The 57671-nt window shown below is 56.7% G+C and carries 53 protein-coding genes, 1 tRNA gene and 3 pseudogenes (2 of these 57 only partly in view); 24 read left to right on the forward strand and 33 right to left on the reverse strand.

Features of this window, described 5'->3' with window-relative positions:
- On the reverse strand, positions 1–653 hold the 5' portion of the coding sequence (locus ACSPHG_RS19165) for an alpha/beta hydrolase (RefSeq protein WP_435956065.1). The gene continues 373 nt to the left of window position 1, outside the view; 653 of the gene's 1026 nt are visible here — the first part of the coding sequence; its start codon is at positions 651–653; its stop codon lies off the left edge, out of view.
- A gap of 274 nt (positions 654–927) precedes the next feature.
- Between ACSPHG_RS19165 and ACSPHG_RS19170 the strand changes: the two genes are divergently transcribed.
- The 9 genes and pseudogenes from ACSPHG_RS19170 to ACSPHG_RS19210 all read left to right on the forward strand — a co-directional run.
- Positions 928–2094, forward strand: a complete 1167-nt coding sequence (locus ACSPHG_RS19170) for an aldo/keto reductase (RefSeq protein ID WP_435955062.1) — start codon at positions 928–930, stop codon at positions 2092–2094.
- 14 nt (positions 2095–2108) lie between these two features.
- On the forward strand, positions 2109–2789 hold the full coding sequence (locus ACSPHG_RS19175) for a heavy metal response regulator transcription factor (RefSeq protein ID WP_435955063.1): 681 nt from the start codon (positions 2109–2111) through the stop codon (positions 2787–2789).
- A 14-nt stretch (positions 2790–2803) separates the two neighbouring features.
- Positions 2804–4261: a heavy metal sensor histidine kinase gene (locus tag ACSPHG_RS19180; RefSeq protein ID WP_435955064.1), complete on the forward strand. Its 1458-nt coding sequence runs from the start codon at positions 2804–2806 to the stop codon at positions 4259–4261.
- Between the two features lie 64 nt (positions 4262–4325).
- Entirely contained in the window at positions 4326–4805 is a 480-nt protein-coding gene (locus ACSPHG_RS19185; protein ID WP_435955065.1) for a (R)-mandelonitrile lyase, read from the forward strand.
- A complete protein-coding gene (locus tag ACSPHG_RS19190) occupies positions 4783–5541 on the forward strand; it encodes a carboxymuconolactone decarboxylase family protein (RefSeq protein ID WP_435955066.1) in 759 nt (252 codons plus the stop codon). Before ACSPHG_RS19185 ends, ACSPHG_RS19190 begins: the two co-directional genes overlap by 23 nt.
- Before the next feature lie 12 nt (positions 5542–5553).
- Positions 5554–6138, forward strand: a complete 585-nt coding sequence (locus tag ACSPHG_RS19195) for a flavodoxin (RefSeq protein WP_435955067.1) — start codon at positions 5554–5556, stop codon at positions 6136–6138.
- 107 nt (positions 6139–6245) lie between these two features.
- The gene (locus ACSPHG_RS19200) at positions 6246–7310 is read left to right on the forward strand and encodes an alpha/beta hydrolase (RefSeq protein WP_435955069.1); all 1065 of its coding nucleotides are present in this window, start codon (positions 6246–6248) and stop codon (positions 7308–7310) included.
- A 218-nt stretch (positions 7311–7528) separates the two neighbouring features.
- The gene (locus ACSPHG_RS19205) at positions 7529–9298 is read left to right on the forward strand and encodes an SIR2 family protein (RefSeq protein ID WP_435955070.1); all 1770 of its coding nucleotides are present in this window, start codon (positions 7529–7531) and stop codon (positions 9296–9298) included.
- Between the two features lie 108 nt (positions 9299–9406).
- Positions 9407–9616 (forward strand): annotated as a pseudogene (locus tag ACSPHG_RS19210) (transposase); the annotation flags it as partial.
- 48 nt (positions 9617–9664) lie between these two features.
- Here ACSPHG_RS19210 and ACSPHG_RS19215 read toward each other — a convergent pair.
- The gene (locus ACSPHG_RS19215) at positions 9665–10543 is read right to left on the reverse strand and encodes a restriction endonuclease (RefSeq protein ID WP_045341144.1); all 879 of its coding nucleotides are present in this window, start codon (positions 10541–10543) and stop codon (positions 9665–9667) included.
- 222 nt (positions 10544–10765) lie between these two features.
- Between ACSPHG_RS19215 and ACSPHG_RS19220 the strand changes: the two genes are divergently transcribed.
- Complete coding sequence (locus ACSPHG_RS19220) at positions 10766–11617, forward strand: aldo/keto reductase (RefSeq protein WP_435955072.1); 852 nt, start codon at positions 10766–10768, stop codon at positions 11615–11617.
- 26 nt (positions 11618–11643) lie between these two features.
- Positions 11644–12633, forward strand: a complete 990-nt coding sequence (locus ACSPHG_RS19225; RefSeq protein ID WP_435955073.1) for an aldo/keto reductase — start codon at positions 11644–11646, stop codon at positions 12631–12633.
- Positions 12634–12657: 24 nt separating this feature from the next.
- Here ACSPHG_RS19225 and ACSPHG_RS19230 read toward each other — a convergent pair whose 3' ends face one another.
- Positions 12658–13551, reverse strand: a complete 894-nt coding sequence (locus ACSPHG_RS19230) for a LysR family transcriptional regulator (protein WP_180243759.1) — start codon at positions 13549–13551, stop codon at positions 12658–12660.
- 148 nt (positions 13552–13699) lie between these two features.
- Between ACSPHG_RS19230 and ACSPHG_RS19235 the strand changes: the two genes are divergently transcribed.
- The 3 genes and pseudogenes from ACSPHG_RS19235 to ACSPHG_RS19245 all read left to right on the forward strand — a co-directional run.
- Complete coding sequence (locus ACSPHG_RS19235; RefSeq protein ID WP_435955074.1) at positions 13700–14491, forward strand: SDR family oxidoreductase; 792 nt, start codon at positions 13700–13702, stop codon at positions 14489–14491.
- 123 nt (positions 14492–14614) lie between these two features.
- Positions 14615–14866, forward strand: coding sequence for a YdgH/BhsA/McbA family protein (locus ACSPHG_RS19240; RefSeq protein WP_435955075.1), 252 nt, complete (start codon positions 14615–14617; stop codon positions 14864–14866).
- Positions 14867–15054: 188 nt separating this feature from the next.
- Positions 15055–15277: pseudogene (locus ACSPHG_RS19245) on the forward strand (transposase); the annotation flags it as partial.
- Between the two features lie 237 nt (positions 15278–15514).
- Here the strand turns inward: ACSPHG_RS19245 and ACSPHG_RS19250 are convergent.
- Together ACSPHG_RS19250 and ACSPHG_RS19255 are read right to left on the reverse strand one after the other, a co-directional pair.
- Positions 15515–16711 (reverse strand): tyrosine-type recombinase/integrase, encoded by a 1197-nt coding sequence (locus ACSPHG_RS19250; protein WP_435955076.1) that lies wholly within the window; start codon positions 16709–16711, stop codon positions 15515–15517.
- Between the two features lie 163 nt (positions 16712–16874).
- Positions 16875–16950: transfer RNA gene (locus ACSPHG_RS19255), tRNA-Thr, on the reverse strand.
- A 590-nt stretch (positions 16951–17540) separates the two neighbouring features.
- On the opposite strand from ACSPHG_RS19255, the gene ACSPHG_RS19260 reads away from it, so the two are divergent.
- Entirely contained in the window at positions 17541–17975 is a 435-nt protein-coding gene (locus ACSPHG_RS19260) for a hypothetical protein (RefSeq protein WP_435955078.1), read from the forward strand.
- 185 nt (positions 17976–18160) lie between these two features.
- Here ACSPHG_RS19260 and proA read toward each other — a convergent pair whose 3' ends face one another.
- Both proA and proB read right to left on the reverse strand, forming a co-directional pair.
- Positions 18161–19414, reverse strand: a complete 1254-nt coding sequence (gene proA, locus ACSPHG_RS19265; protein WP_435955079.1) for a glutamate-5-semialdehyde dehydrogenase — start codon at positions 19412–19414, stop codon at positions 18161–18163.
- Positions 19415–19424: 10 nt separating this feature from the next.
- Positions 19425–20528 carry a glutamate 5-kinase gene (proB, locus tag ACSPHG_RS19270; RefSeq protein WP_435955080.1) on the reverse strand — a complete coding sequence of 368 codons (1104 nt, stop codon included), beginning with the start codon at positions 20526–20528 and terminating at the stop codon, positions 19425–19427.
- Positions 20529–20819: 291 nt separating this feature from the next.
- Between proB and phoE the strand changes: the two genes are divergently transcribed.
- On the forward strand, positions 20820–21872 hold the full coding sequence (gene phoE / locus ACSPHG_RS19275; protein WP_435955081.1) for a phosphoporin PhoE: 1053 nt from the start codon (positions 20820–20822) through the stop codon (positions 21870–21872).
- A 148-nt stretch (positions 21873–22020) separates the two neighbouring features.
- Here phoE and crl read toward each other — a convergent pair whose 3' ends face one another.
- The 3 genes from crl to gpt all read right to left on the reverse strand — a co-directional run bounded on the left by crl (position 22021) and on the right by gpt (position 24393).
- Positions 22021–22422: a sigma factor-binding protein Crl gene (crl, locus tag ACSPHG_RS19280; protein WP_435955082.1), complete on the reverse strand. Its 402-nt coding sequence runs from the start codon at positions 22420–22422 to the stop codon at positions 22021–22023.
- 57 nt (positions 22423–22479) lie between these two features.
- Positions 22480–23727 (reverse strand): esterase FrsA, encoded by a 1248-nt coding sequence (gene frsA / locus ACSPHG_RS19285; protein WP_435955083.1) that lies wholly within the window; start codon positions 23725–23727, stop codon positions 22480–22482.
- A 207-nt stretch (positions 23728–23934) separates the two neighbouring features.
- Positions 23935–24393, reverse strand: a complete 459-nt coding sequence (gene gpt, locus ACSPHG_RS19290) for a xanthine phosphoribosyltransferase (protein WP_202302308.1) — start codon at positions 24391–24393, stop codon at positions 23935–23937.
- A 266-nt stretch (positions 24394–24659) separates the two neighbouring features.
- Here gpt and pepD point away from each other — a divergent pair, with 266 nt between their 5' ends.
- Positions 24660–26117 (forward strand): cytosol nonspecific dipeptidase, encoded by a 1458-nt coding sequence (gene pepD, locus ACSPHG_RS19295; protein WP_435955084.1) that lies wholly within the window; start codon positions 24660–24662, stop codon positions 26115–26117.
- A 396-nt stretch (positions 26118–26513) separates the two neighbouring features.
- Here pepD and dinB read toward each other — a convergent pair whose 3' ends face one another.
- The 8 genes from dinB to ACSPHG_RS19335 form a co-directional block, all read right to left on the reverse strand.
- Positions 26514–27569 (reverse strand): DNA polymerase IV, encoded by a 1056-nt coding sequence (gene dinB / locus ACSPHG_RS19300; protein ID WP_435955085.1) that lies wholly within the window; start codon positions 27567–27569, stop codon positions 26514–26516.
- A 251-nt stretch (positions 27570–27820) separates the two neighbouring features.
- Positions 27821–28045: a (Na+)-NQR maturation NqrM gene (nqrM, locus tag ACSPHG_RS19305; RefSeq protein WP_435955086.1), complete on the reverse strand. Its 225-nt coding sequence runs from the start codon at positions 28043–28045 to the stop codon at positions 27821–27823.
- 11 nt (positions 28046–28056) lie between these two features.
- Complete coding sequence (gene nqrF, locus ACSPHG_RS19310) at positions 28057–29280, reverse strand: NADH:ubiquinone reductase (Na(+)-transporting) subunit F (RefSeq protein WP_435955087.1); 1224 nt, start codon at positions 29278–29280, stop codon at positions 28057–28059.
- A 12-nt stretch (positions 29281–29292) separates the two neighbouring features.
- A complete protein-coding gene (gene nqrE, locus ACSPHG_RS19315) occupies positions 29293–29889 on the reverse strand; it encodes an NADH:ubiquinone reductase (Na(+)-transporting) subunit E (RefSeq protein ID WP_435955088.1) in 597 nt (198 codons plus the stop codon).
- A 6-nt stretch (positions 29890–29895) separates the two neighbouring features.
- Positions 29896–30534, reverse strand: coding sequence for an NADH:ubiquinone reductase (Na(+)-transporting) subunit D (locus ACSPHG_RS19320; RefSeq protein WP_435955089.1), 639 nt, complete (start codon positions 30532–30534; stop codon positions 29896–29898).
- Positions 30527–31321, reverse strand: a complete 795-nt coding sequence (locus ACSPHG_RS19325) for a Na(+)-translocating NADH-quinone reductase subunit C (RefSeq protein WP_435955090.1) — start codon at positions 31319–31321, stop codon at positions 30527–30529. Before ACSPHG_RS19325 ends, ACSPHG_RS19320 begins: the two co-directional genes overlap by 8 nt.
- Positions 31314–32552: an NADH:ubiquinone reductase (Na(+)-transporting) subunit B gene (locus ACSPHG_RS19330; protein WP_435955091.1), complete on the reverse strand. Its 1239-nt coding sequence runs from the start codon at positions 32550–32552 to the stop codon at positions 31314–31316. Before ACSPHG_RS19330 ends, ACSPHG_RS19325 begins: the two co-directional genes overlap by 8 nt.
- A gap of 3 nt (positions 32553–32555) precedes the next feature.
- A complete protein-coding gene (locus ACSPHG_RS19335) occupies positions 32556–33899 on the reverse strand; it encodes a Na(+)-translocating NADH-quinone reductase subunit A (protein WP_435955092.1) in 1344 nt (447 codons plus the stop codon).
- A 479-nt stretch (positions 33900–34378) separates the two neighbouring features.
- Between ACSPHG_RS19335 and dpaA the strand changes: the two genes are divergently transcribed.
- Positions 34379–35116, forward strand: coding sequence for a peptidoglycan meso-diaminopimelic acid protein amidase (gene dpaA / locus ACSPHG_RS19340; RefSeq protein WP_435955093.1), 738 nt, complete (start codon positions 34379–34381; stop codon positions 35114–35116).
- On the opposite strand, the gene ACSPHG_RS19345 is transcribed toward dpaA, so the two are convergent.
- A complete protein-coding gene (locus tag ACSPHG_RS19345; RefSeq protein WP_435955094.1) occupies positions 35087–35854 on the reverse strand; it encodes a class II glutamine amidotransferase in 768 nt (255 codons plus the stop codon). The genes dpaA and ACSPHG_RS19345 overlap by 30 nt on opposite strands.
- A 136-nt stretch (positions 35855–35990) precedes the next feature.
- Positions 35991–36572 (reverse strand): D-sedoheptulose 7-phosphate isomerase, encoded by a 582-nt coding sequence (gene lpcA / locus ACSPHG_RS19350; RefSeq protein WP_435955095.1) that lies wholly within the window; start codon positions 36570–36572, stop codon positions 35991–35993.
- A gap of 215 nt (positions 36573–36787) precedes the next feature.
- Between lpcA and fadE the strand changes: the two genes are divergently transcribed.
- Entirely contained in the window at positions 36788–39232 is a 2445-nt protein-coding gene (gene fadE, locus ACSPHG_RS19355; RefSeq protein ID WP_435955096.1) for an acyl-CoA dehydrogenase FadE, read from the forward strand.
- Positions 39233–39341: 109 nt separating this feature from the next.
- A complete protein-coding gene (locus ACSPHG_RS19360; RefSeq protein ID WP_435955097.1) occupies positions 39342–40109 on the forward strand; it encodes an amidohydrolase in 768 nt (255 codons plus the stop codon).
- A 75-nt stretch (positions 40110–40184) separates the two neighbouring features.
- Here the strand turns inward: ACSPHG_RS19360 and ACSPHG_RS19365 are convergent, their stop codons facing one another.
- The 13 genes and pseudogenes from ACSPHG_RS19365 to ACSPHG_RS19425 form a co-directional block, all read right to left on the reverse strand.
- The gene (locus tag ACSPHG_RS19365) at positions 40185–41786 is read right to left on the reverse strand and encodes a gamma-glutamyltransferase family protein (protein ID WP_435955098.1); all 1602 of its coding nucleotides are present in this window, start codon (positions 41784–41786) and stop codon (positions 40185–40187) included.
- Positions 41787–41801: 15 nt separating this feature from the next.
- Positions 41802–42677 (reverse strand): ABC transporter permease, encoded by an 876-nt coding sequence (locus ACSPHG_RS19370; RefSeq protein WP_435955100.1) that lies wholly within the window; start codon positions 42675–42677, stop codon positions 41802–41804.
- Positions 42678–42679: 2 nt separating this feature from the next.
- A complete protein-coding gene (locus ACSPHG_RS19375; protein ID WP_435955101.1) occupies positions 42680–43621 on the reverse strand; it encodes an ABC transporter permease in 942 nt (313 codons plus the stop codon).
- A gap of 21 nt (positions 43622–43642) precedes the next feature.
- A complete protein-coding gene (locus tag ACSPHG_RS19380) occupies positions 43643–45157 on the reverse strand; it encodes an ABC transporter substrate-binding protein (protein ID WP_435955102.1) in 1515 nt (504 codons plus the stop codon).
- Positions 45158–45178: 21 nt separating this feature from the next.
- Positions 45179–46243 carry an ABC transporter ATP-binding protein gene (locus ACSPHG_RS19385; protein ID WP_435955103.1) on the reverse strand — a complete coding sequence of 355 codons (1065 nt, stop codon included), beginning with the start codon at positions 46241–46243 and terminating at the stop codon, positions 45179–45181.
- Positions 46240–47253, reverse strand: a complete 1014-nt coding sequence (locus ACSPHG_RS19390; protein WP_435955104.1) for an ABC transporter ATP-binding protein — start codon at positions 47251–47253, stop codon at positions 46240–46242. The genes ACSPHG_RS19385 and ACSPHG_RS19390 overlap by 4 nt, the downstream gene beginning before the upstream one ends.
- The gene (locus tag ACSPHG_RS19395) at positions 47250–47969 is read right to left on the reverse strand and encodes a FadR/GntR family transcriptional regulator (protein ID WP_435955105.1); all 720 of its coding nucleotides are present in this window, start codon (positions 47967–47969) and stop codon (positions 47250–47252) included. The genes ACSPHG_RS19390 and ACSPHG_RS19395 overlap by 4 nt, the downstream gene beginning before the upstream one ends.
- Before the next feature lie 377 nt (positions 47970–48346).
- A complete protein-coding gene (locus ACSPHG_RS19400; RefSeq protein ID WP_435955106.1) occupies positions 48347–49687 on the reverse strand; it encodes a nucleobase:cation symporter-2 family protein in 1341 nt (446 codons plus the stop codon).
- A 26-nt stretch (positions 49688–49713) separates the two neighbouring features.
- Complete coding sequence (uraH, locus tag ACSPHG_RS19405) at positions 49714–50049, reverse strand: hydroxyisourate hydrolase (RefSeq protein ID WP_435955107.1); 336 nt, start codon at positions 50047–50049, stop codon at positions 49714–49716.
- Positions 50046–50558: a 2-oxo-4-hydroxy-4-carboxy-5-ureidoimidazoline decarboxylase gene (gene uraD / locus ACSPHG_RS19410; protein WP_435956066.1), complete on the reverse strand. Its 513-nt coding sequence runs from the start codon at positions 50556–50558 to the stop codon at positions 50046–50048. Before uraD ends, uraH begins: the two co-directional genes overlap by 4 nt.
- Positions 50547–51782: pseudogene (hpxK, locus tag ACSPHG_RS19415) on the reverse strand (allantoate amidohydrolase); the annotation flags it as partial. The pseudogene hpxK and the gene uraD, both read right to left, overlap by 12 nt.
- A 14-nt stretch (positions 51783–51796) precedes the next feature.
- A complete protein-coding gene (locus ACSPHG_RS19420) occupies positions 51797–53038 on the reverse strand; it encodes a pyridoxal-phosphate-dependent aminotransferase family protein (RefSeq protein WP_435955108.1) in 1242 nt (413 codons plus the stop codon).
- 203 nt (positions 53039–53241) lie between these two features.
- Complete coding sequence (locus ACSPHG_RS19425) at positions 53242–54081, reverse strand: MurR/RpiR family transcriptional regulator (RefSeq protein WP_435955110.1); 840 nt, start codon at positions 54079–54081, stop codon at positions 53242–53244.
- Positions 54082–54200: 119 nt separating this feature from the next.
- On the opposite strand from ACSPHG_RS19425, the gene ACSPHG_RS19430 reads away from it, so the two are divergent.
- The 4 genes in view from ACSPHG_RS19430 to hpxZ are tightly spaced (at most 10 nt apart) and all read left to right on the forward strand, a layout consistent with a single transcriptional unit that may run on beyond the window.
- Positions 54201–55784 carry a gamma-glutamyltransferase family protein gene (locus ACSPHG_RS19430; RefSeq protein WP_435955111.1) on the forward strand — a complete coding sequence of 528 codons (1584 nt, stop codon included), beginning with the start codon at positions 54201–54203 and terminating at the stop codon, positions 55782–55784.
- 10 nt (positions 55785–55794) lie between these two features.
- A complete protein-coding gene (gene hpxX, locus ACSPHG_RS19435) occupies positions 55795–55980 on the forward strand; it encodes an oxalurate catabolism protein HpxX (protein ID WP_435955112.1) in 186 nt (61 codons plus the stop codon).
- A complete protein-coding gene (locus ACSPHG_RS19440) occupies positions 55977–57353 on the forward strand; it encodes an AtzE family amidohydrolase (RefSeq protein WP_435955113.1) in 1377 nt (458 codons plus the stop codon). The genes hpxX and ACSPHG_RS19440 overlap by 4 nt, the downstream gene beginning before the upstream one ends.
- 1 nt (position 57354) lies before the next feature.
- Positions 57355–57671: the 5' portion of an oxalurate catabolism protein HpxZ gene (gene hpxZ, locus ACSPHG_RS19445; RefSeq protein WP_435955115.1), read on the forward strand. 67 nt of this gene lie beyond the right edge of the window; only the first 317 of its 384 coding nucleotides appear in the window; it begins with the start codon at positions 57355–57357; its stop codon lies beyond the right edge, outside the window.

Genomic DNA, 57671 nt, shown 5'->3' on the forward strand with positions numbered 1-57671 from the left:
CCGGAGTAAAGCACTTCGCCTCCGGCTGCTTCCTGAGCACGTGCGTCAGAAGCCTGCTGAAGACGCTGCTGGATAGTATCCAGCTGTGAATCCTGCATACCGTTACGGCGCACAAGGCCTGAATTAAACATGCTGATGGTTGCAATCGATTTGAACCGTTTGTCAGTTTCAGCCGCAACAAGTGAATAACCGCCGCCTCCGCAAATGCCCAGCAGACCAAGGCGCGCGGTATCGACACCAGGATACTGACTGATGTAGTCAGCCATGCCGTGGATATCCTCTATGCGATTAGCGGGTTTATCCACGCTGCGAGGCATCCCACCGCTAGCGCCCTGATAAGCCGCGTCGGCGGTAATCGTGATGTAGCCCTGCTCGGCGAGACGCTGGGCATACAACCCGGCAACCTGTTCTTTTACGCCACCATTAGGATGCGCGACCACCACCGCAGGGTATTTTTTGGCGGGATCGTAGTTAGCAGGGGTATAGACATTCGCAGCAATCTGGATGCCATGCAGATCGTATTTCACCGGATGAATGTTGACCTTGCCTTTGACGTTCTCAGTGATGGCACCGTCATAGGCCAGTGTGAAAGGGTTTTGTTTGTAATCAGCCGCATTGACTGAGGTCACCCCGGCCATTGCCGTGAGTAGCATTGCACTGATAAGCGTGAATTTCATGGTCTCTCCCGATGAGTGTCGGCCTGGTTATTCAGGCTCGCGGAATCAAATTTGCAGGCTCAGATTAGGCGGAGAGGGCTGTCAGCTTCGTGACCGGGAAATAACATTTTTGTCAGGAAAGGGACTGAGATGGGAAAGCATTTCTGACAGCGCTGTCAGGTAGCCGTCAGCTTTATGTTGGCAATCCGAAGGCAGAATGGTCCCGCTTAAATGAGAGTCATGTTTAATTTTCTGAGTAACGGAGCGATCGATGAAAAGCCAGAATGCCCCAACAATGCCAGAGCGGCGCAAGCTATTAGTCGCCGGGGCCGGTATTGCCGCCGCCTCGCTGATTCCGCACGTATCGGCAGCGAGCCAAACCTCTCAGGTCGATTTATCCAGACACCCCAGCCAACGCAACGCTGCTCCGGGCAAGCGTAAACTCGGGAAGCTGGAAGTTTCTGCCGTCGGTCTGGGCGTGCAGAACATGAGTCGCAAATATGACACGTCCGTTCCCTGGCGTCCCGAGATGATCAATGTTATCCACCGGGCATTTGATGAAGGGGTAACGTTCTTCGACGCTGCTGAAGCCTACGGCCCGTTTGAAGTCGAAAAAATTCTCGGGGAAGGCGTCGCCCCGTTCAGGGACAAAATCGTTATCGCCACCAAGTTTGGCTGGAACATTGACCAACAGACGGGTAAGCGTCTGCCGGGCCTTAACAGCAGGCCTGAGCATATCAGGCAGGTCGTCGACAATATGCTCAAACGCCTGCGTACCGATCGCATCGATTTACTGTATCAACACCGGGTTGATCCGCAGATCCCGATCGAAGATGTCGCCGGTGTGGTTAAGGATTTAATGGATCAAGGGAAAATCCTGCACTGGGGTCTGTCTGAAATGGGCATCAACACATTGAGACGCGCCCATGCCGCATTGCCCGTTACCACCGTGCAAAGTGAATACTCCATGCTCTGGCGCGGCCCTGAAAAACAGGCGCTTCCGGTGTGTGAAGAGCTGGGCATTGGGTTCGTGCCATGGAGTCCACTCGGCGTGCAGTTTTTAACGGGCTGGATTGATGAGAATACCCGGTTCGCTGCCGGAGATATACGTGCTATAGAAACGCGTTTCTCGCCTGAAAACTTGCCACACAACTTACAGCTGGTTGAACTACTGAAATCCTGGGCAATACGAAAAAATGCCGCACCGGGACAGATTGCGCTGGCATGGCTGCTGGCCCGCAAACCCTGGATTGTTCCCATCCCTGGCACCACCAATAAAGACCATATGCTGCAAAACACAGCGGCTACCGGCGTGTCGCTGACTCTCGCCGAGATAACCGAACTCACCCGCTCACTGGACGCCATCACTATCCAGGGTCAACGTCTGCCGGATGCTGTGCAGGTTTATTCCGATGTTGAAGCACCGATGAAAAGTTAAGAGGAAGTCCCGTTATGCGCCTGTTGTTAGTCGAAGATGAAGAAAAAACGTCAACCTATCTCAACCGTGCGTTGAGTGAGTCCGGATTTACGGTAGATGTCTCTGCAGATGGCGCTGAAGGTCTTCATTACGCTCTGGAGTTCGACTACGACGCGATAATACTGGATGTGATGCTGCCGGGGATGGATGGTTACCGGGTACTTGAGGGTGTGCGGGCAGCCAAACAGACGCCGGTACTAATGCTCTCTGCACGAGGTTCGGTTGATGAGCGCGTTAAAGGGCTGCGTCTTGGCGCGGATGATTATCTCCCCAAGCCCTTCTCTCTTATCGAACTGGTGGCGCGTATTCAGGCACTGGTACGTCGCCGCGCTACGGATGGCGTAGACATCACCCAACTGCAAATTCACGACCTGCATCTCGACCTGCTGGCTCGCCGCGTATTTCGTGCCGGAACGCGACTGGAGCTGACCGCGAAAGAGTTTTCCCTGTTGAGCCTTCTGGCCCGGCATCAGGGGGAGATTCTGTCAAAGATGATGATTGCCGAGCAGGTATGGGACATGAATTTTGACAGCGATGCCAACGTGGTTGAAGTAGCCATTAAACGACTTCGCGCCAAAGTTGATGCCCCGTTCGACGTCAAGCTATTACATACCGTTCGTGGTATGGGTTATGTCCTCGAAGTCCGGTCCGAATAATGAAGGGGATAAGCATGCCTAAGCGCTCCATCTCCGTTCACCTGGCGCTGATGTTTGCCCTGTCCGCGCTACTGATTGTTTCCGTTATCGGTATCCTGCTGAGAAGCTCTTTGCATGACTCTTTGCAAAAGCAAATGCACAACGAGCTGCTGTTCCGGGAATCATTAATGAGCCCGTGGATCACCGCACGAACCTCGGCTGACGGCTGGTCATTGCTTGCCAATAAATTCACCGTGTTAACCAATTCTGAAGGTGAACGCGTTCGCTACTGGATAGTGAGCGATAACCCACGCTTTAGCATGGGGGGAACACCACCGGTAGGTGTTCAGTGGTCTTCTTTGCGGGAAGGCTTTAATAAAGTGCCCGGTGCATCAGAAGGTGCATGCTCGCTGTTTCTGTTAGTGAAAACGATCCCCGCCAACGGTGAGCGGCCTGAGCTGCGCTATGTGGTTGCCATCGACTCCACGCCGTATATGGGCACACTCGATGCGTTCACGCGGACATTGCTGATCATTACCGCACTGGGCGTCGTGATTGTCGCCTTACTGGGATACGTCGTGTCAAGGATCGGTCTTCGTCCCGTTGGGGCGCTCAGTAAACAGGCTCGGCAACTCGCTCCTGGGGACCATGGTCAGCGCCTGAATACCGAAGCATTACCTGACGAATTACAGCAGTTAGCATCATCTTTTAATGGCGTGCTGGAACGGCAGGAGGTCGCCTGGCGGCAGCTCGAAAGCTTTAATGCCGATGTTGCGCATGAACTCCGGACTCCGCTGACTAACCTGATCGGCCAGACGCAGCTGGGGCTTTCGCGCCGACGTTCACATGATGAACTGGAAGAGTTACTGGGTTCCAATCTGGAAGAACTTGAGCGCATGACGTCGATCGTTAACGACATGCTGTTCCTGTCTCATGCTCACGCAGGTGAGCATGCTTCCCAGCTTACGCAGGTGTCCTTGCGCGAAGAAACCCTTAAAACAGCGGAGTATGTGGAACCCTCTTTTGCTGAAAAACAGCTCTCTCTGGATGTTCAGGGCGACGTCACGGCGCATATCGACCGACGACTGTTCCACCGCTCACTGGCAAATTTACTGGAAAATAGCGCAAGACACTCACCCTCCAACAGCACGATTACGGTGCGCTTAAGCGAAAAAAACAATCAAGCCTGTGTTGAAGTTTCAAACCCAGGCGATCCGATAGCACCAGAGCATTTACACCGGCTTTTCGAGCGGTTCTATCGCGTCGACACCTCCCGAGCCAGGAGTGATACCCATCATGGACTGGGCCTGTCGATCGTACGCGCGGTTGCCATTATGCACCGGGGAGATGTCTTTGCGCGGAGTGAAGGTGGCATCAATACTTTTGGCCTCACCTTTGCGGTACAAGCGGATAAAGCGGCAGGCAATGCTCAATCCGGCGCTGAGCCGGGACCAGGGTTAACTGACAGAATTGTCAGGGGGGCGTCAGCCTGACGTCATTACCCCCTCGATAAAATCATCGCAGGCAATCCCCTCTTCATTGATAAGGACGCTTTGCATGATCGGACATTTACGTTACCTCGGGCTGGTACTGCCCTTCTTCACATTTTCATCCTGGGCAGCGGAGCAAAATCCCGCTGTCCATATCGCCCCCGCAGGAAGTCAGAACGCGGTGTTCGGGCCAGCCGAGAACTTTACCGGTCGCGTCAGGGTTGATCCTCTCTTCAAACCGGATAACGACATCCCTGTTTCCGGGGCTTATGTCTCGTTTGAACCCGGCGCTCGTTCCGCCTGGCATACGCATCCGGCAGGTCAGCGGCTGATTGTGACCTCTGGTGTTGGGCTCACCCAACAAGAAGGCCAGCCGGTGCAGGTTATCCGCGCCGGTGACGTTGTCTCTTGCCCGGCGGGCGTCAAACACTGGCACGGGGCGGCCCCCGGCAGCGCGATGACGCATCTGGCGATAACCAGGATTGTGGATGGCAAAAGCGTTAACTGGAAGGAGTTAGTGACAGATGAACAATACCACGCCCATTAAGGCATTAGCGGCAGCGGTACTGCTGACCTTTGGTTTTGGTCTCGCCGCACATGCTGCCCCCGTCAATAAAGGAGCCTCAGAAATGAACCACGAACAAACGGTTTCAGATACGCTGTCAGCCAGCCAACAGGCTATCCCGTTGATTGCGGCATCGATGGCCAGCAGTCAGATGGATAAGCTGAATGCCGCCCTGAATCAGGGACTGGATGCCGGGCTCACGATAAACGAAACCAAAGAGATCCTCGTCCAGCTTTATGCCTATACGGGCTTCCCCCGTAGCCTGAATGCGCTTAATGAACTGATGAAGGTCGTCGAAGCACGTCAACAACGTGGTATCAAAGACGTTGAGGGTAAAGAACCGGTTGCCCCGATCCCTGTCGGGGATGAGCTTCGCCGCGTCGGTACCGCAAATCAGACGAAAATCTCAGGCGCGCCCGTCCAGGGCCCGCTGTTTGATTTTGCCCCGGTGATTAACCAGTTCCTGCAAACGCATCTTTTCGGCGACATTTTCGCCCGCGATAACCTCGACTGGCAAAGCCGCGAGCTGGCAACGGTTGGCGCATTAGCGGCCACACCAGGCGTTGAAGCCCAGTTGCTATCGCATACACGAGCAAGCATGCGGGTCGGCCTGACGGCAGCGCAGCTGCGCCAGCTGGCACAGGTTCTGCGTGAACATGGCGAAAGTGATGCAGCAACGCGAGCTGAAAAGGCGCTGCAGCAGGCGCTCGCAAACTAACAGGAGCAGGTTATGGAGCATGATCCCAACCGCAGAATGTTAATCACCGCACTTGCCGGGCTCACGCTGGCGAACGTTTCCCTGGCATCAGCTGCCACCGGTACCGCAAACGTGCAGGGTAAAAGCCGTGTTCTGGTGGCGTACTTTTCCCGTAGCGGAAATACACGGGTGATTGCGGGCGTCATTCACCGCAGCCTGAATACCGATCTGTTTGAAATCGAACCGGCTACGCCTTATCCGGAAAACTATTTTCAGACCGTTGAACAGGCGAAAAATGAGCGTGAGCGGGGAGTAAAACCCGCATTGAAAAATAGCGTCGCAGATATCTCACGCTACGAGACCCTGTATTTAGGCTTTCCGATCTGGGGGACCAGCGTGCCGCCTTTAGTGCAAGCATTTCTCAGCAGCCACAACCTTGCGGGCAAATTACTCATCCCCTTCATTACTCACGGTGGCTACGGTAAAGGAGACAGCGACGACATCCTTACCCGTCTCGCCCCAACTGCGCGTCGGGAAAAACCGCTGGTTATTGAATGCGACCAGGAGCGAAGAACTACTGAAACGGTCACCAGCTGGTTAGAGACAATACGCAGTTAATCGTCCGCATTCATGAGTCTGCCAAATAAGGGCAATCAGGGGGGCTAAATAATTAACGCTGACAACTCAGATATGATCTAACGGCAAACATAACAGAGGATGTAATCTTGAAGACAATCTTAAAAACGCTGGCCATCTGCATGATGGCGGGTGGCCTGGTGGCTCAGTCGGTATACGCCGAGCCGCTGGTCATTCAGGAACAGGGAAGCTTTTCTGCTGGTGGCACCATCATCAACGCACCAGGAAAATTTGACGCGAAAAAGCCGCTGGATTCAGCTGGCCAGACTTATCATGGCGATCATGCCTCTGTGTTCTACCAAATCCCGGAGAATCCGCATAAATACCCTATCGTCATGCTGCACGGCGCAGGTCAATTCTCTCGTACCTGGGAAAGCACGCCGGATGGCCGTGAAGGGTTCCAGAACATATTCCTGCGTCGTGGATTCTCAACCTATCTGGTCGATCAGCCACGCCGGGGCAGCGCCGGGCGCACGACTGTAGAAGGTACTGTTACACCTAAACCGGATGAACAGATGTGGTTCAACCAGTTCCGCGTTGGCGTGTGGCCAGAGTATTTTAAGGGCGTTCAGTTTTCTCACGACAAAGAAGCGTTGAACCAGTATTTCCGTCAGATGACCCCAAATACCGGGCCGTTTGATATCAATGTTATCTCTGATGCGATGTCCGCCGTCGTGGATAAATCCGGCCCCGCTATCCTCTTCACCCACTCTCAGGGTGGCGGACCAGGCTGGTATACGGCGATGAAAAACAACAAGGTCAAAGCCATTGTCGCCTTCGAGCCAGGAAGCAGCTTTGTCTTCCCGGAAAAAGAACTCCCAGACCCTATGCCAAGCGCGTTCGACACGCTGAAGGGTGAGCCTGTGCCGATGGAGCAGTTTATGGCTCTGACCAAAATCCCTATTCTGATTATTTACGGCGATAACATACCGGATAAACCTGTCGCCATGCCCGCGCAGGACAGCTGGCGCGTACGTCTGGCGATGGCTCGCGAGTGGCGTGAAGTGGTGAACAAGCATGGCGGGGATGTGACAGTGACGCATCTGCCTGAGGTGGGGATCAAAGGGAATACCCACTTCCCGTTCTCTGATTTAAATAATGTGCAGATTGCTGATTTAGTGAGTAAATTTTTGAAGGATAAAAATCTACAATAGATGCCGTGGCCTGAGTGGATACCAGCAATATGGAAAGAACCAGGCAAGCAGGTTTCATCATTCACTCCTGTAAGGAAAAAGCACAGGGTGAGCCGGGAAAAGTGGAAAAGTGGAAAAGTGGAAAAGCAGCAAACAAACAGAAATGAGGATTTGAAAGTTAGGTTAAAAAATGTAACGTAATGATTGTTATAAATCTAGCCTATCGGAGAGTAACCACAATGACGCTCTTAAGCACCGATCCACTCACCCAGCTCGCTTTCTCCGTTCACGAAAATAAAGGGGTTTTTGCTGTTCTTTTAGGTTCTGGGTTATCCCGAACGGCACAAATACCCACGGGCTGGGAAATTACTCTCGATCTCATCAAACGCATTGCCGCCGCGCAGGACGTTGAAGAACAAACGGACTGGGCGCAATGGTACCGTGACAAAACAGGTAACGAACCCGACTACTCAAAACTATTAGAAGACCTGACGATTTCGCCTGCTGAACGCCGCTCTATTTTGCACAACTACATTGAGCCGAATGAAGAAGAAAAAGAAGAGGGTAAAAAATTACCCACGCCAGCACATCAGGCCATTGCCAGGCTTGTTCGCTCAGGCCATATTCGGGTCATCCTCACAACCAACTTTGACCGATTAATGGAAAATGCGCTGCGGGAACAGGGGGTTGAACCAACCGTGATTTCCTCCGTGGATTCTCTTTCAGGCGCAGAACCCTTGACACATTCTCAATGTTATTTGTTCAAGCTGCATGGCGACTACAAAGATGCAAGGATTCTCAACACCGATAATGAACTGGCAAGCTATCCCGTTGAATACAACCAGTTGCTTGACCGAATCATTGATGAACACGGCCTAATCATTTGCGGCTGGTCTGGTGAGTGGGATCATGCTTTGCGTGCAGCAATACTGCGGGCGCCCAACAAAAGATATCCCATGTTCTGGGCAGCAAAAAATCCGCCGGGCACAAACACCCAGGATCTTATCTCCCATCGGCAGGCAAAAATTATGGAAATCACCGGTGCCGATGATTTCTTCAACACACTTCAGCAACGAGTAACCATTCTTGAACAAAGCCGAAAACAAAACCCATTAAGCGTCGAACTGTTAACCAACAGTACAAAAAAATATCTGGCTAAAGCAGAATTTCGCATTCAACTTGATGAGCTCTTTTCAGGTGAGTTTGAGCGTTTATTAGAAGCAATGAATTCAGACACACTCTCCCCTAACGGCCGATGGAGTCCTGAAGAGTTCAGTCAACGGGTATCAACTTATGAATCGATAACAGAGCCATTAGGTCGTATGGCCGGAATACTGGGTCGTTGGGGAGAGGATAAACATAAAGAATTAATATTTGATATCATTAATAACATCATCAGCCATTCCAAAAACCACAACGGTGGGCTGAGTGCATGGATAAATCTGCGCACTTACCCGGCAGTGATGATTATGACAGCGTATGCGCTTGGCTTAATCCGTTCTCGCCGATGGGGCACATTACACGAGCTGTTTTTGAAAAAAATAGTGATCCCCCATCACGAACCGTGCAGCATCATTATGCTTTTATTTTTATGGTCGTGGGAAGGCGGTGGTGATATCTGGAAGCAATTGGATGGGCTAGACAGAAGAAAAACAGCGTTAAGCGATCATCTTTTGACGATTATGGATGAATGGAAATCCAGCTTCATCGGAACAACCGCCAACTTCGAACTCTCTTACGACCGATATGAAACGTTAGCATCACTGGCATACTTTGAGGAACAACTGTCAACATATCCGGATAAAACCCAAATTGACATACAATACTTCCGTATGCCTGTTGGCCGGGTTGGCTGGAATAGTTCTTCCTACCGCATACTCACCCAGGAATTGAAAGATACAAACATCCTTGATGATTTGTTAACGCATGGTTTTGCCGACAATAGCGAAGAAGACCTGGCTCTGTTTTTACGATGTTTCGAAAGCATCGCAGGACGCATGAGCTGGTAAAGTGAGCAGAGGAAGAGATGCGGATTGCATCTCTTCTTGAGACTGTAATTAAAATTTTGTAATTGCCTGATTTTGATATGTTCAATCCAGTAACGGAGACAGGAAATTATGGACGAAAAGAAACTCAAAGCCCTTGCGGCTGAACTGGCTAAAGGCCTTAAAACCGAAGCCGACCTCAATGCTTTTTCCCGCATGTTGACGAAGCTTACCGTCGAAACGGCGCTTAATACGGAGCTGACTGACCACCTCGGGCATGAGAAAAATGCGCCCAAAACAGGCTCAAACACTCGCAATGGCTACTCGTCAAAAACGGTGTTATGCGACATTACTAACAACAACGGGGAGCAGTAACCGCTTCCCAACCCGTTATTTCAGCGTGCCGTACTGTTTGTTCTTCAGTGCATATAGTCGGTCGAACTCAGCATAGGGCTCTCCCGTTTCAGCGGCGTGCCTGGTTTTAGCATCCAGAAGGTCGGGCAAAGGGATTCCATGACTCAGTGAGTGGTAAAGATCATAACCACTGACACAGATAACGCGCTTCCCTTTACCAAAAGCCGTCAGGCCTTCAGGCGTAAACCCCATCCAACTGATAAAAACGCCGCGTGTCCAGGTTGCCTTGGTACTGAGCTTTCCTTCAAATACATGGAGATCGGCAGCCGACGTTCTTTTCTGATGCCACTTTGCCTCCATCAGGTAAAATTCATCATTCAGTCGGAAACTTCCGTCAATCTGTTCGCCTGTATTTCGGAAAGACGAACGGGGAGCAAGCTTAAAGATACTGAACAGTTCAGCAAGCCAGGCTTCAAACCGAAAACCACGTGGATGTGGCGGCAGAGATTTCATCTCGTTCATTTCAGCGATAAGTGAAGGCCAGTCAACACCATGCCATGCCTGGACAGGCTTTACGCCTTTGGCTTCATCGGTGTCAGCGTTTTCTAAGCGGGAAATCAGTGCGTAATAGTCATTACGGCTTTGTTCAGCCTGTTCAGGCATGGATTCTGTTTTATACTGCCAGAGAGCGCCAAGAACCCGCAGAGCGGTCTCACGATCAGCCTGTTTCAGCAAGCATCTAACTCGTTTGGCTTTTGACGTCCCCTCTTCCTGATAACGTTCATCATCAATATCAATGTTCAGTTCTTCATCAAAAAAAGCAGACAAGGTGCGGTTAGAGAAATCCAGTATCCAACCAGGATCGCTCTCAAACACGAGATTAAACAGCCTCAAATCCTGCATTTTCAGTTTCACGCCTACCTCCTTTTTTTCACAGTATAACGGGATGAAAGTGGAGGAGGAAATGAGTCAGCCCCTGTACACCAGCATTAGTGTGTTCCGCTATTGGCACATAGCCGACCTTCTCCCCCTCTAAATTAATGAACAGTTCTAATAAACCCTAGTTAATTCCCCTATCTAATCGAATAAATCACTTTGCGTTATGCTTTTCCAACACAACAGCTTAAGGATAACGTCATGCAAACTGTAAAACTGAACAATGGTATTGAAATGCCCCTGCTGGGCTTTGGTGTCTTCCAGATGACGGATGCCGCCGAATGCGAAAGAGCCGTTATTGATGCGATCGATACGGGATACCGCCTGATCGATACCGCAGCGTCTTACCAGAATGAAACCCAGGTCGGAAGCGCACTGAAACAGACCGGTATCGCCCGCAACGAACTCTTTGTAACAACAAAGCTGTGGCTGCAGGATACTCATTACGAAGGCGCTAAAGCCCAGTTCGAACGCTCCCTGAATCGGCTGCAACTTGATTATGTTGACCTGTACTTGATTCACCAGCCTTACGGTGATGTCCATGGAGCCTGGCGAGCCATGGAAGAACTGCATCAGGCAGGCAAAATTCGCGCCATTGGTGTCAGCAATTTCCACCCTGACCGATTGGCTGACCTTATCGCCTTCAACAAAGTGGCCCCGGCGGTAAACCAGATTGAAGTTAACACTTTCAACCAGCAGCTACATGCTGTTCCATGGAATCAAAGCCGTGGCATTCAGCCGGAAGCCTGGGCACCGTTCGCTGAGGGTAAAAATGGCCTGTTCCAGCATCCGGTGTTAACGGCAATTGGTCAGAAGTACGGCAAAAGCGTGGGTCAGGTTGTGCTGCGTTGGATCTTCCAGCGAGGCATCGTTTCGCTGGCGAAATCGGTGCGTAGAGAACGCATGGAAGAGAACATCAACATTCTCGATTTTGAACTCAGCTCTGAAGATATGCTGCAGATTGCTGCCCTCGACACTGCAACCAGCGCCTTCTTCTCTCACCGCGACCCGGCGATGGTGGAATGGCTGACTGGCCGCAAACTTGATGTTTAAGTCGCGATAAAAGAGGTATTCATTCAATGCAAAAACGTTATCTGGGTAAATCCCGACTCGAAGTCTCCGCGCTTGGGCTCGGTTGCATGGGATTAAGCCACGGCTATGGCCCGGCGACCGATACCCGACAGGCTATCGAGCTCATTCGCGCAGCGGTTGAACGTGGCGTCACCTTCTTCGATACTGCTGAAGTGTATGGCCCCTTCCTTAATGAAGAAGTAGTCGGCGAAGCCTTAAAACCGTTTCGTGACCGCGTGGTCATCGCCACTAAGTTTGGTTTTACTTTTGGCGACGACGGCAAGCAGCAGATTTTAAATAGCCGTCCGGAGCATATCCGTGAAGCTGTGGAAGGATCATTACGCCGTCTTAAGACTGATGTCATTGACCTGCTGTATCAACACCGTGTCGATCCGGATGTCCCGATTGAAGATGTTGCGGGTACGGTAAAAGATCTGATCGCTGAAGGCAAAGTTAAACATTTCGGTCTGTCCGAAGCAGGTGCGCAAACCATTCGTCGTGCGCATGCCGTACAACCTGTCACTGCCCTGCAAAGCGAATACTCAATGTGGTGGCGCGAGCCTGAGCAGGAGATCCTACCGTTACTGGAGGAACTGGGCATTGGTTTCGTTCCCTTCAGCCCATTAGGCAAAGGCTTCCTGACGGGCTCGATTAAGCCAGGAACCACTTTTGGCAAAGATGATTACCGCAGCACGGTGCCGCGTTTCGCCGAGCAGGCGATTGAAGCCAATGAAAAGCTGGTCTCATTGCTGGGTGAACTGGCGGCAGAGAAAGGTGTGACGTCTGCACAAATCGCTCTGGCATGGCTGCTGGCACAAAAGCCGTGGATTGTGCCTATCCCTAGCACCACGAAACTGCACCGGCTGGAAGAAAATCTGGGGGCTGCTGACATCATTCTTTCGCAGGATGACTCACGGCAGATAACCCAGGCGCTTGAAACGATTAAAATCGTCGGCGAACGTTACTCTCCTGAGCACCAGGCCCGAGTAGGCCGTTAATATCCGGACGGGTCTACGGACCCGTTATTCCTGGTAGCGAAGTGCATCGATCATCAGCGCAAAAGCGGGGGGATGCTGCTTGCGGCTCGGGTAGTAGAGGTAATATCCGGGGAAAGATGGGCACCAGTCCTGCAGAATCTGAATAAGCTCTCCTGACTTTATATAATCCTGCACCCTGTCTTCAGGTATACAGGCGATGCCAAAACCGGATAAAGCAGCATCAATCCTTTCCGCCTGCAGATTAAACGTTAGCTGCCCTTCCACTCTGACCCGTAGCGGTTTCCCTTCCTTCTCAAACTCCCAGTGGTAAAGCCCACCGGCTGTCGGCAGGCGCATATTGATGCACCGGTGATTTTGTAGCTCGTGCGGCGTTTCAGGTGCAGGATTTGCAGCGAAATAAGACGGCGCTCCTACCACAGCCATTCTCATGTCCGGGCCAATTCTTACCGCAATCATGTCCTTATCCACGCTTTCGCCCAGGCGGATCCCGGCATCAAAACGCCCCTCAACAATATCGACAAAGCCGTTATCAACCACCAGTTCGAGATTAATTTCGGGATATTCCCTGAGGAAGGGTTTTAGCTTCGGCCATACCAGACTTCGCGCGGCATGCTCCCCGGCAGATAAACGGATATTGCCGGAGGCGGTGCCGTTCAGCTGAACCAGCGATTCCAGTTCCTGCTCGAGATCGGCAATACGGGGTTCAAGGCAGGCAATAATTCGCTCACCGGCTTCCGTAGGGGCAACGCTTCGGGTCGTGCGGGTCAAGAGGCGGATATTCAGCCTTTCCTCCAGGGCCTTCATCGCGTGGCTGAGTGCAGACTGAGAAACGCCCAGTTTGCCCGCTGCTTTGGTAAAACTTCGCTCCCTTGCCACCACAAGAAAGATTTGCAGTTCGTTGAAATTTTCTTTGAGCATCGGCGATTTCCTTATGGAGGCATTCCCTTCATCGCACACTCATGAAGGGTGTTCATAGACACAATCATTTTAGCCCCATTACTGACATTAATGATAATTGATATTCTGACCGTATCGAAAATAAATCTGAATTATCAGTAGGTTTATCATGAGAATACTCGTTGCAGGGGCGACAGGAAGTATTGGCCTTCATGTCGTCAATACCGCTATCAAAATGGGCCATCAGCCTGTAGCGCTGATCCGAAATAAGCGCAAAGTGAAATCGCTTCCTCGGGGAACAGATATTTTTTACGGCGATGTTTCATTGCCTGAAACACTCACCGAATTACCGAAAGATATTGATGCCATCATCTTTACGCTCGGTTCCGATGGTCAGGGTCGTATTGGTGCCAGGGCGATAGATTATGGCGGAGTGCGCAATATTTTACGAATATTCAGGGATGTATCTGTTCGTATCAGCCTGATGACCACGATTGGCGTGACTGAACGACTCAGCACCTGGAATCAACGCACTGAGGTTCATGACTGGAAAAGGCGTGCCGAGCGTCTGGTCAGGGCCAGTGGTCACCCCTATACCATCGTCAGGCCCGGCTGGTTTGATTACAACAATGATGATGAACACCGAATCGTTATGCTTCAGGGAGATCGTCGCCATGCAGGAACACCGGAAGATGGTGTGATATCCCGGGAGCAAATCGCCCAGGTTCTGGTCAGTGCCCTGACCCACGACGAGGCAAAAAATAAAACGTTCGAACTGGTGGCTGAACGAGGTGAAGCACAGCAGGATCTTACCCCACTGTATGCAGACCTGCAGGCTGATGATCCACAAAAAAATGATGGGGTTCTGGACATAGACAATATGCCTCTGCGTGAAGAACCTGACTGCATTATTAACGAGCTGAATTTGTATTCAAAAAAATTAGCCAATCGACAACCCTGACAATTTTGTCATATAGCCGTCAGCCTCATGACAGCTTAAGTCTGTATATTTGAATACACAGATGGAGGAAGTTACTCCTGATACAAGTCCAGTTTCAAGCATATTGTTAAAGAGGTACTAGATATGAAAGCACTACTTATTACTACATTGGTCATGGGATTTATTTCCGTAAATGCCGCATCTGCCGCTCAGGAAATTAACCATGCAGATGGGAAAGAAAAGATTGGTGTAGTCTCAACCAGTAATGCCTATACGCTTGATGATTTATCGAATGCGCTCTCTCGTAAGGCTGATGAGCAAGGAGCAACATCGTTCAAAATCCTTTCGACAACGGGGGGTAACAGGCTACATGGAGTTGCTGAAATATATAAGTAAATCATTAGCATCCCAAACAGGATGTATCACAGCCCTCTTATAGTGAGCGTCGATTTATGTTCAGAACAGAAGACTGAATCGCCACGGGTTTAACAGACACCTCGGAGTCATTTAAGATGACTTAAAGAGAGGTGCCCATGAGCGGTAAACGTTATCCCGAAGAGTTTAAAATTTAAGCAGTCAAACAGCTGTTGATCGTGGTCATTCTTTTTCCAGCGTGGCAACACGTCTCGATATCACCACCCACAGTCATTACGCCTGGATAAAGAAGTACGGGCCGGACGCTTCCAATAACAAAGAATTGTCAGATGTTCAGGCCGAGATCCGCCAACTCCAGAAGGAACTGAAGCGGGTTGCTGACGAACGGGACATATTAAATAAAGCCGCGGCGTACTTCGCAAAGCTGTCCGACGATAGCTGCCGGGTATTCCTCAGTACCAAAGCCCAACGTAATTTTTAACCTTAATCTGAACAAAAGAGACGAGGTCAGCTCCATGTAGTCCAAGTTTCATTAACTGATAGCGGGGATTATTATCTAAAACAAAAAATAAATGAGAAGTCTCGATGTGGAGCACTTCCCTGAGGAAGCGCTCTACTGGTAATTTACCCTTTTCCTTAAAAGAAAAATCCCGCCAATAACAATTATTATTAAGAGGCAAGTATTAGTTTCGACTTCCCTAATTGACTTATGTAATCCGCATACCACTGCATCATCTCCCTACGTCCTTCCAGATACAACGCATGGTTATACGTCCCACGAATCGCATTCTTATCAACGTGAGCCAGCTGGGTCTCAATCCACGCTGTATTGAACCCTTCCTCATGCAAAATCGTACTCATCGTGTGGCGGAAACCATGCCCCGTTACCTTCCCCGTATATCCAATCCGCTTAAACACCTGATTAATACTCGCTTCACTCATCGTCTTGCGGGGATCATTACGTCCCGGGAACACCAGTGGATATTGCCCTGACATCACTTTGAGTTGCTGTACGATTTCCAGTGCTTGGGTAGAGAGGGGCACCAGGTGAGGCCGTTTCATCTTCATACGCTCTGCAGGTATTTCCCACACCGCTTTTTCAAGATCAAACTCACTCCAGAAAGCACCTCGAAGCTCGCCGGTGCGAACTCCCGTAAGGATCAGCAAACGTGCGGCAAGAACAACCAGCGGGCTGCCTGTATAGCCAGATAGAGCTTTAAAGAAGTCTGGTAACTCCTCAACGGTAAGGAAGGGATAATGCTTCGATTCATGCCCTGACATCGCGCTGGTAAGATCCGCTGCAGGGTTATATTCCGCACGACCGGTAACGATGGCGTAGCGAAAGACTTCACTGCAACGCTGGCGAACCTTCTTGGCCTTCTCTGTCGCGCCACGGCTTTCCATTCGACGCAGCACATTAAGCAGAACCAGCGGTTTGATTTCATTCACCGGCTGCTGGCCGATATAGGGGAAAATATCTTTATTGAAAGCTTCGATAATGTCGGAGGCATAACCTTCTGACCATCGGCTTACCTTCGTTCCGTGCCATTCAAGCGCCACAGACTGGAACGTGTTGTTGAGCTGCACATCCCGAACCAGCTTTTCTTCTTTCTTGGCAAATGATGGATCGATACCCTCAGCCAGCTTTTTCTTGGCTTCATCACGCAGCGCCCTCGCTTGTGCCAGGGACACTGCCGGATAGACCCCAAAAGCCATACGCTTCTCTTTTCCATTGAAGCGATATTTCATCCGCCAGTATCGGGAACCTGAGGGAACGACTTCAAGATACAAACCAGCACCATCTGCCAGCTTGTAGGCTTTCTCTCTGGGTTTAGCTGCATCTACCTGTCGCGCATTTAGCTTCATTGGGGGCATCTCCCTGGACCGAACACAGAATGCCCCCACTTATGCCCCCAACTGTAACTTGATTTCGGTTGAGTCCAGTTGATAACAGGAGATAAAATACGGGCTATAAACCGCATTATACGGGCTTTAAGTTGATTTCGGTAGACTTGGGAAGAGTTTGAAATGGTGCCGATAATAGGAATCGAACCTACGACCTTCGCGTTACGAGTGCGCTGCTCTACCTACTGAGCTATATCGGCTTTCAGGAGATAGTCACGGGCGTGACTACGGTGCAAAAGATTAAGAAAAACGTGCAGGCTCGTCAACCACTCTGTTGTGCAGTTGCTGTTTATTAGAGCGTCACGCCGCGAAATCCGCACAAATTGCGCGTCATAATTTATCCGCCAGGCGGCATGGTTTATCGTGCCGCTCAATTCATATCGCACTGCTAAATATGTTGTTTAGCGGGTATGTAACTGTAACGAATGTGATTTTTGCAGTTTATCAAAGAAATGCGAGGCACCTCGCAGGGTTATGACGAGAAAAATAATATCGCGATTTAGCTATTGTCACCTGAAAACCACTATGGGTATTCTGTACACGCACCAGCAAAATCTGGTGCCGGGTGTAGGAACCTGATTCACTCTATGGCGACAATTGACGTTCATGACGTATTTTCCATTGTCGCAGCATCAACACACCTTTATTCTTATCAACGGTGGCGCTGGTGTGGCAGCCTTCGGGCTGACCGATATCCATAGAGGTCGGTTCCTACCCTCATCAGCGTCACCACCCATAAGTGTAGGAACTCCGGTGGTGGTGATTTAATTACTCTATGGAGAATTCCGTCATGATGACTTCTGATAATCAAATTACAACAAGCTCTTCCCCGGTCTATATGAGCTTCGATTTATTCGAACTGCTGGACGCCTGTGAAACGCTAACCGATACGCTTATTGAATGCCGCAATCCGAAAGATCGACAGCATTTATATCTCCGTCTGGCAGAATGCCTGAAAGCAATGGAAACCGAGCTTGAAAAGCCCTTGCCGCCCTATCTTATTGAACGCCTGACGGCCGAGAAACTTGTTGCCACCCAGCCTCAGCAGGTCGCCGGGGACTCAGAACTTCTGCGCCAGTACTGCTACGCGTTAACGAAGATGCTGATAGGACAAAAGCAGGAACAGCAGCTGAATGAAGCGTTAAACGCCCTGCTGTTTGAACTGGTGAATTTATTAATTGAAGATTTGCTGGCACCGCGCTTTACGCGAGTGAACGTCGGTTGAATAAGTAACGTTGCGTTATTTGTAAGGCGGATAAAGGTAGTGCCATCCGCCATATATATTTCCCGCCGTTACGGTGGATGGCGCTTGCGCTTATCCACCGTACATAAATGAATAAGCGCAACGGCATACAGGTAATACGCCAGCAATAATCATCTTTAACTACTGGCGCATGACTTTTATTTCAATCAGGCGCGGATCGTATCGTCGCCGAAACCGATCCACTTGTAGGTGGTTAACGCTTCAAGCCCCATCGGGCCGCGGGCGTGCAGTTTCTGCGTGCTCACGGCGACTTCAGCACCCAGGCCGAACTGGCCGCCGTCGGTGAAGCGTGTGGAGGCGTTAACGTACACCGCCGAGGAATCGACTTCGTTCACGAAGCGGTTCGCATTGCGCAGCGTGCGGGTGAGAATCGCGTCCGAGTGCTGAGTGCCGTGTTCGCGGATGTGGGCGATTGCATCGTCCAGATCGTCCACCACCTTCACGTTCAGGTGCAGCGATAGCCACTCGTCGTCGTACTCTTCGGCCTTCACCGGCAGCACTTCTGCCGGGCCATTTTGCAGCAGCGGCAGGGATTTCTCATCCGCATGCAGCGTGACGCCGGATTCCGCCATCTGCTTGCCGAGCGCGGGCAGGAAGGTATCCGCAATGCCGTGATGCACCAGCAGCGTTTCCACCGTGTTGCAGGTGCTTGGGCGCTGGGTTTTAGCGTTGACGATGATTTTCAGCGCCGGTTCGATCTCCGCCGAGTCGTCCACAACAATGTGGCAGACGCCAATCCCGCCGGTAATGACCGGGATGGTGGACTGTTCACGGCACAGCTTGTGCAGGCCCGCGCCGCCGCGTGGGATGAGCATGTCGACGTAGCGATCCATTTTCAGCAGCTCGTTGACCAGCGCGCGGTCCGGGCTTTCAATCGCCTGCACCGCCGCGGCCGGCAGGCCGCATTCCACCAGCGCCTGCTGGATGACTTTTACGGTTGCCGCGTTGGTGCGCCACGTTTCTTTGCCACCGCGCAGAATCGCCGCGTTGCCGGTTTTCAGGCACAGCGAGGCGACGTCTACCGTTACGTTCGGGCGCGCTTCGTAAATGACGCCGATCACGCCCAGCGGTACGCGGCGTCGTTCCAGACGCAGGCCGCTGTCCAGCAGCCCGCCGTCAATCACCTGCCCTACCGGATCGGCCAGATTACAAACCTGGCGCACGTCGTCCGCGATGCCCTTCAGGCGCGCGGGGGTGAGCTGCAGGCGGTCGAGCATGGCTTCGCTCAGGCCATTGGTGCGCGCTTCGGCGACATCCTGCTCGTTGGCGATGAGGATCTGTTCCGCCTGTTCCAGCAGATAGTCCGCGATGCGTTCCAGCACGCGGTTTTTCTCATGGCTTGAGAGCAGCGCCAGCCTGTAAGAAGCCGCTTTGGCGTCTTTGCCCATTTGTTCCAGCATAGCCCGCTCCTTAGTTAACGATCATATCATCACGATGCACGGCAACCGGGCCGTATTCATAGCCGAGGATGGCATCGATCTGCTGTGAGTGGTGGCCCGCGATGCGGCGCAGCGCGTCGCTGTTGTAGCGGCTTACGCCGTGGGCAACGTCGCGCCCTTCGAGGCTGCGGATGCGGATGACTTCCCCACGGGAGAAGTTGCCGGACACGCTTTTAATGCCTTTTGGCAGCAACGAGCTGCCGCGTTCGAGGATGGCAGACAGCGCGCCGTCGTCTACGGTTATTTCGCCCGCTGGCGGCGCGCCGAAGATCCAGCGCTTGCGGTTTTCAAGCGGAGACTGCTGCGCGTGGAAGCGCGTGCCGACCGGCGTTCCCGCCATCACGTCGCCGATCACGCCAGGCTTGCTGCCTGCGGCAATGATGACGTCGATGCCCGCGCGGCAGGCGACGTCCGCCGCCTGCAGTTTGGTGCCCATGCCGCCGGTGCCGAGGCCGGATACGCTGTCGCCCGCAACCGCGCGCAGAGCGTCGTCGATGCCGTGGACTTCTTTAATCAGCTCCGCCGCCGGGTTATTTCGCGGGTCGGCGGTGTACAGACCTTGCTGATCGGTGAGCAGCAGCAGCTTGTCTGCCCCGGCCAGAATAGCGGCCAGCGCTGAGAGGTTGTCGTTGTCGCCGACTTTGATTTCCGCCGTGGCGACGGCGTCGTTTTCGTTAATCACCGGCACGATGTTGTTGTCGAGCAGCGCGCGCAGGGTATCGCGCGCGTTCAGGAAGCGTTCGCGGTCTTCCATGTCTGCGCGGGTCAGCAGCATCTGGCCGATATGAATCCCGTAAATAGAAAAGAGCTGTTCCCAGAGCTGGATCAGGCGGCTTTGCCCGACCGCCGCCAGAAGCTGCTTGGAGGCGATGGTTGCCGGAAGCTCCGGATAGCCGAGATGCTCGCGCCCTGCGGCAATCGCCCCAGAGGTGACAATAACGATGCGATGCCCGCTCGCGTGGAGCTGCGCGCACTGGCGCACAAGCTCAACGATGTGGGCGCGGTTCAGGCGGCGTGAGCCACCGGTTAATACGCTGGTGCCAAGTTTTACCACCAGCGTCTGGCTGTCACTCATGATTCTCTGCCGTTTTAGCGTAATAGGAAAAATTAAAGATCAGATCACGTTTTAGCAGGACTGACGCGGCTTGCCAACAGGCTCGGAGGGAAAAGCACCAACTTAACGAGGCAGATCATTAAGCGTAGCGGTAAAGTTTGACAATTTTGTGACGGAGAAACTTTATTACGTTTATTTAAACTTTATCTCAAAGTGTCATAAATCTTTCATCTCCAGACGATAAAACTCTCTGCGTTTTTAAACGGGATATCGCCCGATTAAATTTAGCGCGTTTACACATTGGGATGAAAAATGAAAAAGACCACTCTGGCATTAATGGTAATGGGCGTTGTTGCTTCAGCTTCTTCACAGGCTGCGGAAATTTATAATAAGGACGGCAACAAGCTTAACGTTTATGGCAAAGTCAAAGCGATGCATTATATCAGCGACGATGCCACAAAAGACGGCGACCAGACCTATGTGCGTTTTGGTTTTAAAGGCGAAACACAGATTAACGATAAGCTGACCGGTTATGGTCAGTGGGAAGCAGAATTCTCCGGCAATAAAGACGAAAGCAATTCCACAACGAAAACCCGTTACGCTTTCGCCGGTATTAAATATGCCAACTTCGGCTCGTTTGATTATGGCCGTAGCCTGGGCGCGTTATACGACGTGGAAGCCTGGACCGATATGTTCCCGGAATTTGGCGGCGACTCTTCAGCCAGAACCGATAACTTCATGACCAAGCGCGCATCCGGCCTTGCCACCTTCCGCAGCACCGATCTGTTCGGCGTGGTAGACGGTCTGAACATGACTCTGCAATACCAGGGCAAAAACGAAAGCCGCGACGTGAGCAAGCAGAATGGCGATGGCTACGGCACGGCGTTGACCTATGACTTCGGCGGCAGCGACTTCCAGATCGGCGGCGCATACACCAGCTCTGACCGCACCAACGCGCAACAGGCGCTGGCACGCGGCAACGGCGACAAAGCCGACTCCTGGGCTACCGGCGTGAAATATGACGCAAACAATCTTTATGTCGCTTCAATGTATTCCGAAACGCGTAATATGACGCCAATCTCCGGCGGCTTTGCGAATAAAACACAAAGTTTCGAAGCCGTGGTGCAATATCAATTTGATTTCGGCCTGCGTCCGTCGCTGGGCTATGTTCAGCAGAAAGGGAAAGATATTGAAGGCATTGGCGATGCGGATCTGGTGAAATATATTGATGTGGGCGCAACCTACTACTTCAATAAAAACATGTCAGCATTTGTTGACTATAAAATTAACCAGCTGGACGATGATAACCCGCTGGCTATTAATAACGATGATATCGTTGCGCTGGGTATGGTTTATCAGTTCTAATTTATTTGATGGTTTTGTCGGTGGCGCTGCGCTTACCCGAACTACAAATTCAGTGTTGTAGGGTGGATAAGCGAATGCGTCATCCATCGAAATTATCGGCAAAATACTTTATTGAGTCGCCCTTCCTGGAAAGGAAGGGCGTTTTTATTTATGCGGAAAGCTTTACGGGCTTGTCGGCAAAATTTTCGGCAGGCACCAGATCGAGATCCAGCGTTTTTAACAGGTCGCGTAAACGTTCGTGGAATCCACGCAGGGTTTGCTCCAGTCGGTCATCCACTTCCTTGTCTTTCGATGGGGTTGTCGTCCATTTACCGCTTTTGTCGAACAGACCAAAGTGGTAGGTGTAGGTAAATTGCTTTTCCTGTGCTTCCAGCTCCATCCACCATCCCCAGAATTCACGCAGCTCTGGAGCAGGTTTCACGTTGACGCACACCGCCAGGCAGTCAAAGAAGAAGCGATTATCTTCACACTGCTCTTCCCGAATATACGGGCCAAGGGCGGCAAATTTTTTGATCAGTCTACCTTTCGGGTGTCCACTCGGTAACGTCATTGTGATCTCCTGTTATGAAGCAACTGTTTTACCAAACCGATAAAATTTAGCAAATTTTTAACGTAATCTTTGTTTGATCCAATCGGTGATTTCTTGCAAAGCCTTGTCAAAATTTTTATACACCGGGTTAAAGGGTATCGACAACAGTTTGCCGTCCGCGGATGACGAAGTTATCAACCGCGATTCCTCTTCCGGGCTGAACGGGTCGTTGGCCCAGAAGCCCGAGAGCATGGGCGTTGGGCAGCGTCGGCCAAGCAATCCCTGGGTCTTGAGCGAGTAGCGATTTAGCTCGACGCTCAGCGCGCTGTCCGAGGCGTCGTTCATGCCGAGGCGGCTCGCCAGCACGTCAATATACATTTCCGGCACCAGCTCCTGGCGCTTAGGGTCGCTTAACAGACTGTGGACCACCGGGCCAAGGCAGGCGACGGCTTTAAGGCGAGGCGCTTCGAGGTAAGCCAGGCGAACCGCAACGTTCGCGCCGAAGCGAAAACCAAAGGCGGCGACGCGGGTGTGATCGACCCACGGAATATTCGGCAGCGCCTTAAGAACGTGCTGGTGCAGCTGGCTGGAATCCTGAGTGAGCTTCCATTTGGAGGAGTAGCCGACCGACGGCATGTCGATGGTCAGCATCGCGATACCCTGCGGGGCAAGGTACTTTTCAAACAGGGTGTAGTAGTCGCTTTGCAGCGCATCCAGACCACCGCACATCAGCACCGTAGGGAACGGCCCTTCTTTGCCCTTCGGCATATGCAGGAAGCCGGTAATCGCCCCGCCGCCGGTGATGGTGAATTCGAGTTCGCGCAGGTTGCCGGAAAGGCGCGGAGCCGCCTCTTCGAAGGCCCGGTTAGCGAGCACCTGCGCCTGTTCGGCTAGCGCGTCCCCCTTCAGGTGCGGGTAGGCCGCGATGCTGTAGAGGTTTGCCGCCTGCAGCCAGTATTTCCCAATCTTCGCCTCGTCGGTTTCCTGATTGGCCTTTTGCTGCCACATCATCGCCTGCTTCGACCACTCGTAAATCCAGTTGCCGCCGCGATAGCCGACTACGGTGTCATACAGCTCTTCGTCCGTATGCTCTTCTTTGCAGCAGGCGATGCGGGCCTGCACGTCCAGAATTTCACGCGGGTCCACGCCGCGCCAGATCCACATCAGGCGGTTAACCATGCGGTACCAGTGGGGAACGGCTTTACCGTCCAGCGCGGACTGAATGTTTGGGGCAGCGTGGTGCGAAGAGCGACGAACGAGCGTCGATGTCTCCGGATGCTTAAAGCGGGGTTTGAACAGGACTTCACTAAGATTAGCCTGGGACATCGTTTCTGCCTCCGTGAAAACGTCAGGAATGCAGGTATTGTACTCGGTCAGCGGCCAAATAACAGAAACGCCCGGCATAGCCGGGCGTAAATGAATGCAAATCATCAATTTTTAATAGACTAAATCATTTGAGTTACGGGTAGGCGGCAAGGGAGTAAATCCCCAGGAGTGAAGCCAACACCCCTGTAGCTCAAAGGATGACGGCTATTAGCGGCCTGCTAACGGCGGGACAAATACAACGCCCATATCCCAAGGCTGTTCGATCCAGGTATCCTGTGGGATATCAATCACATAGTCGTCAACCAGCGGTTGACCGGCCGGTTTGGCGAAGATAGTGACGAAATGCGCCTTCGGATACATTTCGCGGATAGCAACGGCGGTGCCGCCGGTATCGACCAGATCGTCAATCACAATGAAGCCTTCGCCGTCGCCTTCAGCGCGTTTGAGCACGGTCAGCTCGCGCTGGTTGTCGTGGTCGTAGCTGGAGATACAAACGGTATCAACATGACGAATACCCAGTTCACGCGCCAGCAGCGCGCCCGGAACCAGACCACCACGGCTAACGGCAATAATGCCTTTCCACTGTTCGGCAGGCAGCAGGCGGCTTGCCAGTTTGCGGGCGTGAATCTGCAACATGTCCCAGGTGACGACGTATTTTTCGCTCATGTGAAGTGTCCCAGCCTATTATTAACGGCTTAAAAATGTTCAAAGGGGTTTTGGTTGCGCGAGATTATAGAGATCTGACGCACTAAAAACCAGTGGAACGGCACGGCCATGGCGGTTTTTACGTGGATTGGGTCGTCAGGCGCAAAGAGTTAGTGGTATTCTCAGACCATCGCGCAAGCCCTGCTTGTGGTGTACACCCGGCAGGTCAACCCAAGACCTGTGTGCCAAAAAAAATCTTCGCCGAGTCGATGTCAAGGAGACCTAACGTGTCTGAATTGTCTCAATTATCTCCGCAGCCGCTGTGGGATATTTTTGCCAAAATCTGTTCTATTCCGCACCCTTCATACCATGAAGAGCAACTGGCGGAACACATCCTGTCCTGGGCAAAAGAAAAAGGGCTGCACGTTGAACGCGACCAGGTCGGCAACATCCTGATCCGCAAACCTGCCACCGCAGGGATGGAAAACCGCAAAGCGGTCGTTCTGCAGGCACACCTTGATATGGTGCCGCAGAAAAACAACGATACCGTCCACGACTTCACTAAAGATCCCATCCAACCGTACGTTGACGGCGAGTGGGTAAAAGCGCGCGGTACCACGCTGGGTGCCGATAACGGCATCGGTATGGCTTCCGCGCTGGCGGTGCTGGCTGACGATAAAGTGGCGCATGGCCCGCTGGAAGTGCTGCTGACCATGACCGAAGAAGCCGGTATGGACGGCGCTTTTGGCCTGCAGGCCAACTGGCTACAGGCAGATATCCTGATCAACACCGACTCTGAAGAAGAAGGTGAGATCTACATGGGCTGCGCGGGCGGGATTGATTTCATCACCACGCTGCCGCTGCAACGCGAAGCGATTCCGGCCGGTTTTGAGACCTTCAAGCTGACCGTGAAAGGCCTGAAGGGCGGCCATTCCGGCGGTGATATTCACCTTGGTCTGGGCAACGCGAACAAGCTGCTGGCCCGTTTCCTGTTCGCCCACGCGGCAGAACTCGACGCCCGCCTGCTGGATCTGAACGGCGGTACGCTGCGCAACGCTATCCCTCGTGAAGCCTTCGCAACGCTTGCCGTACCGGCAGACAAAGCGGCCCAGTTGAAGTCGCTGGCTACGGAATTCCTCGCGATTCTGAAAAACGAACTGGCTGCCGTTGAGAAGAACGTCAACGTGCTGGTTGAGTCCGTAAGCAGCGATAAAGCCGCGCTGACGGCGAAAAGCCGCGACGCGTTCCTCGGCCTGCTAAACGCCACGCCAAACGGCGTTATCCGCAACTCTGACGCGGTAAAAGGCGTGGTAGAAACCTCTCTGAACGTCGGCGTGGTGACGACGAGCGACGACAGCGCGGAAATCATCTGCCTGATCCGCTCTCTTATCGATACCGGTAAAGATTACGTGGTGGGCATGCTGCACGCGCTTGGCCAGCTCGCCGGTGCGCAGACCAATGCGAAGGGCAGTTACCCAGGCTGGCAGCCGGATGCTAACTCTCCGGTTATGCACCTGGTGCGCGAAACCTACCAGAAGCTGTTTAACAAAACGCCGAACATCATGGTAATCCACGCGGGCCTGGAGTGCGGTCTGTTCAAGAAACCTTATCCGGACATGGACATGGTTTCTATCGGGCCAACCATCACCGGTCCTCACTCCCCGGATGAGCAGGTGCATATCGAAAGCGTGGGCCAGTATTGGATCCTGCTGACCGAGCTGCTAAAAGCGATTCCAGCGAAGTAAGCACTTTGAGCGTTAGCGCTATCCGGCGAAACTGTCGGGTGGCGCTGCGCTTACCCGACCTACGGATTCGGTGTTGTAGGGTGAATAAGCCGATGCTCTATCCGCTGAAACTGTCGGGTGGCGCTGCGCTTACACGACCTACGGGTTCGGTGTTGTAGGGTGAATAAGCCGATGCTCTATCCGGTGAAACTGTCGGGTGGCGCTGCGCTTACCCGACCTACGGTTTCGGTGTTGTAGGGTGGATAAGCCGATGCGCTATCCGCTGAAACTGTCGGGTGGCGCTGCGCTTACCCGACCTACGGGTTCGGTGTTTGCGTGGTTCGCGCCATCCGTCATACAAGTTCGGTGTTGTAGGGTGGATAAGCGAATGCGCCATCCACCAACAATCTCCTGCCCTCACAACCCCAACAGCAGCTGCCGCTCAATCTGCGGGTCCAGCAGCGTGACGTGTAACCCCACCAGCCTCACCCCCCGCCCTCCCCGGCGATCGTTCCAGGTATTTTTTGCCGTGGCGATCAAATCTTCTTTATTAAGCTGCGGCCAGACGTGCTCTTGGGTCGTTTGCTGGAAATCATTAAACTTGAGCTTTACCCCCTGACGGGCGATCAGCAGGTCGGGCTTCACGTTCTTCAACCGCCTTTCAAGCTCGGGATACAGCTGTTCGATAATCGCTTCGCACTCTTCCCAGCGGTGAATATCTTCGGCCAGCGTTTTTTCAACGCCGACGGATTTGCGCTGCCTTTCGTTGCTGATTTCTCGCTCGTCGATGCCCTGGCTTCGCTCCCAGATAACCCGGCCAAACTTCCCGAAGCGCTTTAGCAGCGAGGCTAAATCGGTTTTCTGCACGTCGGCACAGGTGCGCAGGCCGAGGCTTTCGAGCTTGCCGGCGGTGACCTTGCCCACGCCGGGGATTTTGCCCAGCGGCAGAGTTTCCAAAAAGGCCGGAACCTCGTCAGGCGTGATCACATATTGCCCGTTCGGCTTGTTAAGGTCGGAGGCGATTTTGGCGAGGAACTTTACCGGCGCGATACCGGCGGAGGCGGTGAGATTCAGCTCGTCAGAAATAGCCTGGCGGATCTCCCGCGCCATCAGCGTAGCCGAGCCGTAGCAGTGCGGGCTGGCGGAAACGTCGAGATAGGCTTCGTCGAGCGACAGCGGTTCAATCAAGGGGGTGTAGCGGGAGAAGATTTCACGGATGTGGTTCGAGGCTTCTTTATAGGCATCGAAGCGGCCAGGCAGTAACGTCAAATGCGGGCAGAGCTTGAGCGCCATTGCGGTGGACATCGCGCTGTGGACGCCGTATTTACGCGCCGGGTAGTTCGCCGTGCTGATGACCCCGCGCCGCTGTGCGCTGCCGCCGATAGCCAGAGGGATATCGCGCAGGGCTGGATTATCACGCATCTCAACGGCGGCAAAGAAGCAGTCCATATCAACATGAATGATTTTACGCATGCTCATCCAACCCTATTATTTACTGGATAAGTATACAGTCAAGTTGGGAAATGTGTGAAGGGAAATGTCGGGTGGCGCTGCGCTTACCCGACCTACCTAAGCGTGGAATTTCGATGTGGATTGTCGGGTGGCGCTGCGCTCACCCGACCTACCTAAGCGTGGGATTTTGATGTGGATTGTCGGGGGGCGCCACGCTTACCCAACCTACCAAACCAGCGTAGGTCAGATAAGCGAAGCGCCATCTGACAAATCTAAAGGATTTGTCCGGACTTAAATTTCGCCTCGCGCGCTTCCCGCGCCATGCGTTTTTTACGCGCGTCGCACGGTTCGGGGCAGTTGCACACCTTCTCCATTCCCAGCGCTGCAATGCCGCCGCAGCTGCCCTGAATGGATTTACGCTTGACGATAAAGCCCAGCGACATGCCGAAAATTACCAGCACGAAGACGGCAAAGGTGGCAATAAACACGATAAGCATAGTGGCTCCCGTCAGCCGCCAAAGTCGTCGAGCATGATGTTTTCATCCTCTACGCCCAGGTCTTTGAGCATTTTAATTACCGCCGCGTTCATCATCGGTGGCCCGCACATATAGAACTCGCAGTCTTCCGGCGCGGGATGGTTGCGCAGGTAGTTTTCCAGCAGAACGTTGTGGATGAAGCCGGTATACCCCGTCCAGTTGTCTTCCGGCTGCGGATCGGAAAGCGCGACGTTAAAGGTGAAGTTCGGGTTTTCCTGCGCCAGCTTTTCAAACTCATCTTCGTAGAACATTTCACGCAGCGAGCGCGCGCCGTACCAGAAGCTGATTTTGCGCGTGCTGTGCAGGCGCTTGAGCTGGTCGAAGATGTGGGAACGCATCGGTGCCATGCCCGCACCGCCGCCGATAAAGACCATTTCGGCATCGGTATCTTTGGCAAAGAATTCACCAAACGGCCCGGAAATGGTGACTTTATCACCCGCCTTTAACGACCAGATATAGGAAGACATAATCCCCGGCGGCGCGTCCGGCACGTTCGGCGGCGGCGTGGCGATACGCACGTTGAGCATAATAATGCCCTCTTCTTCCGGGTAGTTCGCCATGGAGTAAGCGCGTACACAGGGTTCGTTCACCACGGACTGGAAGCGGAACAGGTTAAATTTGTCCCAGTCGCCGCGATACTCGTCCGGCACGTCGAAGTCGGCATAGCTAACCTGATGCGGTGGCGATTCAATTTGAATGTAGCCCCCGGCGCGGAACGGCACCACGTCACCGTCAGGAATGCGTAGCTTCAGCTCTTTGATAAACGTCGCTTTGTTATCGTTAGAGATAACCTCGCATTCCCATTTTTTGACGCCGAATATCTCTTCCGGCAGCTCAATCTTCATGTCCTGCTTAACGGCAACCTGACAGGCCAGACGGCAGCCCTCTTTGGCCTCGCGTTTGGTAATGTGCGAAAGCTCGGTTGGCAGAATATCGCCGCCGCCCTCTTTGATTTTCACACGGCACTGGCCGCACGAGCCGCCGCCGCCGCAGGCCGAGGAGATAAAGATCCCCTGGCTTGAAAGGGTGTTCAGCAGCTTATCGCCTGCGGGCGCGTGGAACTGCTTGTCCGCATCGCCATTAACTTCGATCAGCACGTCGCCGGAGTTCACAAGCTTCGATTTTGCGAACAAAATCATCAGCGCCAGCGCCAGGACGATCAGCGTAAACATCACTACGCCAAGAATAATTTCCATAAATTTCCGCCCTTACAGCTGCACACCGGAGAAGGACATAAAGCCCAGCGCCATCAAACCGGTGGTGATAAAGGTTATCCCTAAGCCGCGCAGTCCTGCGGGCACGTTGGCGTATTTCATCTTCTCGCGGATACCGGCCATGGCAACGATCGCCAGCATCCAGCCGATGCCGGAGCCGAAGCCATAAACGATGGATTCGCCAAAGCCATAGTCACGTTGCACCATGAAGGAGACACCGCCAAAGATGGCGCAGTTCACGGTGATCAGAGGCAGGAAGATGCCCAGCGCGTTGTACAGCGCCGGGAAGAAACGATCGAGGATCATTTCAAGGATTTGCACCAGGGCCGCAATAACGCCGATAAAGGTGATGAAGTTCAGGAAGCTAAGATCCACCCCTTCCACCAGCGCGCCGTCGCGCAGCACCAGGTTATAAACCAGGTTGTTAACCGGCACTGAAATCCCCAGCACCACGGTTACCGCAATGCCAAGCCCAAAGGCCGTAGAGACTTTCTTCGACACGGCAAGGAAAGTACACATGCCGAGGAAGAAGGCGAGCGCCATGTTTTCAACAAACACCGCTCGCACAAACAGACTAATCATATGTTCCATCGTCTGTTAATCCTTTTCCTGTTGAGCAGGCTTCCAGGTACGCAGCGCCCAAATCAACAATCCGATAATAAAGAACGCGCTGGGTGCCAGCAGGAACAGCCCGTTCGGCTGATACCAGCCGCCGTTTTGCACGGTGTCCAGCACGGTGATGCCAAACAGCTTGCCGCTGCCGATAAGCTCACGAATAAAGCCAACCAGCAGCAGGATCACGCCGTAGCCCAGGCCGTTGCCGATGCCGTCCATAAAGCTCGCCAGCGGCGGTGACTTCATGGCGTAGGCTTCCGCACGACCCATTACGATACAGTTGGTGATAATCAAACCAACGAATACCGAAAGCTGTTTTGAGATCTCATAGGCGTAGGCCCGCAGGATCTGATCGACTACGATCACCAGCGAAGCGATGATCGCCATCTGCACGATAATGCGCACGCTGTTGGGAATGTAGTTGCGGATCATCGAGATAAACATGCTGGAAAACGCCGTAACCACGGTGACGGCAATCGTCATCACGAACGCCGTTTCCAGCTTGGTGGTGACCGCCAACGCCGAGCAAACCCCGAGGATTTGCAGCGCAATCGGGTTGTTGTCCACCAGCGGGCTAACCAGTACCCGCTTAACTTCTTTCATGCCTGACATATCAGCCATTATTAAGCGCTCCTTCCCGTACTTGTTTCAGGAACGGGCCAAAACCCAGCTCGCCCATCCAGAAATCGAAAGTGTGTTGTACCCCGTTGGCGGTTAACGTTGCGCCGGACAGGCCGTCAACGCCGTATTCATCGCCCTGACGAGCTCCGCCCTTCACAACGCGCAGCGCAGGCTGGCCGTTGTCGTCAAGCAGCTTTTTGCCAATCCACTGGGCGCGCCAGTTCGGGTTTTCAATTTCGCCGCCGAGGCCCGGCGTTTCACCCTGGTCGTAATAGGTGATGCCTTTCACGGTGCGGCCATCGGTTTGCAGCGCCACGAAGGCGTACATCATCGACCACAGGCCGTTGCCGTACACCGGCAGAACCACTTCCTGCACTTTGTTTTGCTCGTCGCGAACCAGATAGATTTCGACGATGTTGCTACGGCGCTTGATGCCCGCGCGGTCTTCGCTTGCGGAGAGCGTCAGGCTTTGTTCCGGGTCGCGCAGCGCGGCTGCCGGGTCAAATTTTGCCGGGTCTTTATCAAGCATTTTGCCGCTCGCCAGATCCAGCAGGCGCGGCGTGATGCGCGCGTCGAAGGTGGCTTTCACCTCGTCACCGCTCATCTTTGGCGTTGCCAGGCCCGCGACATCAAGAATGTTGCGCTGTTTATCGAGCGCCTTTTGCTCCTGCTGGCGCGACTTCAGGCCGACGGCGGAACCCGCCACGACCACCGAGCACACCAGACAAAGCACCAGCACCACCAGCAGCGTTCTGCCGATGCTATCGTTACCTTTTACCTCAGCCACGCGATTTCCTCCGCTTGATATTGGCCTGCACCACTACGTAATCGAACAGCGGCGCAAAGAGGTTAGCGAACAGGATCGCCAACATCATCCCTTCCGGATAGGCTGGATTGACCACACGAATCAGCACGCACATCACGCCGATAAGCGCGCCGTACCACCACTTTCCTTTATTAGTAAAGGAGGCGGAAACCGGGTCGGTGGCCATAAACATCATGCCGAACGCGAAGCCGCCGAGCACCAGATGCCAGTACCACGGCATGGCGAACAGCGGGTTGGTGTCGGAACCGATGAAGTTAAACAGGGTCGCGGTGGCAATCATGCCGATCATCACGCCCGCCACGATGCGCCAGGAGGCGACGCGGCCAAACAGAATAATGGCGCCGCCAATCAGGATCATCAGCGTAGAGACTTCGCCAATCGAACCGGGGATGTTGCCCAGGAAGGCGTCCATCCAGGTCACCGGCTGGCCGGATACCACGTTAACCAACGCCTCGCCGCCGCCGTGCGACCACTGCGAAAGCGGGGTTGCGCCGGAGAAGCCGTCTGCGGCAGTCCACACTAAATCGCCGGAGATTTGCGCCGGATAGGCAAAGAACAGAAACGCGCGCCCGGCAAGCGCTGGGTTCAGGAAGTTACGCCCCGTCCCGCCGAAGATCTCTTTGGCGATAACCACGCCAAAGCTGATGCCCAGCGCGGCCTGCCACAGCGGCAGCGTAGGCGGCACCACCAGCGCAAACAGGATGGAGGTAACGAAGAAGCCTTCATTAATTTCATGTTTGCGGATGATGGAAAACAGCACTTCCCAGAAGCCACCCACCAGGAACACGGTGATGTAAATCGGCAGGAAGAAGACCGCGCCAAGCGTCATCATGCTCAGCCAGCCCGCGTCCGGCGCGAAGCTCACGCCGAGCATCTGCGCCACGGCATAGTGCCAGTCGGCGGAAATGACCTGCTGAAGCTGTTCCGGCCCGTAGAGCTTGTTAAGCGCGGGAATGGTTTGCATCCCGACGTTGTACATGCCCCAGAACATGGCCGGGAAGACCGCGAACCAGACCAGAATCATCATGCGTTTTAGATCGATGGCGTCGCGCACGTGGGATGCGCCCGGCGTGACCTGCCCCGGCGTGTAGAACAGCGTCGCCGTCGCTTCAAAGAGCGGGTAATACTTTTCTAATTTGCCGCCACGGGTGAAGTGCGGCTCCATTTTTTCAAACAGGTGTTTTAAGCCCATGAGTTATCCTTCCTGCTCGATGCGGGTTAACACTTCACGCAGCACCGGACCGTATTCGTATTTCCCCGGGCAGACATAGGTGCACAGCGCCAGATCTTCTTCATCCAGCTCCAGGCAGCCCAAAGCCTGCGCACTTTCGGTATCGCCCGCCAGCAAATCACGCAGCAGCATGGTCGGCAGGATATCCAGCGGCATCACGCGTTCATAGTTGCCGATCGGCACCATCGCACGCTCGCCGCCGTTGGTATCGGTGGAGAAGTTGAACAGCTTGCGCTTAAGGAAGTGGCCGAGCGTGGTGCGCGTAATGGAAAATTTATCGGCCCCCGGCATGACCCAGCCAAACAGCTCTTTCTCGCGCCCTTCTTTCAGCGCGGTGACCTGCAGGTGAAAACGCCCCAGCCAGGCACGCGGGCCGCTGGCCTGCACGCCGCTCAGCACGGAACCGGAAACAACGCGGTTATCGCCATCCAGCAGTTCGCCTGCGGTGAGAGCGTCAATGGAAGCCCCCAAACGCGTGCGGATCAAACGCGGCTGTTTCACCTGCGGGCCCGCCAGCGCAATCACGCGCTCGGTCCACAGCTCGCCTTCAATAAAAAGTTTGCCGACCGCGATAACGTCCTGGTAATTCAGGTGCCAGACCTGCTTTTGCAGGCTAACCGGTTCGATAAAGTGAATGTGAGTACCCGCCAACCCGGCAGGATGCGGCCCGGCGAACTCGTTAAAGGTAATCTGCGCGACGGGATGCCCGCCCAGCTTGCCGCCGCTGGCCTGGCAAACGTGGACTCTGCCGTCCGTCAGACGTGACAGGAGCGTGAGGCCCGCATCAAACATCTGGCGATGCGCGAGTATGATTGGCTCAGGATTGGCCGCCAGCGGGTTGGTGTCCATGGCGGTAACGAAAATAGCGGCGGGTACGGAACCCGGCTGCGGCGCTTTGCTGAACGGACGCGTGCGTAATGCGGTCCACAAGCCTGACGACAGCAGCTGCGCCTGCACCGTTTCACGCGGCAGCGTTGCCAGGGATTCAGGCGCATGACGTTCAAAAACAACCGCTTCGTCACCCTGAACCTCGATAACGACCGATTGCAGCACGCGGCGCTCACCACGATGTATGGCGATGACCGTTCCACCGGCCGGCGCGGTAAACATCACGCCCGGATTTCTTTTATCTTCAAAGAGGGGCTGGCCTTTCAGTACGCTGTCGCCTTCTTTTACCAACATAGAAGGACGCATCCCGACGTACTCTTCTCCAAGCAACGCCACCTGGGGAATTGCTGGGCCATCATAGATTTGCGGTTCGGGAAGTCCCGCAATAGGCAAATCAAGACCTTTTCTGATTTTTATCATAAGGTTATCACGTATAAAATAGGCTATTACAAACCGACAAAAACGCTAGCCGACAACGAACGGGCCGAGTCAGTGCTCAACCGCTACGACGTGCCAGACAGGTAAGAAAGAGATGTAGTGCATCCGTTCGTCACGCTTGGTGGATTAAGTCATCTGGCGGTGCCAGATAAAACTGACTTAGGGTAAGCGTCCTTTCTTATCCGCAGGTCAACATGCGGCGCGATTTTAGCATTATTGATTGGCAGAAGGTGGGATAAATCTTACGTTTTAAGCCCGCGATGCTCACTATTACAAAAAAGGACAAAGCATCCTCCGATGGCCTAAATGAAATGATATCCTTTTTTGGAAACTCGCCAGTCTGCGCTTGCGAAAATTAACGATGGTGCTAATGTGAGCGCACCTAATCCAGATTACTCTGAATTCGGGTCTCTTTTGCCGTCCTGGCATTTGGTTACAGGTTTATCAAGGAATCAAGCAGTATGCCTAAGATCGCACTCATTATTGCGATGCTTCTGATGCCGTGTATGTCGTTTGCCAGCTTGCTTAATAGCAGCACGTCGCCCACGCCAGTCAGCAAAGAATTCAAGCAGCAGTTAATGGGCTCTCCCGTTTATATTCAAATCTTTAAAGAAGAGCGCACGCTTGAGCTGTACGTCAAAATGGGCGAACAGTATCAGCTGTTAGACAGCTACCGTATCTGTAACTATTCAGGTGGTCTGGGGCCAAAACAGCGCCAGGGCGACTTTAAAAGCCCGGAAGGATTTTATAGCGTTGAACGCCGTCAGTTAAAACCTGACAGCCGCTTCTATAAAGCGATTAACATCGGCTTCCCGAATGAATTTGACCGTTCACATGGTTATCAGGGGCAATACCTGATGATTCACGGCGCCTGCGTTTCCGTTGGCTGCTACGCGATGACGGATCAAAACATTGATGAGATTTTCCAGTTCGTGACCGGCGCGTTGGTGTTTGGCCAGCCGAAGGTGCAGGTAAGCATCTATCCGTTCCGCATGACGGATGCAAACATGCAGCGCCACAAGTATTCCTACTACATCAATTTCTGGAAGCAGCTCAAGCCTGGTTATGACTACTTTATGGCGAACCACCAGCCGCCAGCGGTTTCCGTTGTCAGCGGCAGCTACGTGGTGAGCAAGCCGGTTGCACCAACGGCACAACCGCAGCTTGCCTCAAACTACACGCTCACCGAGACAAAATAGCACCGACTCGCCTGGCGCAATCTTGTGCCAGGTTTCGTTTCCGGTCAGCGGCTGCGTAGCAATGACGGTGACCACATCGTTCGGTGTGGTCTCTTCCTGAAAGTCGATTTCCACATCCTGATCCAACAGTTTTGCCACGCCGAACGGTGCCCGACGGGTTATCCAGTAAAGGTTGGTGGAGCAGAACGCCATCACGTAGCGCCCGTCAGAAAGCAGCATGTTAAACACGCCCTTTTCGCGCAGCTCGCCCGCCAGCTCGGTAATGTAGCGGAACACCGCCTGCATATTGCCAGGCGTACGCGGATAGCGCTGCGTCAGCTTGTGCAGCAGCCAGCAAAACGCCTGCTCGCTGTCGGTTTCGCCAATCGGACGAAACGGGCCGGTATCAAAAGTACGATGGCCTTTAAGCTGCCCGTTGTGCGCGTAGGTCCAGTTGCGGCCCCACAGCTCGCGGGTAAACGGATGGGTATTTTCGAGCGCGACCTTGCCACGGTTGGCCTGGCGAATGTGCGCCACCACCGAGCAGGATTTAATCGGATAGTCCTGTACCAGACGCGCAATGGGGGAATTAAAGCTCGGCTGCGGATCTTTGAACGTGCGACAGCCTTTGCCTTCGTAGAAGGTTATGCCCCAACCATCTTTGTGAGGCCCTGTTCCGCCGCCGCGCTGCACCAGTCCGGTAAAACTAAAGCAGATATCCGTTGGCACGTTGGCGCTCATCCCGAGCAGTTCGCACATAGTTTTCTCCCCCTACTGTCTACCTCTCCTCAAGTGTTTTGTAGGGTGGATAAGCGCAAGCGCCATCCACCACTTACGCATCGGCGGCGGATGGCGCAGGCTTATCCGCCCTACAAAATCACCGGGAGACTGAAGCTTAAGCCTTAACCATCTCTTTTTCGATCAGCTGAATCAGGATATGAATCACTTTAATGTGGATTTCCTGAATGCGGTCAGCGTAGCCGAAGTGCGGCACGCGAATTTCGATATCCGCCGTCCCCGCCATTTTGCCGCCGTCTTTACCGGTCAGCGTAATCACCTTCATGCCCTTCGCGCGCGCGGCTTCGATAGCTTTAATGACGTTAGCAGAGTTGCCGGAGGTGGAGATCCCCAGCAGCACGTCGCCCTCACGACCTACCGCTTCGAGATAGCGTGAGAAAATGTAGTCGTAGCCAAAATCGTTGCTGACGCAGGAGATGTGGCTCACGTCAGAAATAGCAATTGCCGGGTAGCCCGGACGGTTTTCGCGGTAGCGACCCGTCAGCTCTTCGGCGAAGTGCATGGCGTCGCAGTGGGAGCCGCCGTTGCCGCATGACAGCACTTTACCGCCTGCTTTAAAGCTGTCCGCCAGCAGAACCGCCGCGCGCTGAATGGCGTGGATGTTAGCGTCATCTTTCAGGAAGTTAGCCAGCGTCTCGGCTGCTTCATTCAATTCGTTACGAATAAGATCCTGGTACATGAGGATGTCCTTCAGTATTTATTGATTGAGTAAACTCCAGCAGTTTACCGGATAGCGCGAGAAGCGCCATAACCTGGTGCTTTTATGGATCCGTGCGGCAACAATGTGAGCAAGGTTGTAATTATTTTGTAAACACATTGATAAAAAAATGCACATGCACTAAAACCAATACATCACAAGTGGTCAGACCTCCTACAAGCAAGGGAGCTTTCTTTATGTTGATTTTGAGTGTTGTTGCAACCGTAGTGCTGCTCGGCGTGCTGTTTTATCACCAGGTCAATTTGCTGCTCAGCAGCGCGATTCTCCTGGCGTGGACGGCCGCATTAGGTTTCGCCGGTATCTGGTCATTCTGGGTGCTGGTTCCCGTCGCCATCGTGCTGTTCCCGCTGGTATTCACGCCGCTGCGTAAAGCGTTGATTTCCGCGCCGGTGTTCAAGGGCTTCCGTAAAGTCATGCCGCCGATGTCGCGTACTGAAAAAGAGGCGATTGACGCGGGCACCACCTGGTGGGAAGGCGATCTGTTCCGCGGCAAGCCGGACTGGGAAAAGCTGCATAACTACCCGCAGCCGAAGCTGACCGCCGAAGAACAGGCGTTTATCGACGGCCCGGTTGAAGAAGCCTGCCGCATGGCGAACGACTACCAGATTACCCACGAGCTGGCCGATTTGCCGCCGGAGCTGTGGGCGTACCTCAAAGAGCATCGCTTCTTCGCGATGATCATCAAGAAAGAGTACGGCGGGCTGGAGTTCTCGGCCTACGCTCAGGCTCGCGTGCTGCAAAAACTGTCCGGCGTTTCCGGGATCCTCGCGATCACCGTCGGCGTGCCTAACTCCTTAGGCCCGGGCGAGCTGCTCCAGCATTACGGGACACAAGAGCAGAAAGATCACTATTTACCGCGCCTGGCCCGCGGGCAGGAGATCCCTTGCTTCGCGCTGACCAGCCCGGAAGCAGGTTCAGACGCCGGTGCGATTCCGGATACCGGCGTGGTGTGCATGGGCGAATGGCAGGGCAAGCAGGTGCTGGGCATGCGCCTGACCTGGAACAAGCGCTACATTACGCTTGCACCAATCGCCACCGTGCTGGGCCTGGCTTTCAAGCTTTCCGACCCGGACCATCTGCTGGGTAAAGAAGAAGACCTCGGCATTACCTGCGCGCTGATCCCAACGCACACGCCGGGCGTCGAAATCGGCAAGCGCCACTTCCCGCTCAACGTACCGTTCCAGAACGGCCCGACGCGCGGCAAAGATATCTTCGTGCCTATCGACTTTATTATCGGCGGGCCGGAAATGGCGGGCCAGGGCTGGCGCATGCTGGTGGAATGTCTGTCGGTCGGGCGCGGCATCACCCTGCCGTCTAACTCTACGGGCAGCCTGAAATCCATCGCCATGGCGACCGGCGCGTATGCCCACATTCGCCGCCAGTTCAGAATCTCCATCGGCAAAATGGAAGGTATCGAAGAGCCGCTGGCGCGCATTGCGGGTAACGCATACGTCATGGACGCCGCCGCCTCGCTGATTACCTACGGGATCGTGCTCGGTGAAAAACCGGCGGTGCTGTCGGCAATTGTGAAATATCACTGTACCCACCGCGGCCAGCGCGCCATCCTCGACGCGATGGATATCGTCGGCGGGAAAGGCATCATGCTCGGCGAGTCTAACTTCGTGGCCCGTGCCTACCAGGGCGCGCCGATCGCTATCACGGTTGAAGGCGCGAACATCCTGACCCGCAGCATGATCATCTTCGGCCAGGGGGCGATTCGCTGCCACCCTTACGTGCTCGAAGAAATGGCCGCCGCGCAGAACAACGATGTGAAAGCCTTCGACAGACTGCTGTTTAAACACATCGGCCACGTTGGCAGCAACAAGATGCGTAGCCTGTGGCTGGGCCTGACCAACGGCCTGACCAGCGCTACGCCAACCCGTGACGCCACCAAGCGCTACTACCAGCACCTGAACCGCCTGAGCGCCAACCTTGCGCTGCTGTCGGATGTCTCTATGGCGGTGCTGGGCGGCAGCCTGAAGCGTCGCGAACGCATCTCCGCCCGCTTAGGCGACGTGCTGAGCCAGCTCTATCTGGCTTCCGCCGTGCTGAAACGCTACGAAGATGAAGGCCGCAACGAGGCGGATCTGCCGCTGGTCCACTGGGGCGTGCAGGATGCGCTCTTCCAGGCCGAGCAGGCGATTGACGATCTGCTGCGTAACTTCCCGAACGGCTTCGTGGCAGGCGTGTTGCGCTTCGCCATCTTCCCGATGGGCCGCCGTTACGACGCGCCGTCTGACAAACTGGACCACAAGCTCGCGAAGATTATGCAGGTGCCTTCAGCCACGCGTTCACGCATTGGCCGCGGCCAGTACCTGACGCCGAGCGAGTTCAACCCGGCCGGTCTGCTGGAGCAGGCGCTGATGGACGTCATGGCCGCCGAGCCAATCCACCTGCGCGTCTGCAAAGAAACGAACCGCAACCTGCCGTTCACGCGTCTTGATGAGCAGGCCAAAATTTGGCTGGCGGAAGGGAAAATCAGCGCCGACGAGGCCGCTATTCTCACCAAAGCGGAAGCCAGCCGTCTGCGCAGCATCAACGTTGACGAGTTTGACCCGGAGGCGCTGGCTACCCAGCCGGTAAAGCTGCCGGAAAAACTCCGCAAAATTGAAGCCGCGTAAGCTGTCCTGGCGCTCAAAACCCCGCTCTGCGGGGTTTTTTATTGCCCACAAAAGCCGGTGAACTCATGCTACAGTGAAAGAAATAGCGTAATTTATGGGGCCGCTCATCGTGTCTGGTTTGAAAATTTCACTTCTGCAACAGCCGCTTGTCTGGATGGATGGCGCGGCCAACCTGCGTCATTTTGACGTGCTGCTCGACGGCATTCGCGGTCGCGACCTGATTATTCTGCCCGAGATGTTCACCACCGGTTTCGCGATGGAGGCGGCGAAGCAGTCGCTGGCGGAAGAGGAGGTGATCGACTGGATGCAGTTTAAGGCGCAGCAAACCCAGGCGATGATCGCGGGCAGCGCCGCGCTGCAAACCGAACGCGGGCCGGTGAACCGCTTCCTGCTGGTGCAGCCGGACGGCAAGGTTCACTTCTACGACAAGCGCCACCTGTTCCGCATGGCGGACGAGCACCATCATTATCAGGCGGGCGTTGATCGCGTGGTGGTGGAGTGGCGCGGCTGGCGCATTCTGCCGCTGGTCTGCTACGACCTACGTTTCCCGGTCTGGTCGCGCAACCGTAACGATTACGATCTCGCGCTCTACGTCGCCAACTGGCCCGCCCCGCGCTCCCTGCACTGGCAAAGCCTGCTGGTGGCCCGCGCTATCGAAAACCAGGCCTACGTCGCGGGCTGCAACCGCGTCGGCACCGACGGCAACGGGCACCACTATCGCGGCGACAGCAAAATCATCAGCCCGCAGGGCGAAATCCTCGCCCACGCCGAAGCGCACCAGGCCACAAGGCTTGATGCGGATTTATCGCTGATTGCGTTGCAGGAATACCGGGAGAAGTTCCCGGCCTGGCAGGATGCGGATCCGTTTAGTCTGTAGGTCGGATAAGCGCAGCGCCAACCGACATGTTGCGGCGGGTGGCGCTAACGCTTACCCGCCCTACGAAAAAACAAATCAATACACCAAAGCCTGCCCGTCCTTACGGCTTTCCGTCGCGGCGATATAGTGCCCCTCCGGCGCGCGCACGATAATCTGCGCGCCGCCGAAGTTGTAGGCCTGCAGCGGGTCTTCCACCACGACGGTATGGCCCCGCTCGCGCAGCGCGGCGATGGTATTGCGATCCATCGTTGATTCCACCACCACCTCTCTGCCCTGCACCACGCGCCAGCGCGGCGCATCGATGGCCGCCTGCGGGTTCTGCTTGTGCAGCATAATGCGGATCGCCATTTGCAGATGCCCCTGCGCCTGCATCGGCCCGCCCATCACGCCGAACGACATCAGCGGCTGCCCGTCCTTATCCAGCGCGAACGCGGGAATAATGGTGTGGAACGGGCGCTTGCTGCCCGCCACGCAGTTCGGGTGATCTTTATCCGTCACGAACCCCGCGCCGCGGTTTTGCAGGCTGATGCCGGTGCCCGGCACCACGATGCCGGAGCCGAAGCCCATAAAGTTAGACTGGATAAACGACACCATCATGCCGCTGGCGTCGGCGGTGGACAGATAAACCGTGCCGCTCTGGGTCGGCGAACCGAAGGTAAAATCGCTCACCTTCTCCGCGTCGATAAGCTTCGCGCGCATCTTCAGGTACTCGTCGCTCAGCAGGTGTTTCGCCGCGAACTCCATGTGATCTTCGTCCGCCACGTAGCGGTCGAGATCCGCCAGCGCCAGCTTCATCGCCTCGATGGACAGGTGCAGCGTCTCCACGGAATCCGCGCCGTAGCGGCCGATATCCCACTGCTCCAGAATTCCCAACGCGATAAGCGTCGCGATGCCCTGCCCGTTCGGCGGCAGCTCGTGTACGGAACCGTCGGCAAAGTCCTTCGACAGCAGCTCAACCCAGTCGGCCTTATGGTTCGCCAGATCGTCTTTGCTCAGATGCGCGCCGTGCTCCTGCGCAAAGGCCGCGATTTTCTGCGCCAGCTCGCCGTGGTAGAAGGCTTCGCCGTTGGTGGCGGCTATTTTTTCCAGCGTATCGGCCTGCGCCGGGTTACGGAATATCTCGCCTATTTTCGGCGCTCGCCCCTGCGGCGCGAAGCATTCGCTAAAGCCCGGCTGGTCTTTTAATTTTTTGTAGCCGCGCTCCCAAAGCTCGCCGATTAGCGGTGAAACCGGGAAGCCGCCGCGCGCGTATTCAATCGCAGGCTCGGCAAGCGTGGTCAGCGGCAGCGTGCCGAAGCGCTCCGCCAGCGCCACCCAGCCGGACACCGCGCCCGGCACGGTGACCGCGTCCCAGCCGATTTCCGGCATGGTTTTATGCTGCGCGAAATGGTCGTGGTGCCAGGCCGCCGGCGCGCGGCCGGTGGCGTTCAGCGCGTGAAGCTGCTTGCCGTCCCAGACGATGGCGTAAGCGTCGCTGCCGATGCCGCAGCCGGTCGGCTCCACCACGGTTAGCGCCATGGCGCTGGCAATCGCGGCGTCCACGGCGTTGCCGCCCTGGAGCAGCATGCGCAGACCCGCCTGTGCCGCCAGCGGCTGCGAGGTAGTAACGGCGTTGCGGCCCATCATGGCCGGACGATAAGAGGGATAGCCCACCTGAAAATCGATTGTTTCTTTCATCACGACTCCTGCGTGTTAATCGTTGCGAGGGTCAAGCGCGTCGCGCAGCCCGTCGCCCAATAGGTTGAAACCCTGTACCGTCAGAAAAATGGCGACGCCGGGGAAAATCGACATCCACGGAGCCTGCTCCAGGAAGCCTTTTGCGGTGTTAAGCATCGCCCCCCAGGAAGGGTTTGGCGGCTGCTGGCCGAGGCCGAGAAACGACAGGCTCGCCTCGGTGATGATCGCGGCGGCAATCGCAAGCGTGGACTGCACCAGAATCGGCGACATCACGTTGGGCAGCACGTAGCGGATGATTATCCAGCGGTCCGGCAGGCCGATGGCCCGCGCGCCGTCGATATACTCTTCGTTGCGAATGGCGATCACCTGCCCGCGCGTCAGGCGGGCGAAGATCGGCATCGCCGACAGGCCGATGGCGATCATCGCGTTGCTCAGGCTCGGGCCTAAAAACGCCCCCAGCGCGATCGCCATGATCAGAAACGGGCAGGCAAGCAGCGCTTCGATAAACCGCGAGATAACCCCGTCCCAGATCCCCTGAAAATAGCCGGCGATCAGACCGAGCGGCACGCCGATAACCACGGCGATCAGCACGGAAATGCAGCCCGCCAGCAGCGACGTTCGCGCACCCCAGACGATGCGGGAGAGAATGTCGCGACCCAGCTCGTCGGTGCCAAACCAGTAAAGCTCTGAAGGCGGCTTGCGCACCGCCAGGAAGTTAGCCTTCACCGGATCGAACGGCGCGATCCACGGCGCAAGCAGCGCGATGAGCACGAAGACGCCGACGATCGCCGCGCCAATCATCGCGCTCTTATTCGCGAGGAACTTCTTCAGCACGCGGTTGGGCGTTTTCGGCGCGCTTACCGCCACGCCGGTTATGGTCAGTTCAGCCATGCTTAGCTCCGCATTTTCGGGTTGATAAGGACATAGAGCACGTCCGCCGCCAGGTTGAGCACCAGGAAGCCGATGGCGACCACCAGCACCACGCCCTGCACCACGGCGTAGTCGCGGTTAAACACCGAGTCGACGATCATTTTGCCGAAGCCGGGAATGGTGAACACCTGCTCGGTGAGCACCGCGCCGCCCAGCAGTTCGCCAAACAACAGCGTGGTGAGCGTGATAACCGGCACCAGCGCGTTGCGGAACGCGTGCTTGAGAATGACGCGCTTCGGCAGCAGCCCTTTGGCGCGAGCGGTACGGATATAGTCGGCTTTGAGAACGGCGATCATCGACGCCCTGGTGTGGCGCATTAACGTCGCCGCAAGCCCCGTTCCCAGCACCAGCGCGGGCAGCAGCAGCGTGCGCAGGTTTTGCAGCGCGTCCTCGCTAAACGGCACGAAGCCGGAAGCGGGCAGCCACTGGAGGTTGACCGAAAAGACGAGGATCAGCAGGATGCCGAGCCAGAAGTGCGGCACCGAGATCCCCGAGATCGCCACAAAGTTCGTCCCGTGGTCGATCCAGCTATTTTTGTGCACCGCCGCGACGATCCCCATGCTGATGCCCACCAGCAGCGCGATAATCATCGCCAGCAGCGACAGCTCAAGCGTCACCGGCAGCTTGCTGGCAATCAGCGTGGTGACCGGCTCGTGGGTGCGCAGCGACATGCCCAGATCGCCCTGCAGCGCGTTGGTCAGCCAGTGAAAATATTGCAGCGGTATCGGGTCGTTGAGGTGCAGCTCTTCACGCAGCTGGGCGATCACCGCCGGGTCGCGCTCCTCCCCCGCCATGGCGATCAGCGGATCGCCCGGCAGCAGCTTTTGCAGGCCAAAGACCATTACGCTGACGATAAGCAGCGTCGGAATGGCCAGCAGCAGGCGTTTGCATATCAGTTCCAGCATAAGGTCTCCAGGCCGCTTGGGTTATTGGGCGAGCGTCAGGCCAGCCAGACGCACGATGCCGTCCGGGTACGGCTTAAAGCCCTGCACCTTTTTGTTCAGCCCGAAAATGCGCGGCTCAAAATAGAGGTAGGCAATCGGCGTATCGGTTTGCAGCTGCTTGACCACTTTGTCGTACAGCGCCTGGCGGGTGGCCGGATCGTTGCTCTGACGCGCCTGAATCAGCCATTCGTCCACCTGCGGGCTGCTGTAGCGCCCGTCGTTGAGGTTGCCTTTGCTGTTGATAAACGCGAACAGGCTGCCGTCCGGATCGGGGCGACCGGACCAGCCGGACAGGCTCAGCTGATAGTCCCCGCTCTGCTGGCGGTCGAGCAGCGTGGCGAACTCGGTCATTTGCAGATTAAGGTTAATGCCCGCTTCGGCGGTCATCGCCTGTAGCACCTGGCCCACCTGCTGCGACGTCGGGTTGTTCGGCACCAGCAGCGACACGTTCAGCGGCCCATTGATGCCCGCTTCCTTAAGCAGCGCTTTGGCTTTCTCCACGTCGCGCGGCGCGACCGGTAGCTTCACGTGGTAAGGGCTAACGGTGGATAAACCCTGGTTGGACGGCGCGTACAGCCCTTCAAATACCACCTGGTTGAGCGCATCGCGGTCGATGGCAAGCGAGAACGCTTCGCGCACGCGGGCGTCTTTGAACGGATCGTTAGTCGGCACCTTGCCGTTGTTGATGTTGAAGGTGATGCCCTGATAGCCGAGGCCGGTCACTTTCGCGAGGCTCAGCCTGCCGTCGGCCTCCACGGTTTTCACATCGCTTGCGGCGATGCCTTCGGTAACGTCGAGGTCGCCCGCGCGCAGGTTGGCAAGGCGCACGGAGGCGTCAGGGATCGGCAGGAAAACCACCTTATCGAAGTGGTATGCGCCCTTGTTCCAGTAGTTATCAAAGCGCTTGAGCACGATGCGGTCCTGCGACACGCGGCTTTCAAACTGGTACGGGCCGGAACAAACCGGGTGCGCGGCAAAATCCGCTTTGGCCGCCGCTTTTGGCGCAAGCATCGCCCCCGCGCGGTCGGTAAGCTGGCTCAGCAGCGCCGCGTCCGGCGATTTCAGGTGCAGCACCACCTGCGTCGGGGTTTTCACCTCCACGGACGCCACGGACGACAGGTCGCTTTTGCGCAGCGAGCCGGGCATGGTCATCGCGCGGTCGAGGTTGTACTTCACCGCTTCGGCGTCAAACTTTTCGCCGTCGTGGAAGGTCACGCCCTCGCGCAGGTTCAGGGTCAGCGTTTTGCCCTCGTCGTTCCACGTCCAGTCCTTTGCAAGGCCCGGCACCACCTTCAGATTTTCATCCACGTCCACCAGTCGGTCACACATCGCGGCAAACACAAAGCGCCCGTAGTAGGTGCGCGCCTGATGGGGGTCGAGCATGTCCGGGTCAGCGCCCAAACCGATGCGCAGCACGCTTTCGGCATACGTCTGGGCGCTCGCGCCCAGCAACAACACACTTCCCAGCGCGGTCACGACGGCTTTTTGCAATTTCATTGTTGTTCTTCTCCAGAGGGGTCAGGATTGTTGAGATGCCGCCTGTTCAAACAGCGCGCGGCGACGCAAGAAAGCGCTCGACGGCGGCGCAATGTGGATAACGCTGCGGTCGCGGTTAATTTCCTGCCAGCGGTGGCAGGCCACCTGCCGCCCGCCGTCCAGCACCTGCACGATCGGCTCACGCTGGGTGCACTCTTCTTTGGCGTGCGGGCAGCGGGTGTGAAAACGGCAGCCGCTCGGCGGGTCGGACGGGTTCGGTAAATCGCCCTGAAGCAAAGGCGCCTGACGCGGCGCGCCGGGCTGCATCTGCGGGGCGGAGGCGATCAGCGCCTGGGTGTAAGGGTGTAAAGGCGCATCGAAGATGTCATCGACGTGGGCCAGCTCGACAATCTGCCCGAGATACATCACCGCCACGCGGTCGCTCATGTGGCGGATCACCGCCAGCCCGTGGGCGACGATAATCATCGTCAGGCCGAACTGCTCCTTAAGGCTTTCCAGCAGGTTCACCACCTGCGCCTGCACGGAAACGTCGAGCGCTGAAACCGGCTCATCGCCCAGCAGCAGCTTCGGGCCGGACGCCAGCGCGCGGGCGATGCCGATACGCTGACGCTGGCCGCCGGAAAACTCGTGCGGATAGCGCCGGGACCAGGCCGCGGGCAGGCCAACGGTTTTCAGCAGCTCGGCCACGCGGTGCGTGCGGTCAGCCCGGCTCATTTTCTGGTGCAGCCACAGCGGCTCGCCCACGATATCTTCCACGGTCATGCGCGGGTTAAGCGAGGCAAACGGGTCCTGGAAAATGATTTGCAGCTCGCGGCGCAGCTGGTTTAAACGGGCCGCGTCAACCTGAGTAATGTCCTCGCCCTGGTAGAAAACCTGCCCCTGCGTCGGAGCCAGCAGGCGCAGCAGCAGCCTGCCGAGCGTGGATTTTCCGGAGCCGGATTCGCCGACGATCGCCAGCGTTTCGCCCGGCCAGACCTTCAGCGAAATGCGATCGACCGCCGTCACCTGCGTGTTGCGGGTAAACAGCCGCTTCGGCCCGGCAAAGGCTTTGCTCAGTTCCAGACATTCAAGGATCGGCGTCGTCATGCGATTTCTCCCAGCGCGATGTGCTGTTCAAGCGGCGCGCGGAAGCAGGCCACCTGGTGATGAGCGCCCATGTTTTGCAGCGCGGGCTTGTGCTGATGGCAGCGGGGTTCGGCAAACGGGCAGCGGGTTGCAAACCGGCAGCCTTTCGGCATCGCTTCCGGTAAAGGAACCGAGCCGGGAATAGTGGCAAGCGCGCCTTTACGGGCACCGAGGGAAGGAATCGACCCCATCAGGCCGATGGTGTAAGGATGCTGCGGATCGGCAAAAATCGTCTCCACGCTGCCGCTTTCCACCACCTGTCCTGCGTACATCACGGCGACGTGCTGGGCGACTTCCGCCACCACGCCCAGATCGTGGGTGATCATCAGCACCGCCGTGCCGGTTTCTTCTTTTAGGGTATTGAGCAGGGAAAGGATCTGCGCCTGGATCGTGACGTCCAGCGCGGTGGTTGGCTCATCGGCAATCAGCAGCTGCGGGCGGTTGATCAGCGCCATGGCGATCATCACGCGCTGGCGCATGCCGCCGGAAAGCTGGTGCGGATAGGCTTTCAGGCGCATGGCCGGAGCCGGGATCTGTACCTTTTCCAGAATCGCCAGCGCCGCCGCCATCGCCTCACGGCGGTTCACCCTGCGGTGGCGCATCACCGCCTCGCTAAGCTGGTCGCCCAGCGTAAAAGCCGGGTTTAGCGATGTCATCGGCTCCTGGAAAATCATTGCCAGCTCGTTGCCGCGAATGTCGGCGTACTCGCGCGGCGACAGGCTGCGCAGGTCGTAATGGTTAAACTGCATCTCCCCGCTGACAATCTGCGCGCTTGCGGGCAGCAGGCCCATCAGCGCAAGGGAGGTAATGCTTTTGCCGCAGCCGGACTCTCCCACCAGCGCCAGCGTTTCCCCGGCTTTCAGCGTCAGGGTTATGCCGTCCAGCACGCTGACCGGCGAGCCGCTAAATTTTACGTTCAGGTTGCGCAGACGCAGGACCGGCGCGGGCGGATTCAGAGGGATCGTCGTCATAGGCTGGTGATTTCCTGATGGTTGATGGCCTGAATAAGCGCCTGCTGCAAATCAAGGAGGTGTTCGTGCATCGCGGCCGCCGCTTCTACGGGCTGGCGCGCGGCGATGTGTTTGAGGATATTCTGATGATGATCGTCATAGCGGGTGACGCGCGCCGGGGTACGGGCCAGCTCGCGCAGGTGCTGCCAGCTCGGCTCGCGGCGCACGGCGTCAATCGCATCAAACAGGCCGAGCATCAGCCGGTTGCCCGCCGCTTCGGCAATCGCCCGGTGAAAGGCGCTGTCCCACAGCTCGTTGAGATCCGGGTCGCTCGGGCTGACCTGCTCGATGCGCTCGATCAGGCGTGCCATCAGCGCAATCTGCTCGCCGGTGGCGCGCAGTGCCGCCAGACGGGCAAGCCCGGGTTCAAGCTGTAGGCGCGCTTCCATCACCTCGTGCAGATTGGTTTGCTGTAGCAAGCCTTGAAGCGCAAGGGGTTCGACGGGCGCGGCGGGGCCGATAAACGTCCCTTTCCCCTGCTTGCGCCAGATGCGCCCCTCTTCTTCCAGCACGTCCAGCGCGCGGCGGATTTCACGACGCCCCACGCCCAGCCTTTCGCTAAGCTCGCGCTCGGTGGGCAAAGAGATCCCCGGCGTCGATTCATGGGATTGGATCAACGCCCGCAGCTGTTCTAACGCGGAACTGGAATTTGCCAGAAACCGGGAGGTTTTTGTCATAGGATTGCCTGCTATCGTCGGTCATCACTTTTATTTATAGTTTTTAAACAATAAGTTATGGGCCATTGGCCTCATTGCTTACCGTGCTAATGACTTGCAATAGTCGAACCAATTTCTAAATGGTTCATAAAAAAACCAATAAAAATCACTAAACGACTGATAATAAAGTGAAATTATTTATTTAGATTGGTTCACAGGGATGAGTAAGCGCGTTATCAAGAGCATAAAACGCACAAAAACAGTGCAAATAACGCACCAATGATGTGCAAATGTTAACTTATTGGATCTTAATGATGCGCAATTGTTTTATATTTGTTAAATACAGCGGCGCGACGAAACGGCGCGCGCTGCTGTAACAAGATATTTAGCGGAAAGGTTCAGGACGCTTCGGGCAGGCGGCGGCGTGAGGGGAACAGGCGGGTATTGAAAAGAATATTCAGCACAAATGCGACCAGGCAGGTGGCGCTGATACCGGAATGCAGCAGCGTGTGAACCCAGTCGGGGAAGCGGTCGTAGAAGGTCGGCATCACGATGGGGATCATGCCAAACGCCAGCGCCGTGGCGACGACGACAAGGTTCATGTTTTCCCGATAGTCCACCTTCGCCAGCGTGCGGATGCCGCTTGCCGCCACCGAGCCAAAAAGCACCACGCCCGCGCCGCCCAATACCGGCATCGGAATGCAGGCGATGATTCTGCCCAGCACCGGCAGCAGGCCCAGTACCACGAGGATCGCCCCGCCCGCGCTCACCACAAAGCGGCTTTTGATGCCCGTCAGCGCGACCAGGCCGATATTCTGCGCGAAGGCGCTTTGCGGGAAGGAGTTAAACACCGGCGCAATCGCGCTGGTCAGCATGTCGGCACGCAGGCCGTTGGCGATGCGCCTGCCGTCCACCTCGGTGCCAACGATTTCGCCAATCGCCATCAGCCCGGCGGTTGTCTCCGTGAGCAGCACCAGAACTATCAGAAACATCGACAGTATCGCCGCGCCGTTAAATACCGGCGAACCGAAGGCGAACAGCGTCGGCATCGCCAGCCAGTCGCCGTCGAACACGCCGCTGAAGTTCGCCTGTCCCGTTGCCACCGCCACCAGCGTGCCGATTACCATCGCCGCCAGCACCGCAATCCGCGTTACGCTGCCGCGCCCGAGGCGGTTAAGCAGCAGAATCACGCCGAGCGTCAGCGCCGCAAGGCCGATATTGGAAGGCGCGCCCCAGTCAGCCGCCTTCATGTTGCCGCCCATCGCCCAGCGTGCGGCAACCGGCATCAGCGACAGGCCGATCACGGTGATCACGCAGCCGGTCACCACCGGCGGGAAGAAGCGAATAATCTGCGCGAAAAAAGGCGTGATGAGCAGGCCGAGGACTGAAGAGGCGATAACCGCCCCGAACACCACCGGCAGCCCGCCGCCGCCGCTCACCAGCGTGACCATCGTCGCCACGCCCGCAAAAGAAACGCCCTGCACCAGCGGCAGGCGCGAACCAAAAAAGGGCAGCCCGAAGGATTGCAGCAGCGTGGATAGCCCGCTGATAAACAAAGCCGCGGTGACCAGCAGGCCAATGTCAGCCGCACCCAGCCCCGCCGCGCTGCCGATGATTAACGGCGGAGCGATGATCCCGCCGTACATCGTCAATACGTGTTGTAACCCCCAGGCAAAGGTCTTCACCGCCGGGTAACGCTGGTCTTCCGGGTGCGCGCAGGCGCGAGTGTTTTGTTTCATGCTGCCCTTCCGTTTGTGAATGTGAATCAGCTGCCGCGGTAGGTTGACCACGACCAGGGAGAGATCAGGAACGGCAGGTGGTAGTGCCCGCCGCTTTCAGGAATGACAAAATCGATTTGCGCGGTGGGATACAGCGTTTCGCGCAGCGTGGCGGCGAAATACAGGCCGATCTCCGCCGTCAGCCGATAGCGCCCGGCGTTAAGCGGGGCGGAAACCAGATCTTTAAGCCGTCCGTCGGCGTCCGTCTGGCCTTCGCCGATGATTTCCCAGCCGTGCGCAAGCTGGTATTCAAGGCGGATGGCAACCCCGACGGCGGGTTTGCCAAGCGCGGTATCGAGCACGTGGGTGCTGAGCTGGCTCATCGGGCTAAAGCTCCTTCAAGACGTAGCAAGGTTATCTGGCGCAGCTGTTCGAGCGCCTCGGCCTCTTCGTGTTCGGGCGAGTTATTCAGGCGGCGATGCAGCTCCGCGAGGATTTCTTCGCCCGTGCGGCCGCTGGCGCGAATCAAAAAGACGCGGCCAAATCGCGCTTCGTACCGCGCATTTCCCTGAGCAAGAGCCAGTGTGAGCGCGTCGTTCTGGCTATTCACGGCGGCCTGCTCGCCGCGAGAAAGCGCGGCTTCCTGGCTGCTGCCCTGCGGCTTTTCGCCAATGCGCGGGTGCGTGGAAAGCGCGAGCCGGAGGTCGTGACGTCCCCAGGGGCGCGAGAGCCGCTCGGCGTGCGTTAATAAATCATCAAGCGAGTCGTAGGGCCGCGCGTCGACCACGCTTTTTGTCCAGGCCGGCAGCGCCACGCACGGCGCGATCAGGCCCAGCGCTTCCGCTTCTGACATGGCGTTAAAGGCGCTAAGCGGGGAGCGGGCCAGCCGCACAACGGCCTGGGTATAGGCCGTTACCGCGAGCGCCACGTCGGATTCCATAACCGCTTCCGCCGGATGATGGCTGATGCCCCGGTCGCAGCGCACGAACAGCATGCCCACCGGCCAGCGGTCGGCAATCGCAATAGCGTCGTGACCCGCGCCGCTCGGCAGCAACAGGCTTCTGCCCTGCACTTCACCCAGCGCGGCGCAAAGCTGCGCCCGTAGCGAGGCGTCACACGGTGTCGCCGGGATCGAGTAGTAGGTTTCCGAGCTAAAGGTGATTCCGCGCTCGGCGGCAATGACGTCGGCTTCGGCAAGCAGCCCGTCGAGCAGGGCATCCAGGCTGGCATCCTGCGGGCTGCGCACGTCCAGCGTCAGCTGCACCTCGCCGGGAATGACGTTCACCGCCCCCGGCGCGCAGCGTATCGTGCCGACGGTGGCAACGAGATCCGGGCCGTGCTCGCGGGTGATATTTTCGACCGCGACCATCCACTTCGCGGCGGCGGCCAGCGCGTCTTTGCGAATCGACATCGGCACCGTTCCGGCGTGCCCGGCCTCGCCGGTAAAGCGGCAGTGCAGACGGCGCGCGCCGTTGATGGCGGTGACGACGCCAAGGGCGAGATCTTCCCGCTCCAGCACCGGCCCCTGTTCGATGTGCAGCTCCAGGTAGGCGCTGAACGCTTCCGGACGACGGGCGGCGCTGCCGATGCGCGACGGGTCGAGCCCGGCGTTCACCAGCGCCTGTGCCACGCTAATCCCCGCGGCGTCTTCGCAGGCGAGCCAGCCGTCGGGCCAGGTGCCGGTAATGCCCCGGCTGCCCAGCAGCGTGACGCCAAATCGCGTGCCCTCTTCATCGCCGAAGCCGACGATTTCAATCGCCTGCTCCAGCTGCATATCGTGCCGATAAAGAAAGGCGACGACCTCAAGCGCGGCCAGCACGCCGAGCATGCCGTCGTAGCGCCCGGCGTTGCGCACGGTATCCAGATGCGAGCCAAGCAGGATGGCGGGCGCGCCCTCGCCTGCCCCTTCGTAGCGGCCGCAGACGTTGCCCACCGCGTCCTGCCAGGTGGTCATGCCGATTTGTTCCATCCAGCCCGCCACCAGGCGGTTGGCGTGCAGATGCTCCGGCGAAAGGTAGACGCGCGTCAGGCCGTCCGGCGTTTCGCTGATTGCCGCAAGCTCGTCCGCCCGCAGCATGACGCGACGGGCCGCCGCGGCGGCCTCATCGGGACTCATCATAAGTTTGACCATCAGCGGGTTTCCCGTGCGTAGACGTCCCATGCCGCCTGCATCGCCGCGCCCTGCGTCGATTTGAACCCAAGCCGGTTCAGCACCGCTTCGAGCGCGGTCAGCGTTTGCAGCACGCAGTCTTTGCGGGCGTTATAGCCCATGGTGCCGATGCGCCAGATTTTGCCCTGCAGCGGCCCGAACGAGGTGCCGATTTCGATGTGGAAGTCTTCCAGCAGCATTTTGCGCACCTCCTCGCCGTGTACCGCCGAAGGGATAACCACGCCGAGGACGTTGTTCATTTTGTGGTTCAGGTCGCCGAAGGTTTCAAGGCCCATCCCCTGGATACCGGCGAGCAGCGCGCGGCCGTTAAGTTCGTGACGGGCAATGCCGCGCTCCAACCCTTCTTCCAGGATCACGCGCGCGCATTCGCGGGCGGCAAACAGCATGCTGGTGGCTTCGGTGTGATGGTTTAAGCGCTCCGGCCCCCAGTAGTCCATCACCATGCCGAGATCGAAATAGTTGGAGTAGATCATTTCGTCGTCGCCGTCCCGGTGCGAGGCGTTGCGGATGCCCTCTTCAACGCATTTACGGCGGCGAATGACCTGTTCCATTTTTTCGCTCAGGGTAATCGGCGAGCTGCCGGACGGGCCGCCGAGGCATTTTTGCAGCCCGGCGGATACCGCATCCAGGCCCCAGGCGTCGGTTTCGAGCGCGTTGCCGCCGAATGAGGCGGTCGCATCGGTGTAAAACAGCACGCCGTGGCGGCGGCAAATGTCGCCCAGCTCCGCGAGCGGTTGCAGCATGGTGGTCGACGTATCGCCCTGCACCGTCAGCAGCAGGCGCGGCTTCACGGTTTTGATCGCGTCTTCTATCTGCTCCGGCGTAAAGACCTGGCCCCACGGCACTTCAATCGTGTGAACCTCCGCGCGGCAGCGGCGGGCAATCTCGCACAGCAGATGTCCGAAGCGACCAAACACCGGCACCAGCACCCGGTCGCCGGGGCGAATAGCGGAAACTAAAATCGCTTCGATGCCCGCGCGCGAGGTGCCGTCCACCAGCATGGTCCAGCGGTTTTGCGTGCGGAAAAGCTCGCGGTACAGCGCCATCACTTCGTTCATGTAGCCGGTCATTACCGGGTCGTACTGCCCGACAAGCTGGCTTGCCATCGCGCGCAGCACGCGCGGGTCGGCGTTAATCGGCCCCGGCCCCATGAGCAGGCGGTGCGGCGGGTTGACCTGTGAATACTCCTGATGAGTCGACATGGCAGTTCCTTTTATTCTGTATGAAACAAAAGATTCTTAGGGGAGGGTTTTGCAACTAATGTGCCACGACGCGGGAAAAGTGACCAGAAATTATGTGGGGCAGGAAGGCGCGGGTAATTCAGGCGTTTCGCCAGATGTAAGGGTTACTGAAGGGTGAACCAGAACGGCTCACCCGCAGCGTGCAATCGCACCTTTTCGGTGCGCTAGCGCTGTTCCAGCTCGTCGAGTTCGCCGTAGAGATCGGCAATCTGATGGATGCGCTGCCGCCCGGTGGTCAGCGCCTCGTGCAGCACGGCGTTCGCCAGCAGATTGACGAGGCTCATCGCGCTGCTGTAGCTGTCGAAGGCGGACACGCTTTCCAGCGGCGCGGCCAGATGCCAGCGGCAATGTGCCGAAAGACCCGACGCCTGCGCCTCGCTCATCACCAATAGCGGAACGCCGCGCGCGTGGAGGTTTTCCAGCAGCGGCCTGATGATGCGCGGACGGCGGCGAAACGCAATCACCACCACGCAGTCCTGCTCGCCGATATCTACCAGCTCCTCGCCCAGCGTCTGCCCCGGCTGCGGCAGCAGGTAAACGTCGCTGCGGCTTTGCAAAAGCTGCTGGCGCAGGTGCATCGCCACCGGCCACGAGTTGCGCATTCCGATGATAAACACGCGCCTGCCGTTCACAAGTGCTGCCACCACTTCGGCAAACTGCTGGGTATCCAGCGCGTTCACCCAGTGCGTCAGGTTCGCCATTTCCTGCTTGTAATGACGGGCCAGCAGGGTGTTGCCCTGCACCGCGTCACGGTTTTCGGTGAGCGGCATTCCGCTCTGGCGCAGGGTACGCAGCTCCTCGCGCATGTCCTTGTAGCGGTCGTAGCCGAGGCGCTTGAACAGGCGGCTCACCGTGGCCTTGGAGACGCCGGATAGGCGCGCAAGCTCGGCGCTATTGTAGCTAATCAGGTCATCAAAATGATCGACGATAAACGACGCAACCCGTTGTTCCTGTGGGGAAAGCTGGTCGTATGAAGCGCGCAGCCGCTCATCTAACTGTTTCACAATGACTCCTGTAACTTTTGTTTCATGCGAGCCTGACACACGCCTGCGCCGCCCGTCAACCTGGAACAGCTCTTGCTTGGCTTAACGCCTGGCCCCCTGCTGCAAAGAGATAACAACGGATGCAAAGCAATATGGCGCCCTCGGGCATGGCGGTAACGCCGCACCATCTCGCCAGTGAAACGGCGCTTTCTGTCTTACGCCACGGCGGCGACGCAATCGAGGCGATGGTGGCCGCCGCCGCAACCATCGCCGTCGTTTATCCGCACATGAACGGCATTGGCGGCGACGGCTTCTGGCTTATCGTGCCGCCCGAGGGCGAGCCGATTGCCATTGACGCCAGCGGCGCGGCGGGCTCGCTCGCCACCTTCGATTTTTATTCCGGAGAGCAGACGATCCCCCACCGTGGGCCAAAGTCTGCATTAACCGTGCCGGGAACGATAAGCGGCTGGGAGGAGGCGCTGAAGGTCTCCGCGCAGCTTGGCGGCGGGCAGCTTCCCCTTTCCCGACTGCTGGCGGATGCGATTCGCTACGCCGCCGACGGCATTCCCGTAACCCAGTCGCAGACGGACGCCACGCACGGCAAGTACGCCGAGCTGGTGGAGATGCCGGGCTTTGCGGAAACCTTTCTCGCGCGCGGCGAAATTCCCCGCCCCGGCAGCCGCTTTACCCAGCCGAAGCTAGCTGAAACGCTGTCACGTCTGACCGTTGAGGGGCTTGAAAGCTTTTATCGTGGCCCGCTCGCCGCGCTGATGGCCGAGGAGCTGAGCGGTCTGGGAATGCCGATAAGCTATCAGGATCTTGCCGCCCAGCGTGCAAAGCGCCGCATTCCGCTGCACCTGAACCACCGGCATGGCGATATCTACAATATGACGCCGCCGACCCAGGGGCTGGTGTCGCTGGCGATCCTCGGCATCACCGATAGTCTGGCGATGGACGAAGCCGACGAGGCGCAGACCGTGCACCGCATCGTGGAGGCGACCAAAAAAGCCTTCGCGCTGCGCGACCGCTATATCACCGACCCGCGCCATATCACCACCTCGATTCAGAGCCTGCTGGAGCCGGAGCCGCTCGCCGCCCTTGCCGGGCAAATCGACGATGGCAAAGCCGCCGCGTGGGGCTCCGGCAAAGGCCCCGGCGACACGGTGTGGATGGGCGTTATCGACAACGGCGGGCTGGCGGTGTCGTTTATCCAGAGCATTTACCACGAGTTTGGCAGCGGCGTGGTGCTGCCGAAAAGCGGCGTGCTGTGGCAAAACCGCGGCGCGGCGTTCAGCCTCAATCCTCAACACCTACTGGCGCTTGCGCCGGGCAAACAGCCTTTTCACACGCTTAACCCCGCCGCGGCGCGGCTCGCCGATGGGCGCGTGATGGTTTACGGATCGATGGGCGGCGACGGGCAGCCGCAGACCCAGGCCGCCATTTTCACCCGCCACGTCGTTCAGGGCATGCCGCTTCAGTCTGTGGTCAGCGCCCCGCGCTGGCTGCTGGGCCGAACCTGGGGCCAGGCCTCCGACAGCCTGAAGCTTGAGGACAGATTCAGCCCCGAAACCTTCGCCACCCTGCGCAGCCTGGGCCACGACGTAGAGACGCTGCCCGCCTTTAGCGAGGCGGTAGGCCACGCCGGTGCCATCGTGCGCCACACCAACGGCATGCTCGAAGGCGCGTGGGACCCGCGCAGCAACGGCAGCGCCGCCGGATTCTAAGGAGAAAACAATGACGCAATCACTCGACTGGCCCACCTATATCAATCTGATGGAGCAGCTTCTCAACGTGCCGCTGGACGACGAGCGCCGCGCGGAGCTGGCGGTGCAGCTTGCCCGCATGGCGACGCTCGCCGAACCGCTGCTGGCCTTTGGGCTGCCGCAGCGCCAGGAAGTCGCCGGGGTATACAAGCTATGAGCGCGCTGTCGATACGCGAGATCCAGCAGGGGCTGGCGCTGGGCAGCTTTTCCGCCCGGGAGCTGGCGCAGCAAACCCTGGCCGCCATCGAGCGGGACAATCCGTCGCTTAACGCTTTTACCGGGCTGACGCTACAGCGCATGCTGGAAGAAGCCGCCGCCGTCGATGGTCTGCGCGCGCGGGGCGAAACCCTGCCGCCGCTCGCGGGCGTGCCCTACGCGGTGAAAAATCTGTTTGATATTAAAGGCGTGACGACGCTTGCGGGAGCCGAACTGTTTAGCGATCTGCCCCCCGCCGCCGCCGACGCGTTTGCCATCACCCGGCTAAACAAAGCGGGGGCGACGCTTGCCGGCGCGCTGAACATGGACGCCTATGCCTATGGCTTCACCACGGAGAACAGCTTTTACGGGGCCACGCGCAATCCGCGGGATCTTTCACGCGTTGCGGGCGGATCTTCCGGCGGGTCGGCGGCGGCCGTCGCGGCAGGCCTGGTGAACTTCACGTTAGGCACGGACACCAACGGCTCGATTCGCGTTCCCGCCTCGCTGTGCGGCGTGCTGGGCCTTAAGCCGACCTTCGGGCGGCTTTCGCGCGCTGGCAGCCAGCCGTTTGTCGCAAGCCTCGATCATATCGGCCCGCTCGCCCGCAGCGTGGATGACTTAGCGCTGGTCTACGATATGCTTCAGGGAGCGGACGGTGCGGATGATTTCCAGTCCGCGCGCGCCGCAGAGCCGGTCACCGATAAGCTCAGTAACCCACGCGGGCTGCGCTGCGCGGTGCTCGGCGGCTTTTTCGAAATCTGGTGCGACGGCGCGGCGAAAAACGCCGTGGCGACGGCGGCGCAGGCGCTGAATGCACAGGATTATGTTGAAATGCCGCAGGCGGAGCTTGCGCGCTCGGCGGCCTTTTTGCTGACCGCCGCCGAAGGGGGGAATCACTATTTGCCCGCCCTGCGCGACCGGCCGCGGCGCTTCGAGCCTCATTCCCGGGAACGCCTGTTAGCTGGCGCTATGACTCCGTCGGCATGGTACACTCAGGCACAGCGTTTCCGCGCGTGGTTCCGTGACCAGACTCTGCCCCTGTTTGACTCGTTTGATGTGTTAATAGCGCCCGCAACGCCCTGTTGCGCAACGCTTATTGGTCAGCAAACGATGCAAATCAACGGGGTAGATCTGCCGGTAAAAGCCAGTATGGGAATGCTCACCCAGCCGATTTCATTTCTGGGTTTACCGGTGGTGACGGTGCCCTTGCCGACCACCAGCGGCCTGCCGATTGGCATACAGCTGATAGCCGCCCCGTGGCGCGAAGAAGACTGTTTGCAGGCCGCCCGACTGCTCGAACTGCAGGGAATCGTAGACGTGAAGGTGATGTAAAATGACGCGTGACAATATTGACCGTCCGGCCATTCTTAACGAGGTACGGGCGGCGTTTTATCGCTATGAACAGGCGCTGATCGGCAACGATATCGCCGTGCTGGACGAACTTTTCTGGGACGACGCGCGCACCGTGCGCTACGGCGTGACGGAGAATCTGTACGGCATTGAAGAGATCCGCGCTTTCCGCACCGGCCGCTCGTCGCAGGGGTTGGAACGGCTGCTGGATAACACGACCATCACCACCTACGGCGACGATATGGCCGTGGCGAGCACCGAATTTACCCGCGACGGCAGCGAGCGAATCGGCCGCCAGAT

The organism is Dryocola baronae, from assembly GCF_051297175.1.
GTDB lineage: Bacteria > Pseudomonadota > Gammaproteobacteria > Enterobacterales > Enterobacteriaceae > Dryocola.

Bases quoted from the DNA above. Each gene is read 5' to 3' on its own strand.
- nqrM (WP_435955086.1), bottom strand. From the start codon at position 28,045: ATGCTTATCGTGTTTATTGCCACCTTTGCCGTCTTCGTGCTGGTAATT.
- nqrF (WP_435955087.1), bottom strand. From the start codon at position 29,280: ATGGAAATTATTCTTGGCGTAGTGATGTTTACGCTGATCGTCCTGGCG.
- ACSPHG_RS19440 (WP_435955113.1), top strand. From the start codon at position 55,977: ATGAGCGCGCTGTCGATACGCGAGATCCAGCAGGGGCTGGCGCTGGGC.
- frsA (WP_435955083.1), bottom strand. From the start codon at position 23,727: ATGTCCCAGGCTAATCTTAGTGAAGTCCTGTTCAAACCCCGCTTTAAG.
- ACSPHG_RS19395 (WP_435955105.1), bottom strand. From the start codon at position 47,969: ATGACAAAAACCTCCCGGTTTCTGGCAAATTCCAGTTCCGCGTTAGAA.
- proB (WP_435955080.1), bottom strand. From the start codon at position 20,528: ATGAGTGACAGCCAGACGCTGGTGGTAAAACTTGGCACCAGCGTATTA.
- ACSPHG_RS19420 (WP_435955108.1), bottom strand. From the start codon at position 53,038: ATGTCGACTCATCAGGAGTATTCACAGGTCAACCCGCCGCACCGCCTG.
- nqrE (WP_435955088.1), bottom strand. From the start codon at position 29,889: ATGGAACATATGATTAGTCTGTTTGTGCGAGCGGTGTTTGTTGAAAAC.
- ACSPHG_RS19390 (WP_435955104.1), bottom strand. From the start codon at position 47,253: ATGACGACGATCCCTCTGAATCCGCCCGCGCCGGTCCTGCGTCTGCGC.
- ACSPHG_RS19330 (WP_435955091.1), bottom strand. From the start codon at position 32,552: ATGGGCTTAAAACACCTGTTTGAAAAAATGGAGCCGCACTTCACCCGT.
- ACSPHG_RS19370 (WP_435955100.1), bottom strand. From the start codon at position 42,677: ATGGCTGAACTGACCATAACCGGCGTGGCGGTAAGCGCGCCGAAAACG.
- ACSPHG_RS19220 (WP_435955072.1), top strand. From the start codon at position 10,766: ATGCAAACTGTAAAACTGAACAATGGTATTGAAATGCCCCTGCTGGGC.
- hpxX (WP_435955112.1), top strand. From the start codon at position 55,795: ATGACGCAATCACTCGACTGGCCCACCTATATCAATCTGATGGAGCAG.
- ACSPHG_RS19430 (WP_435955111.1), top strand. From the start codon at position 54,201: ATGCAAAGCAATATGGCGCCCTCGGGCATGGCGGTAACGCCGCACCAT.
- ACSPHG_RS19345 (WP_435955094.1), bottom strand. From the start codon at position 35,854: ATGTGCGAACTGCTCGGGATGAGCGCCAACGTGCCAACGGATATCTGC.
- ACSPHG_RS19185 (WP_435955065.1), top strand. From the start codon at position 4,326: ATGATCGGACATTTACGTTACCTCGGGCTGGTACTGCCCTTCTTCACA.
- ACSPHG_RS19240 (WP_435955075.1), top strand. From the start codon at position 14,615: ATGAAAGCACTACTTATTACTACATTGGTCATGGGATTTATTTCCGTA.
- ACSPHG_RS19250 (WP_435955076.1), bottom strand. From the start codon at position 16,711: ATGAAGCTAAATGCGCGACAGGTAGATGCAGCTAAACCCAGAGAGAAA.
- ACSPHG_RS19225 (WP_435955073.1), top strand. From the start codon at position 11,644: ATGCAAAAACGTTATCTGGGTAAATCCCGACTCGAAGTCTCCGCGCTT.
- ACSPHG_RS19235 (WP_435955074.1), top strand. From the start codon at position 13,700: ATGAGAATACTCGTTGCAGGGGCGACAGGAAGTATTGGCCTTCATGTC.
- uraH (WP_435955107.1), bottom strand. From the start codon at position 50,049: ATGAGCCAGCTCAGCACCCACGTGCTCGATACCGCGCTTGGCAAACCC.
- ACSPHG_RS19335 (WP_435955092.1), bottom strand. From the start codon at position 33,899: ATGATAAAAATCAGAAAAGGTCTTGATTTGCCTATTGCGGGACTTCCC.
- dinB (WP_435955085.1), bottom strand. From the start codon at position 27,569: ATGCGTAAAATCATTCATGTTGATATGGACTGCTTCTTTGCCGCCGTT.
- ACSPHG_RS19180 (WP_435955064.1), top strand. From the start codon at position 2,804: ATGCCTAAGCGCTCCATCTCCGTTCACCTGGCGCTGATGTTTGCCCTG.
- dpaA (WP_435955093.1), top strand. From the start codon at position 34,379: ATGCCTAAGATCGCACTCATTATTGCGATGCTTCTGATGCCGTGTATG.
- proA (WP_435955079.1), bottom strand. From the start codon at position 19,414: ATGCTGGAACAAATGGGCAAAGACGCCAAAGCGGCTTCTTACAGGCTG.
- ACSPHG_RS19260 (WP_435955078.1), top strand. From the start codon at position 17,541: ATGATGACTTCTGATAATCAAATTACAACAAGCTCTTCCCCGGTCTAT.
- ACSPHG_RS19170 (WP_435955062.1), top strand. From the start codon at position 928: ATGAAAAGCCAGAATGCCCCAACAATGCCAGAGCGGCGCAAGCTATTA.
- crl (WP_435955082.1), bottom strand. From the start codon at position 22,422: ATGACGTTACCGAGTGGACACCCGAAAGGTAGACTGATCAAAAAATTT.
- phoE (WP_435955081.1), top strand. From the start codon at position 20,820: ATGAAAAAGACCACTCTGGCATTAATGGTAATGGGCGTTGTTGCTTCA.
- fadE (WP_435955096.1), top strand. From the start codon at position 36,788: ATGTTGATTTTGAGTGTTGTTGCAACCGTAGTGCTGCTCGGCGTGCTG.
- ACSPHG_RS19365 (WP_435955098.1), bottom strand. From the start codon at position 41,786: ATGAAAGAAACAATCGATTTTCAGGTGGGCTATCCCTCTTATCGTCCG.
- lpcA (WP_435955095.1), bottom strand. From the start codon at position 36,572: ATGTACCAGGATCTTATTCGTAACGAATTGAATGAAGCAGCCGAGACG.
- ACSPHG_RS19375 (WP_435955101.1), bottom strand. From the start codon at position 43,621: ATGCTGGAACTGATATGCAAACGCCTGCTGCTGGCCATTCCGACGCTG.
- ACSPHG_RS19205 (WP_435955070.1), top strand. From the start codon at position 7,529: ATGACGCTCTTAAGCACCGATCCACTCACCCAGCTCGCTTTCTCCGTT.
- ACSPHG_RS19400 (WP_435955106.1), bottom strand. From the start codon at position 49,687: ATGAAACAAAACACTCGCGCCTGCGCGCACCCGGAAGACCAGCGTTAC.
- gpt (WP_202302308.1), bottom strand. From the start codon at position 24,393: ATGAGCGAAAAATACGTCGTCACCTGGGACATGTTGCAGATTCACGCC.
- ACSPHG_RS19320 (WP_435955089.1), bottom strand. From the start codon at position 30,534: ATGGCTGATATGTCAGGCATGAAAGAAGTTAAGCGGGTACTGGTTAGC.
- ACSPHG_RS19380 (WP_435955102.1), bottom strand. From the start codon at position 45,157: ATGAAATTGCAAAAAGCCGTCGTGACCGCGCTGGGAAGTGTGTTGTTG.
- ACSPHG_RS19230 (WP_180243759.1), bottom strand. From the start codon at position 13,551: ATGCTCAAAGAAAATTTCAACGAACTGCAAATCTTTCTTGTGGTGGCA.
- ACSPHG_RS19175 (WP_435955063.1), top strand. From the start codon at position 2,109: ATGCGCCTGTTGTTAGTCGAAGATGAAGAAAAAACGTCAACCTATCTC.
- ACSPHG_RS19195 (WP_435955067.1), top strand. From the start codon at position 5,554: ATGGAGCATGATCCCAACCGCAGAATGTTAATCACCGCACTTGCCGGG.
- ACSPHG_RS19385 (WP_435955103.1), bottom strand. From the start codon at position 46,243: ATGACGACGCCGATCCTTGAATGTCTGGAACTGAGCAAAGCCTTTGCC.
- ACSPHG_RS19190 (WP_435955066.1), top strand. From the start codon at position 4,783: ATGAACAATACCACGCCCATTAAGGCATTAGCGGCAGCGGTACTGCTG.